The organism is Saccharopolyspora sp. NPDC047091 (assembly GCF_040643635.1).
Classification (GTDB): Bacteria; Actinomycetota; Actinomycetes; order Mycobacteriales; family Pseudonocardiaceae; genus Saccharopolyspora_C.
On the sequence record NZ_JBEYUS010000056.1, the window covers coordinates 1 to 43,649 of the forward strand.

Here is a 43,649-nt window from a genome sequence, read left to right on the forward strand (position 1 = left end):
TCTCGCTGCGGGATCGTTTTCACCGGTGGCTCCGCCACAGGAGAAAACGCTGTCCTCGCGAGAATCCCGCTGAGAACCCGCGGCGGTGCCGGTTGATGAGGTGGTCGCCGCTCAGCGGCTTCGCCGCTGACAGACGCTGACCGGAGGGCCCGCTCGGGTTCGCGGGTCAGGCGCCGCGCTGTTCGCGGAGGTAGGTGAGCGCGGTGTCGGCGTGGGAGGCCATGTTGAACTCGCTGCGCACCACTTCCAGCACGGTGCGGTCCGGCCCGATGACGAACGTGTGCCGCTTCACCGGCAGCGGCCCGAAGCGCCGCTTCACCCCGAACTGCCGCGCCACCACGCCCTCCCGGTCGGACAGCAGCGGGTAGTCGAAGGAGTTCGTCCGCGCGAAGGTGGCCTGCTTGGCGACCGGGTCGGTGCTGATGCCGACCGGGTGCGCGCCGAGCTCGGCGAACTCCGCCGACAGGTCCCGGAAGTGGCAGCTCTCCGCCGTGCACCCGGAGGTCATCGCCGCCGGGTAGAAGAACAGCACCACCGTGCCGCCGTCGAGGAGCTCCGAGAGCTTGCGCTCGGTGCCGTGCTGGTCGGGCAGTGCGAAGTCGTCGACGGTGTCGCCTGGGCGCATCGGAGCTCCTTGATCGTGGCCGGCGATGGTCACCCTAAGCCCCGGACGGGCCTGCGCGGCACAGCCTGTCCGTTTGCCGCCTCGGCGCGCCGGGTAGGGCACGGCTGAGCGGCGAGGCGCGAACCGGCCCGCCGCGACGATCTGCAGGAGGTGTGCACGATGACCGCGAACCTGAACGGTGCCAAGGTCGCCTTCCTGGTGGCCCCGGACGGCATCGAGCAGGTGGAGCTGACCGAACCGTGGAAGGCCGTCGAGCAGGCGGGCGGCCGCCCGGAGCTGGTGTCGATCCAGCCGGGTTCGGTGCAGGGGCGGAACCACTTGGAGAAGGCCGACACGTTCACCGTGGACAAGGTCGTCACCGAGGTGTCCCCGGACGACTACGACGGCCTGGTGCTGCCGGGCGGCGTGGCCAACCCGGACGCGCTGCGGCAGGTGCCGAACGCGGTGCGCTTCACCGGCGAGTTCTTCGCGAAGCAGAAGCCGGTCGCCGCGATCTGCCACGCCCCGTGGCTGCTCGCGGAGGCCGACGTGGTGCGCGGCCGCAGGCTGACGTCCTACCCGAGCCTGCGCACGGACCTGCGCAACGCGGGCGCCGACTGGGTCGACGAGGAAGTCGTCGTGGACTCGGGGCTGGTGACCAGCCGGAACCCGAACGACCTGCCCGCGTTCTGCGCGAAGGTCGTCGAAGAGGTCGCCGAGGGAAGGCACCGCGCGCAGGCGCGCAGCGCGTGATCGAGGTGGCAGAGCGGAGGAGTCGATGAAACTCGCGTTCCTGCAAGACGTCTACGGGTACCAGGGCCCGTTCGCGACGGTGTACCTGGACACGTCGGCGGACGCCGAGGACGCCGCGAAGGCCGTGCAGCTGCGGTGGCGCTCGGCCCGGGAGCGGCTGGCGGACGCGGGTGCGGACGAGGCGACGCTGCGCGCCTTGGACGAGACCGTGGACCGCCACGAGTACCGGATCGGCCACCGCGGCCAGGTGCTGGTCGCGACCGCGGGCGAGGTGGTGTTCGGCGAGGAGCTGCCGCAGCCGCCGGACGACGCCTCCGACGACGAGAAGGTGCACTTCGGCACGCTGCCGCACCTGCTGCCGTACCTGCGGCTGCGAGCATCCCGCATCCCGCACGTGGTGGCCCTGGTCGACCACGTGGACGCGGAGCTGACGGTGGTGGCGGCGGGCGCCGAACCCCGCACCCGCCGGGTGCAGGGCGGCGACCACCCGGTGCACAAGGCCCCGGCGGGCGCCGACGAGCTCAACGAGCAGCGCTTCCAGAACAAGGTCGAGGAGCAGTGGCTGCGCAACGCCAAGGACGCGGCCGAGGAGATCGGCAAGCAGGCCATGCGGATCGGCGCCGAGCTCGTCGTGCTCGCCGGTGACCCGCAGCAGCGGAAGCTGGTGCACGACAACCTGCCCGGCGGCGTGCGGGAGCGCACCGCGCAGACCGATGCGGGCCACCTGGACCAGGGCGACTCGGCGGAGGGCCTGCGCGGCGAGGTCGCCGAGACGGTGGACGCCGCCGTGTCGGCGCACGTGGACGAGGCGGTCCGCGAGTTCGAGCAGCAGCGCGGCCGCGACGAGCGCGCCGCGGAGGGCTGGACCGCGGTGCTCGCCGCCCTGCAGCGCGGCCAGGTGCGCACGGTGCTGTGGGGATCGCCGGAATCGGTGTCTTGGCTGCACGTCGGTCCCGTCCCCAACCAGGTGGCGCTGCACGAGCGGGAGCTCACCGACATGGGCGTGTCCAGCCCCGGCAGCGCGCCCGCCAGCGCGGCGGTCGTCTGGTCGGCGGCCGGCACGGACGCGGACCTGGTGCTGGTCGACCCGGACGAGGTGAAGCTGACCGACGGCATCGGCGCGGTGCTGCGCTACACGGACGCGTGAGAGGAGAAGCATGACGACGACGCGGGAAACGGTGCAGAAGTCGCTGTCCACGGTCGACTTCCCCGCGAGCAAGGAAGACCTGGTCGCCTTCGCGCGGAACAACGGCGTGGACCAGGGCACGGTGGACGCGCTGCGGGCGCTGCCGCTGGCCGACTACGACAACGTCGGCGAGGTGCTGCGCTCGGTGCCGCTGGACAAGGCCGATGAGGAGGGCCAGTCCGACGCGGACAAGGCGAAGGAGGACCGGCAGCACGTCCGGCCCGGCCTCGCCGAGCACCAGCGCGAGACACCGGCCAACCCGATCGCGGAGGAGCTCGGCGAGAACCGCAAGGGCGGCTGACACCCGAGGACACCACGACGATCGTCGAACGCCCCCGCCCAGGCGGGGGCGTTCGCGCGTGCCGGGCCGAGTTCTGCGATCGAGCTCGCGGCGGCGTTAGCGTGCTGGAGGCACGTCCGACGGCCCGGCCCTCCCGCCGGGCCTCGGAGTCATGGGGTCCCGCATGGATCATTCCGATCGTCGGTTCCGGCGCGCGCTCGCGCTGCTCGGTTGCTCGGTGCTGCTGGCGGTGACCACCGCCGGGTGCGGTGGCCAGGGCGACCGGACCGCGCACGAGGAGTCCGGCCAGTGGTGGGTGTCGCGCGCCGGCTATCCGGACGCGCCCGCGCGGGCCCGGCCGAGCCCGAACCCGGCGGTGCGGTCGGCGGTGCGGCAGGTCGACGAGTACGCCGACCGGCTCTCCGGGAGCACGGTCGCGGTGGCCGTGCTGGACCGCGAGTCCGGTGCGGCCGTCGGCGGGGAGCACGCGGACGAGGAGTTCACCACCGCCTCGGTGTCGAAGCTGCTGGTGGCGATGGACGTGGCGGAACGCCGCCGCGAGGGCCTGCGGGTGTCGTCATCGGACGCGGAGCTGATCCGCCGGGCGCTGGCGGTCAGCGACGACGGGGCGATGAACGCGCTCTGGGACCGGTTCGACGGCGCGGGCGCCATCTCGCGGGTGGCGGTGCGCTACGGGCTCACCCGCACGCTGCCACCGGAGGTGCCCGGCCGGTGGGGCGACACCCGGACCTCGGCGCGGGACGTGGCGGCGGTGCTGGCCAAGGTCCCGGAGCTGCCCGCGGCGGAGCGGGACCTGGTGCTGAGCCCGTTGGAGGAGGCGCCGCGCACCGCTGCGGAGGGCTTCGACCAGCAGTACGGGCTGAAGGCGGGGACGCGCCGGGCCGCGGTGAAGCCGGGCTGGATGTGCTGCTCGGACGGCCGCCGTTCGGTGCACAGCGCGGGGCTGATCGGGCCGGACCGGCGCTACGCGGTGGCGGTGCTGTCCACCCAGCCGTCGTCGAAGAGCTACTCGCAGGCGTCCGAGGTGGTCACCGAGGCCGCGGCGCCGCTGCTCCGCCGCCTCGGCTGAACCTCGCCGCCGGGCGCCGTCGGTCCTGGAGCGCTCGGGGTGCGGCCCGTTCGTCCGTCTCGCCGGTCCGGTGGGCGGTGTCCGCAGGGGTGGCCCGGTCGCCTCGCCCGCTCGGCCCGGTGAGCCGTGTCCGCAGGGGTGGCCCGGTCGCCTCGCCTGCTCGGTCCGGTGAGCGGTGTCCGCAGGGGTGGCCCGGTCGCCTCGCCCGCTCGGTGGGCTGATCACCTGGCGTCCGGGAGCGGGCCTGCTTCGCTACGCTGGCGTCCCGCTGGACGGCTACGAGGGGATCTGCGGTGAAACGGCCCACGATCATCGACATCGCGCGCCAGGTCGGCGTGTCGAAGGCCGCGGTGTCCTACGCCCTCAACGGCCGCGCCGGGGTGTCGGCGGCCACCCGGGAACGCATCCTCGACGTCGCCGCCCAGCTCGGCTGGGACGCGGCGGGACCGGCGCGGACGCCCGCCGCCGACCGCACCGGCACGATCGGCCTGGTGCTGGCCCGGCCGCCGCAGCACATCCGCGCCGAACCGTCGGTGGTGCACTGGATGGCGGGCCTGGAGGCGGCGCTGGCCGAGTACGGGCTGAGCCTGCACCTGGCGCTGCCCCCGGACGAGGAGGCCGAGCTCGGCACCTACCGCGCCTGGGCCGCGGAACGCCGGGTGGACGGCGTGATCGTCACCGACCTGCGCGCCGAGGACCCGCGGGTTCCGCTGCTGCGGGAGCTGAAGCTGCCCGCGGTGGTGATCGGCGAGCACGAGCGGGTCGCGAACGTGGCGGTGCTGCGCTTCGCCGCCGCCGACGAGGTGCGCGCCGTGGTGGCGCACCTGGCCGAGCTCGGGCACCGGCGGATCGGCCACGTGCAGGGCGGGGTCGACCTGGAGCACACCGCGCGCCGCAGCGGCCTGCTGCGCGCCGAGGTGCGGGAACGCCTCGGCACCGACCTGGTGAAGGTGGAGGCCGACGCGACCGAGGACGGCGGGGTGCGGGCCACCGCGCGGCTGCTCGCCGCCGATCCGCCGCCGACGGCGATCGTCTACGACGACGACGTGATGGCGGTGGCCGCGGTCGCGCGCGCCGCCGAGCTCGACGTCCGGGTGCCGACGGACCTGGCGGTGCTGTCCTGGCAGGACTCCATGCTGTGCCGGGTGGTGACCCCGCCGGTGACGGCGCTGTCGCGGGACGTCGAGGACGATGCCGCGGCCGCGGTGCACCTGCTGCTGGAGCTGATCGAGACGGGCGCCGCCGACGACCTGGACGTGCCGCCGCGCGTGCTGCTGCCGCGCGCCAGCACGGCGGGCGGCGCCTGATCCGCTGAGCGGCGTCCTCCCGGCGCGGGTTCCCGCCGCGGCACCGCGGCGGCACCGCGGGTTCCCGCCGCGGCACCGCCGCGCCCACCTGCCGGGCGGGAACTTCCGCGCCGCGGCGCGGGGTCGATACGCTCGGCGCATGGCTGACTACGTGCAGGTCGTGACCACGACGGATTCCGAGCGGGCCGCGGCGGAACTGGCCCGCGGCGTCGTCGAGGCGCGGCTGGGCGCCTGCGTGCAGGTGGTGCCGATCCGCAGCTTCTACCGCTGGGACGGAGCCGTGCAGGACGACCCGGAGTGGCAGCTGCAGGTCAAGACGCCCGCGGCGCGGCTGGACGCGCTGGTCGCGCACCTGCGGGAGCACCACGGCTACGAGGTGCCCGAGGTGATCGCGACGCCGATCGTCGGCGGAAACCCCGCCTACCTGTCCTGGTTGGACGAGGAGACCGCCGGCTGAGCTCGGCCCGCGCGGGTCAGTCCGCGCGGATCGCGATCGCGGCGGCGGGGCACAGGGTGGCCGCCTCGCGCGCGGCGTCCTGGTGCTCGGCGCCGGGGGAGGCGTCGAGCAGCACCACGACGCCGTCCTCGTCGCGCTGGTCGAACACGGACTCGGCGGTGAGCACGCACTGGCCTGCGCCGATGCACTTGTCCTCGTCGATCTCGATCTCCACGGCGTCCTCCCGGGCTTCTCTGGTCAGTCAGTCGACTGAAGGCTACGCTAGCATTTAAGTCAGACGCCTTTCTTAATGAGGATGCGATGCGAGCCGACGACACCACCTGCCCCGTGACCGGAAGCGGCACCACCGACCCGCTGCCGTTCCCCTTCCCGCTGCCCACCGCGCTGGAACCCCCGGCGGAATGGCGGCGGCTGCAACAGGAATGCCCGGTGGCGCGGGTGCACACCGTGGTCGGGGAGGACGCGCTGCTGCTGACCCGCTACGAGGACGTGCGCGCGATCCTGGCCGACCCGCGGTTCACCCGCAGGCCCCTCGACGACGCCGAGGACGGCTCCTTCCCGAGCACCATCGCCCAGGGCGAGGGGCACCTGCGGTGGCGACGGCTGCTGAGCCGCTCGTTCACCGTCAAGCGGATGCGCGCGCTGCAACCGCGGATCGAGGGCATCGCCCACGAGCTGATCGACGAGATGCTCCGGCAGGGCGCGCCCGCCGACCTGCGCACCGCGCTCGGCTTCCCGCTGCCCGTGTTCGTGATCTGCGACCTGCTCGGCGTGCCCGCCGCCGACCGCGCGAAGTTCGCGCACTGGTCCGACCACATGCTCAACCTGACCCGCTACACGGAGGACGAGGTCCGCGAGTCCGGGCAGGAGCTGTGGAACTACCTGGCCGAGCACGTCCGGGCCAAGCGCGCCGAACCCGGCGACGACCTGCTCTCCGAGCTCACCGCCGTCAGCGACGCCGACGACGGCAGGCTCTCCGAGACCGAGCTCATCGCCACCGGGCAGGCCCTGCTCATCGCCGGGCACGAGACCACCGCCAACATGATCGGCAAGATGGCCGCGATGCTGCTGTCCCGCCGGGAACGCTGGGAGAGCCTGCTGGCCGACCGCGCGCTCGTCGACCCGGCCGTCGAAGAGGTGCTGCGCTTCGACGCGAACCTCGGCAGCACCGGGATGCACCGGCACATCACCGAACCCGTCGAGGTCGGCGGCACCACCATCGAAGCGGGCAGCACCGTGCTCGCCCTGATGCAGGCCGCGAACCGGGACGAGGACGCGTTCGCCGACGCCGCCGAGATGGACCTCGCCCGCACCCCCAACCCGCACCTGACCTTCGGGGCCGGACCGCACTCCTGCCTCGGCCAGTCGCTGGCCCGCGTCGAACTGCGCACCGTGCTCGCCGCGCTGCTCGACCGCGTGCCCGGGCTGGAGCTGGCGATCCCCGCCGACGACCTGCGCCGACGCGAAGGGCTCCTGGTCGGCGGGCTCGAAGAAGTCCCGGTGCGGTGGTGAGAAGATGACCGCCGTGGACGTTCGACCCGCGCGGAACCGCAGCGGCGCGCGCACCGGGGCCCGCTCCGGCGCCCGCCGGGAACGCGCCGACGCCACCCGGGCGCTGCTGCTGCGCACCGCGGAACGGCTGTTCGCCGAACGCGGGCTCTCCGAGGTGTCCAACCGGCAGATCGTCGAGGCCGCCGGGCAGGCCAACAACTCCGCGCTGGCCTACCACGTCGGCACCCGCGACGACCTGCTGCGCGCCATCAGCGCTTCGCACAGCGAACCGATCGTCCGGCACACCAGGGAGATGCTCGACGCGGCGCGCGGTGCGCGGGAACCGCGCGAGCACGTCGCCTGCATGGTGCTGCCCTACGTCCGGCACCTGGCGAGCCTCGGCAACCCCGGCTGGTGCGCGCGGTTCACCGCCCAGGTCGCCACCGACCCGGTGGTGCGCAGCGGGCCGATGCACGCGCCCGAGATGGAACCGCTGCTGGCCGAGGCGAACGCGGCGCTCGCCGAGCACGCTCCCGCGCTCCCGCCGGAGGTCGCCGCGGTCCGCCGCGACACCGCCCGGCTCGCGGTCCTGCACACCTGCGCCGAGCAGGAACGCGCTGCCGCGGCCACCGGCACCCCCGCCGACTGGGAACTCGTCGGTACCGCCCTCACGGACGGCCTCACCGGACTGCTGCTCGCGCCCAGCGGCGCCCGCTGACCGGCTCCCGATCGGCGGCCGCTGATCGGTTCCCGCTGATCGGCTTCCGCCGACCGGTTCCCATCGACCCGCTCCTGCCGACCGGTTCCCGCCGACCCGGCTTCCGCCGACCGGTTCCCACCGACCTGGCTTTCGCTGATCGGCGGAAGCCGACCGGCTTCCACCGAGAACCTCCCGCCACCACGGGCACTTCGCGCTGCCCGGGAACAGGACTCACCATGAACGACCAGGCCACCGACGCCCCGGCCCGCCCCGGGCTGCGCCGCCCGCTGCCCCCGGAACTCGTGCAGCGCGGCGACGTCCCGTTCGACCCGCCCGCCGGGCTCGACCGGCTGCGCGCCAACGGACCCGTCGCGCCGATCACGCTGCTCAACGGGGCCCGCGCGTGGCTCGTCACCGGCTACCGCGAGGCCCGCGAAGCGCTCGGCGACACGCGGTTCAGCTCCGACCGGTTCCGGCACCGCGACGCGCTGCAGCTCACCCCGGAAGAGGTCGCCGCGGGCGGCTGCCCGCACGCCGCCGCGCAGGCCCCCGCCCGGCACGGGCTGTTCATCTTCATGGACCCGCCCGAGCACACCCGGCTGCGCCGGATGCTCATCGGCCAGTTCACCGTCCGCCGGATGCGCGCGCTGGAAGCGCGGGTCACCGAACTCGCCGTGGAGCTCGTCGAGGCGATGAAGGCGCGCGGGAACAGCGCCGACCTCGTCGCCGACTTCGCGCTGCCGCTGCCCTCGCTGGTCATCTGCGAACTGCTCGGCGTGGACTACGCCGACCGCGACCGGTTCCAGCGCGACGCGGCGATCTCGCTGAACATCCAGATGCCCGAGCAGGAGCGGACGGCCGCCTCGGAACGGCTGCGGAACTTCATGCGCGAGCTCGTGGCGGGCAAGCGCACCGCGCCCGGCGACGACCTGCTGTCCGGGCTGGTGCACGGCGACGCCGATCCGGCGCTGACCGACGACGAACTCGTCGACATCGCCACCACGTTGCTGACCGCGGGCCACGAGACGACCGCGAACATGCTCGGCCTCGGCACCTTCGCCCTGCTGGAGCACCCGGCGCAGCTCGCCGCGCTGCGCGCCGACCCGGCGCTGATGGACGGCGCCGTGGAGGAACTGCTGCGCTACCTGTCGGTGCTGCACCTGGGCATCAGCCGGGTCGCCACCGAGGACCTGGAGCTCGGCGGCGTCCGCATCGGCGCGGGCGAGACGATCCTGGTGTCGGTGCCGGAGGCGAACCGGGACGCCGAGCAGTGGGATGACCCCGGCGAGCTCGACGTCACCCGCGGGCGCAGCGCGCACCTGTCGTTCGGGCACGGCGTGCACCAGTGCCTCGGCCAGCAGCTGGCGCGGGTGGAGATGCGCATCGGCTACGCCGAACTGCTGGATCGGTTGCCCGGGCTGCGGCTCGACGTGCCCGCCGCGGAGGTCCCGCTGCGCACCGACATGGTCATCTACGGGGTGCACCGGCTGCCGATCAGCTGGGACTGATCAGGTGCGTGGCCCGTCCGGACGGGCCACGCACCCGCGTGGTTCAGGACAGGTGGCGGGCCGCGTCGGCGGCGTGCGCGTCGGCCTCGTCGGCGGGAGCGAGGTCGGCCTCGGCCGCGGTGAGGTCGATGCGCACCAGGACCGCGGCACTGCGCGCCGCCCCGGCCGCCAGCGCGGCGGCGGTGAGCGCGTCGCCGCGCAACGCCGGTCCCGCCTCCGCCGCCACCTCGTCCGCCAGCGCCGCGACCTGGGCGGCGAGTTCGGCGAGCCGCGCGGGCGGACCGGCCGCGCCGGCCAGCGCCGCCGCGAGCGCCGCCGCCCGGCCCGGATCGTCCGCCGGGCGCCGCCGCGCCGCCAGCACGTCCTGGTAGGCGTCCGAATCGGCCTGCGCCAGCTCCGTCGCCCGCTGCCGCAGCGCCTCCGCCCGCGACGCCCGCGCCGCGTCCCGCCGCAGCCGCGCGCACATCGCCAGCAGCCCGGCGGCCGCCGCCGTGGTGACCGCGCCGACGACACCGCCGGTCGCGGACGGCGTCGGCGCGGCCACCTCGTCCAAGAACTCCCGCACGCTCGCGTCGAGATCGGTCAACTCAACCCCACGACCTCGCCGTGCTCGTCGATGTCGATGTGCTCCGCCGCCGGATGCGAACCCAGACCGGGCATCGTGCGCATGTCCCCGCAGATCGGGTACACGAAACCGGCGCCCACCGAGGCCCGCACCTCGCGGACCGGCAGCGTCCAGCCCGTCGGGGCGCCCAGCAGCTTCGGGTCCGAGCTCAGCGACAGGTGCGTCTTCGCGATGCACACCGGCAGCGAACCGAACCCGTTCGCCTCGTAGTCCCGCAGCGACCGCTCGGCCGCGGGCGCGTAGGACACGCCGTCGGCGCCGTACACCCTGCGCGCCACCGTCTCGATCTTCGTGCGGAGGTCGGCGGAATCCGGGTACAGCAGCTGGAACCGGTTCGGTTCCTCGGCCGCCTCGACCACGGCCTCCGCCAGGTCCTTCGCGCCCTTCCCGCCGTCGAGGAAGTGGCTGCTCACCGCGACCCGCGCGCCCGCCGCCTCCGCGACCTCGCGGATCGCCGCGTGCTCCGACGGGTGGTCGGTGGGGAACGCGTTCACCGCCACCACCGGGGAGACCCCGTGCAGCCGGATGTTCTCGATCTGCTTGCGCAGGTTGTCCGCGCCCGCCCGCACGTCGTCCGGGTTCTCCGCCAGCAGCTCCGGCGGCAGCGGCCTGCCCGCCACGATCTTGTGGTTGCCGGAGTGCGCCTTCAACGCCCGCACCGTCGCCACCAGCACCGCCGCGTCCGGGCGCATCCCCGAGCTGCGGCACTTGATGTTGAAGAACCGCTCGGCGCCCATGTCCGCGCCGAACCCGGCCTCGGTCACCACGTAGTCCGCGCAGTGCCCGGCGATCCGGTCGGCCACCACCGAGGAGTTGCCGTGCGCGATGTTGCCGAACGGGCCCGCGTGCACGAACACCGGCGTGTTCTCGGTGGTCTGCATCAGGTTCGGCTTGATCGCCTCCCGCATCAGCACGGTCATCGCGCCCGCCGCGCGCAGCTGCTCCGCGCTGACCGGGGTGCCGTCGCCGGTGTAGCCGACGACGATGCGGCCGAGCCTGCTCCGCATGTCGTGCAGCGAGTTCGACAGCGCCAGCACCGCCATCACCTCGCTGGCCGCGGTGATGTCGAACCCGGTCTGCCGCGGCGTGCCGTCCGCCGCCCCGCCGAGCCCGGTGACGATGGAGCGCAGGTCCCGGTCGTTGACGTCGAGCACCCGCCGCCAGGTGATCCGGTTCGGGTCCAGGCCCAGCGCGTTGCCCTGGTGCAGGTGGTTGTCCACCATCGCCGAGAGCAGGTTGTGCGCCGCGGTCACCGCGTGCATGTCGCCGGTGAGGTGCAGGTTCAGCGCCTCCATCGGCACCACCTGGCTGTAGCCGCCGCCCGCGGCGCCGCCCTTGATGCCGAAGGTGGGGCCCATCGACGGCTGCCGGATCGCGATCGCCGAGCGGTGCCCCAGCTGCTTCAGGCCCTGGCCCAGGCCGACGGTCGTGGTGGTCTTGCCCTCGCCCAGCGGGGTGGGGGTCACGGCGGAGACCAGCACGTACTTGGCCTGCGGCCGGTCGGCGAACTCCTCGACGGCGTCGAGGGACACCTTCGCCACCTGCTTTCCGTACGGCTCCAGCAGGTGCGGGCCGATGTCGAGCTGCGCGGCGATCTCCTCGATCGGCCGCAGCGCGGTGGCCCGGGAGATGTCCAGGTCGGACGGGATTGTCATGCGGGAACCTCCTGGAGCCGGGCCGCGGCGTCGTCGCGCCACCGGGCGGTCCGGCCGATCTCGTCGAACGTGAACAGGTGCCACCCGGCGATGCCAGGGGCGGGCTCCGCCAAGTGTGCCGACAGACCGTCCACCAACCCGTCCGGGGTGTACGGCGCGAGCAGCCTGGTCACCACGCCGTGCTGCTTGCGCAGGAACCGCAGCGACTCGCCGAGGCCGATCTTCATCGACACCCGCAGCAGCTTCGTCACGTCCACCGCCCCGGGCAGCCCCACGTGCACCGGCAGCAGGACGCCACGGGAGCGCAGCTCGCCGAGCCAGCGGGCGATCCGCTGCGGGTCGTAGCAGATCTGCGAGACGACGTAGTCGGCGTGCGGCGCTTTCGCCGCCATGGCACCGATCGTGACCTCGTCGGGCAGGAACGCGTGCGGTTCCGGGTAGCCGGTGATGCCGACCAGGCCCGGGCGCCGGCCCAGGTCCTCGATCGCCCGCAGCAGTGCGAGCGCGTCCGGGAATTCCCCTGCGGGATCGGGGGAATCGCCGCCGACCACGAAGATCTCATCGCTGCCCAGCTCGGCCGCCCGGTCGAGCAGCGCGGCGAGCCGGGCCCGGTCCGGGATGGAGCGGGCCGCCAGGTGCGGCACCGCGCGCAGTCCCGCCGCCGCCAACTCCGCCGCGGTGTCCAAAGTGGACTCCGGGCCCTTCCGCGGGGAGGAGGTGACGGTGACGGTGCCGTCCGCGGGCAGCACCCGCGCCCGCTCGGCGGCACCGCGCACCGGCAGCACCTCGAACCTGCTGCGGAGCAGCATCTCCCGCAGCCGCTGCGTGCTGGTGTCCATCAGCTCGACTCCCGCTCGCTCACGCCGTCGCCGTGCGCTCGAAGCGCTTCGGGATCTCCTTGTTCGGGTCGTGGAACGGCTTCTCCACCACCAGCGCCTCCTGCGGTCCGTGCTGGGTGTGCACCACGAGTTCCGTGCCCGGTTCCTGGTAGGCCACCGGCACCATCGCGAACCCGATGTTGGCGTCCAGCCGCGGCGAGCGGCAGGCCGAGGTGACCTCGCCGATGCGCAGCCCGTGCGGGTCGTGCACGTCGAACGGTTCGATCATGCTGCCGTCGTTGAACGAACCGACGCCCGGCCCGCCGATGCGCACCCCGACGAGCTTGCGCGCCACCCCTTCGGCCTTGATGCGGGCCAGCGCGTCCTTGCCGATGAAGTCGGCCTCCTGCTCCAGGTCCACCATCCACGTCTTCTCGAACCCGTAGCCCGCCTCGAACGGGTTCGTCTCGTAGGTGATGTCGCACCCCCAGGACAGGATTCCCGCTTCGATGCGGCGGATGTGGCACGGCCCGATGACCTGCATGCCGTGCGGGCGACCGGCCTCCCAGATCGTCTCCCACAACTTCACGCCGTCCCGGCTCGCGTGGTGCAGGTAGATCTCGTAGCCGAGCTCCGCGGTGTAGCCGGTGCGGGAGACCACGACCTGCATCCCGTTCAGCTCGCGGTCCACCGCGTAGTAGTAGGGGACGTCCAAGATGGACTCGCCGAACAGGTCCACCATCACGTCGCGCGACTTCGGGCCCTGCACCTGCACCGGGCCCACGTCGGGTTCGCGGATCCGCACGTCCATGCCCAGGTTCTGCGCCAGGCCCTTCGCCCACAGCAGCACGTCGCTGTCGGCCAGGGACAGCCAGAAGTGGTTCTCGCCCAGCCGCAGCAGCACCGGGTCGTTGATGATGCCGCCGTCCGCGGCGGTGACGAACACGTACTTGCACTGCCCGACCTTGCACTTGGTGAGGTCGCGCGGCACCAGCATGTTGGTGAACTCGAAGGCGTCCGGTCCGGTGATCTCCACCTGCCGCTCCACGCCCACGTCCCACAGCGTCACGCCTTCCAGCAGCGCCCAGTACTCGCCGATCGGGTCGCCGTAGTGGCGCGGGTGGTAGGTGTGGTTGTAGACGCTGTAGAGGCTCACCCCGTGCTGCCGGGAGGCGTGGAAGAACGGCGACTTGCGCAGCCTGGAGTACTGCAGGATTCCCGGGTTCGGATTCACGGTCATGAGCGGCGCTCCTTCTCGGTGTGAGCGGTGTCGGACCACCCGGGCGATCGCCCGAGGGGAGTCGTGGACGGATCGGGTCAGGCGCGCATCCGCGCCATCTCGGGGTCGAAGACCGGGTCGGCGACGACCTCCGCCGGATGTCGGCGGTCGAAGTACGACACCCGCAGCCGGGTGCCCGCGTCGGCCAGCTCGGCGGGCAGCCACGCGTAGGCGAGGCTCATGCCGGTGCTGTGCCCGTACCCCGCGCTGGTGGTGAAGCCGACCGCGTCGCGGCCGGTCTCGGTGAACACCGGTTCGGCGCCCATCAGCACCTCGCCGTCGGTGATCTGCAGGCAGCGCAGCCGCCGCCGCACCGGGCGTTCGCGGCGCCGCAGCAGGGCGTCGCGGCCGATGAACTCGCCCTTGCCGGGTTTCACGGCGAACCCGAGGCCCGCCTCGTCGGGGTCGTGCTCGCTCCACAGGTCCGCGCCCCACGCGCGGTAGCCCTTCTCCAGCCGCATCCCGTTGAACGCGGCCCGGCCCGCCGGGAAGATGCCGTGCTCGGCGCCCTGCGCGAGCAGCAGGTCCCACAGCCGCCTGCCGAACTCGGCGGAGGTGTAGAGCTCCCAGCCGAGCTCGCCGACGTAGGACAGCCGCAGCGCGGTCACCGGGACCTCGCCGACGAACAGCCGCTTCGCCCGGAAGAACCGGAAGGACTCGGCGGAGACGTCCACGTCGGCCAGCGGTGCCAGCACGTCCCGCGCCCGCGGTCCCCACAGGCCCAGGCAGCAGGTGCCGCCGGTGATGTCGCGGACCGAGGTGGTGTCGTCGGCGTGCGCCTGCAGCCACGCCACGTCGCGCGGCCCGTTGCAGCCGACCTGGAACTCGGTCTCGGACAGCCGGGCCACCGTGATGTCGCCGCGCACTCCGCCGTCGTGCTGCAGCATCAGCGTGTAGGTGACGTAGCCGGGGGAGCGGTCCAGCTGCGCGGTGGTGAGCCGCTGCAGCAGGGCGAGCGCGCCGCGCCCGCGCACCTCGGCGCGGGCCAGCGAGGTCATGTCGAACAGCGCCACCCGCTCGCGGGCGGCCTGGTGCTCGGCGGCGGCGATCGGCGACCGGTAGCGCCCGGCCCACTCGCCCGGGAGCACGATTTCCCGCCCCGCCACGAGGGATTCGTTGGACTCGTACCAGTGCGGGCGTTCCCAGCCGCCTGCCTCCAGGAACACCGCGCCGAGCCGTTCCTGGCGTTCGTGGAACGGGCCGGTGCGCAGCGGGCGGGGCCGCGCGGGCGGCTGCTGCGGGTGCACCACGTCGTAGACCTCGCGGAAGCTCTGCGCGCTGCGCTCGGCGACGTAGGCGGGGCTGTGCGCGAAGTCCTCGAAGCGGCGCAGGTCGGCGGCGCGCAGGTCGATGCCGGGCGCGCCATCGCTCATCCACTCCGCCATCGCCCGGCCCACCCCGGCGGAGTGCGTGATCCACACGGCCTCGGCGACCCAGAACCCGGCGACCTCCCGGGACGGCCCGAGCACCGGCATCCCGTCGGCGGTGAACAGGAACAGCCCGTTCATGCCCTCGGCGAGTTCGGTGCGGCGCAGCACCGGCAGCAGCTCGCAGGCGTCGTCCCAGGACTGCTTGAAGTCCTGCGGCGTGAACGGGTGCACCGAGGACATGCCCGCCCAGCCGCCGCCCCCGGACGGCGCCTCGGTGCCGTCACCGGTGGTGGGCGCGATGTCCTCGGCGCGCACCGGGATCACCCGGTGCCGGTACGAACCGATGCCGTAGCGGTCGTGGATCTGCCGGAAGTACATCGAGGCGTCCTGGTGCCGCAGCATCGGCTGCGCCACCTCGGGCCCGGTCGCGGCGCCGAGGCCGGTGACCGGCCCGGTCACGGCGTACTGGTGCGCCAGCGGCCGCACCGGGATGGACACCCCGGCGAGCGCGCCGATCTTCGGCCCCCAGATCCCCGCGCAGCACAGCACGGTCTCCACCTCGATCTCGCCGCGGTCGGTGCGCACCGACCGGACCCGGCCGCCGGTCACGTCGAAGCCGGTGACCTCGGTACGGCCCTGGAACCGCACGCCGAGCCCTTCGGCGGCGCGGGCCATCGCGGCGGCGGCCCGGACGGGTTTGGCGACGCCGTCCCCGGGCACGTGCAGCCCGCCGCGGATGCGGGACGCGTCGACCTGCGGGATGCGGTCGGCGACCTCGCGGGGGCCGACGAGCTCGGCGGGCACGCCCCACGCGGCGGCCAGGCCGCGCTTGCGCTGCAGGTCGGCCCAGCGTTCCGCGGTGGTCGCGACCTCGATACCGCCGACCTGGTGGAAGCAGGGTTCACCGTCGAGCTCCGCGGCGCCGAACCGCTCGACGGTGTAGGCGGCCAGCCGGGTCAGCAGCTCGGAGGCGTTGGTCTGGAACACCAGGCCGGGGGCGTGCGAGGAGGAGCCGCCGGTGGCGAACAGCGGTCCCTGGTCGACGACGAGCACGTCGGTGATCCCGGCGCGTGCGAGGTGGTACGCCGCGGAGCAGCCGACGATGCCCGCTCCGACGATGAGCACTCGTGCCCTGCCGTCCATGTGCCGCCCCCTGGCTCATGACGCTGGTGTCGGGTCCGAAGCGGACCCGGTGGTCGGCTCGGTCCGAGCGTTCCCGCTCGCGGCCGGTCGCGGTGGCCCCGGAAGGACGCCGGGACGGTTGTTGCGCTCCTCACAACTGGCTGCGTTGTACGCAACACTGCGCCTGACGGAAGGGATGCGTCAAGCACACGGGAGGGCGAATTCCCTTGGAGTGATCGGGTTTTCCGCGTTCCGGTGCGACCCGTCGCGAACGGCCCGCAGTGGGTGCACGCCGCGTTCCGATGCGTCCCCCGGTGGGTGACCGGGTGGGGGTCGGCGGCACCGGTCCGGTCCCGTAGCGTGGCCGCCGCTGCGCCGGGAGTCAGGCCCCCGATGACCCCCGGCCGGGTTGTTGCGTAATCAGCAACACCGTGTATCGTTCATCAAGGCAATTCTCCGCAACGGATACGGGTTGAACCGTGGTCAACGCAGGACGATCCAGCGAACGTTCCGGCGCCCTCGTGCAGTCGGTTGACCGGGCGGTGACCGTGCTGGAACTGCTGGCCCGCCACGGCGAAGCGGGCATCACCGAGATCGCGGGCGAACTGGGCGTGCACAAGTCCACCGCCTCCCGCCTGGTCAGCGTCCTCGTCTCCCGCGGCCTCGTCGAGCAGCTCGGAGAGCGTGGCAAGTACGTCATCGGCTTCGGCATCGTCCGGCTCGCCGGCGCCGCCACCGACCGGATGGACCTGTCCCGGCTCGGCAGGCCCTTCTGCGAATCGCTGGCCGAAGAGCTCGGCGAGACCGTGAACATCGCCGTCCGCGACGACGAAGTGGCCATCAACATCAGCCAGGCCCGCGGCACCGCCTCCGTCACCGCGCACAACTGGGTCGGCCAGCGCACCCCGCTGCACGCCACCTCCAGCGGCAAGGTGCTGCTCGCGCACGCGCCCGCCGACGACCAGGACGCGCTGCTCGAGGACGAACTCGCCCAGTACACGCCGCGCACCGTCACCGACCCGGTCGAACTGCGCGGCGGCTTCGAGCTCATCGTGCGCGACGGCTATGCCACCAGCTACGAGGAACTGGAGCTCGGGCTGAACGCCGCCGCGGTCGCCGTGCACCGGCACGACGGCGAAGTCGTCGCCGCGCTCAGCGCCTCCGGCCCGTCCTACCGGTTCTCCCGCAAGCGGATGCGCGAGGTGATCGGCGCGATGACGGTGGCCGCCAAGGAGCTCTCCGGCCAGCTCGGCTTCCTGGAGGAATGACCGGGGGCGGTCACTCCCGGTTCAGCATCACGTCCTCCAGGTCCAGTTCGTGCAGCACGCGGCGCAGCACCACGTCGTCGATGCGGCCCTCGTCCCGGAACCGGACGAACACCTCGCGCTCGGCGGCGAGCATCTCGGCGCGCAACCGGCGGTAGGCGGCGCCGGGGCTCTCCCCGACCTCCTCGGCGGAGCGGCCGAGCCGTTCCCACGCCCGGTGGCTGCGCCGTTCCGCGGAGCGCCGCAGGTTCTCGGTGACCTCGTCCGGCGGCGGATCGTCCGCGGAGAGCTCCTCCAGCCGCCGCCGCGCGGCCAGCGCCGCGTTGTGCGCCGCCTCCGCCTCGGCCAGCGCATCGGTGTAGCTCTCCCCGCCGCGCACCCCGAGCGAGCGGATCACCCACGGCAGGGTCAGCCCGTGCAGCAGCAGCGTCCCCAACGTCACGAAGAACGCCAGGAACAGCACCTGCGGGCGCTGCGGGAACGGCGCACCGGTCGAGGTGAACTGCGGGATCGCCGCCGCCGCGGCCAGCGACACCACACCGCGCATCCCCGCCCAGGACACCACCGCGCCGTAGCGCCACGGCGGCGCCCCGCCCCGGCGCAGCAGCAGCTCCGGCAGCTGCAAGGTCGCGAACACCCACACCGCGCGCACCAGCACCACCGTCGCCGTCAGCGCCAGCCCGACCAGCACCAGCGGCACCAGCTGCCCGGCCACGCCCGCGGTGACCGTGCTCAGCTGCAAGCCGATCAGCGCGAACACCAGCGCCTCCAGCAGCGTGTCCGCGGACAGCCACACCGCTCGGTCCTGCAACCGCACCGAAGCGCTGCCCGTCGCCGCCCGCTGCCCCAAGTACAGCCCGGCGACGACCACCGCCAGCACCCCGGAGGCGTTGATGGCCTCCGCCAGCAGGTACGCGGCGAACGGCACCAGCAGGCCCAGCGCGCTCTCCAGCACCCCGTCGGCCAGCGCCCGCCACGCCCGGTGCACCGCCCAGCCCACCGCCCAGCCGACGACCAGCCCGCCGATCGTCGCGAGCAGGAACACGCCCACCCCGGCGGCCAGCGTGTACCCGGTGCCCAGCACGGTGGCCACCGCCACCCGGTAGGCGGTGAGCGCCGTCGCGTCGTTGACCAGGCTCTCGCCGCTGAGCACCGTCATCACCCGCCGCGGCAGCCCCAGCCTGCGACCGATGGAGGTGGCCGCCACCGCGTCCGGCGGCGCCACCACCGCACCCAGCACCAGCGCCGCGCCCAGCGGCATCGCGGGCACCAGCCACCACGCGACCAACCCGGTCACCAGCGTGGTGACCAGCACCGCGCCCAGCGCCAGCGACCCGATCGGGCGGGCGTTCGCGCGCAGGCCGATCGCCGACGAGGTCAGCGCCGCCGAGTACAGCAGCGGCGGCAGCACCAGGTTCAGGATCAGCTCGGGGTCGATCGCGTAGTCCGGCACGCCCGGGACGAACGAGAGCGCCAGCCCGGCCAGCACCAGCACCAGCGGTTCGGACAACCCCCACCGCCGGGCGAGCGCGGTGAGCACGAGCGCGACCGCGAGCAGCCACATCACGTCGGGGAACTGGTCCATGCGGTGCTCTCTCCGTCCTCGCGGGCCGCGCGGTCGACGGAAGTCTAGGAATGATCGACGGATGCTGCGCCTCGTCGCGCCGGTCGCTGGCGGGCCCGGGGTGCGAGCGGGCATGGTGAGCACGATGGCGGAACCCGGGAGGCGACGATGGCCGGATGCGAGCACCTGGAAGCGGCGGCGGACCGGCGGCCCGAGCCCGGTTCCCGCGCCGGCTGCGAGGACTGCGCCCGGCTGGGGCTGAGCGAGTGGGCGCACCTGCGGATGTGCACCGAGTGCGGGCACGTCGGCTGCTGCGACTCCAGCCCGCGGCGGCACGCCACCGAGCACCACCGCGGTACCGGCCACCCGGTGATCCGCTCGTTCGAACCGGGTGAGTCCTGGGCGTGGTGCTACGTGGACGAACGCCTCGGCTGAGCGGGCACCGCCCCGTCCGCCCCGTCCGCCCCGTTCGCCCCGTCCGCGGGGTCCGCGAACCGGCGCCGGATCGCGGCCGCGAAGTCGGCCTGCCCGGCCGCGTCGAACAGGGCGGCCAACCGGCCCGCGAGCCGATCCCGGTCGGCCGCCTCCTCGTCGGCCGAGCTCAGCTCGTCGATCAGCCCGTGCACGTGGTCGATGGCGGTGTGCTCGGCGTCCGCGGGCAGCTCGCCCGCGGACAGCTGCCCGTAGGTGAAGAACCCCGAGTCGAGGGTGCCGCTGAACGACAGCGCATCCCCCTGCAGCGGCAGGCCGTTGCGGAACGGCGCCTGCCGCGCGGACGGCACCAGGTGCCGGAACCGCTCGTCGATCTCGGTGCCGTTGGCGGCCGCGGACAGCTGCGCGAGGGTGCCGATGAGCTCGGCGGCGCGCTCCACGTCGTTCTCGTTGCGGGCCAGCCACCACACCACGGCGCTGCCGGTGTCCTGCAGCACCTCGTCGCCGAGGTAGGCGCGCTTGCTGCGCTCGTGGTCGCGTTCGCGGTGCCAGAGCTGCTCGTCCTTGCGGACCTCCGCGAGCCGGTGCAGCCGGTCGGCGTCCTGCTCCGGCAGCGTCAGCGTGACCTCCGCGGCCCAGGTCTCCACGTGGCCGTGCGGATCGCGCTGCACCGCGCCGAGCGCGCCCGCCAGCTTGTGCGCCACCACCTCGGCACCGCCGGGGTGTTCGGCGGCGGCGATCTCCTTGGCCCGGGTGAGCAGGGTGTCGACCGCCAGTCCCGCCGGGTTCTCGTGCGCCACCCCGACCGCGTCGGCCGGGCGCCGCCACCACACGGTCGCGCCGAACACGAACCGGTAGTCCGGTTCGGAGCTGGGCAGCGGCACGTCCCGCAGCAGCCGCTGCTGCGGCGGTTCCGGTTCGGGCTCGGCGGGGACCGCGGGCCGCTGCTGCTGCACGACCAGCGCCTCGCGCAGCTCCTCCTGCTGGTGCAGCCGCACCAGCCGCCGGGCGTACGCCGCGACGCCCGCCACCAGCGCCGCGCTGCCGAGCAGCCACGCCCACCACGGCCACCGCAGCGCGAGCGCCACCACCGCGGGCACGAGGACGGCGCCGCAGGCGAGCGCAGCCAGCAGGATCTTGTTGTCGCGGCTCATCGCTCCGGCCATTCCGCATCGATCGCTATCGGGCGCCGACAACTGTATGGCGCTCGATCTTCGCGGCGGTACCCGGCGACCGGGGGAAGTGCGCCGACCGGTGTAACCGGATCGGTCCGCGGGTAGCCGCAGAGCGTGACGACGGCCTCCGGGGGTGACCGATGAAGCACGCGACGAAACCCGCGCCGCACCCGGTGCACACGGTGCACCGGATCGGGGCCGTGCTGCTGGGGCTGGTGCTGTGGGCGTTCGGGTTGCTGGGGCTGCTGCAGGGCCTGGACTTCTTCACCACCAGGGGACAACCGGTGCTGGGGCTGTCCAGCAACGGGCTGCTGGCGGTGATCTCGCTGGTGGCGGGGGCGGTGCTGATCGGCTGCGCGGTGTGGGGCGGCAGGCAGGCTTCCACGGTGACCACGTTCATCGGCGCGCTGTTCCTGCTGTCCGGGCTCGTGCACCTGGCGATCCTGAACTCGCCGTTGAACCTGCTGGCGTTCCGGCTGCCGAACGTGTTCTTCAGCCTGGTCGCCGGGCTGGTCCTGCTGTGCACCGGGCTCTACGGCCGGCTCTCCGGCGGGCTGCCGCCGGACAACCCGTACCGGCGGGAACATCCCATGCGCACCCGGCGGCCCGACCCGGAGGAGCAGCTGGCCGACGACACCGCGGACGTGGACGAGGACGAGCAGCGCTACCGGGAAGCGGAGATCGCGATGGGCGAAGGCCACCCCACGCCGGAGCAGACCCAGATCGTGCTGCGCGACCAGGCGCGGCGCCGCGCCGTCGAACGCGCCCGGGCCCGGCGGCGCACCGAGGGCGGCCGCGCGTGAGGGTGCCGTGGCTGTGGAGCTGGCCGCCCGGCCTGCTGCTGGCGGTGCTGCGCGAGCTGACCAGCGACGTGCCGGTGCACCTGGTGGACCGCGCCGAAGCGGTGCGCCCGCCGCCGCCACCCGCCGATCCCGCCGGTCTCCAGCTGCCCGAGCACGGCGTCGGACCGCTGTTCCACCGCCGCTACTCCGCGGAGATCCAGCTGCACCTGTGCAGCGCCGCCGACGTGATGGCGCTGTTCGTCGCCGCACCCGACCGGATGGTGCCCGGCGAGGTGGCCCGCTTCGAACCCGAGGGCGACCACGCGGACCTGCGCCCCGGCGACGACCTGGTGGTGCGGATGCCCGGCCCGTGGGACGGGCCGGTGCGGGTACTGGCGGTGACGCCCACGTCGTTCCGGCTCGCCACCCGGCCCGGCCACCTGGAGGCGGGGCAGATCGAGTTCCGCGCCGACGACCGCGGGATGCGGCTGCTGTTCGAGATCGAGTCGTGGGCGCGCAGCAGCAGCCCGGCGGCCGACCTGCTCTACGACCGGTTGCGGTTGTCCCGGCGGCTGCAGGCGTACCTGTGGGTGCGGTGCTGCGCGCGGGTCTGCGCGGTCGCGGGCGGCCACTTGGTGGACGGCGTGGAGATCTACACCGGGCGCGACGAATCGGCGGTGGGGGAGCGGGTGTGACGGGGTTGCGCTGCGACGACGACCCGCGGCTGCACCGGGAGCTGGCGCGGCTGCGGGACCTGCCGGTGAACTTCGACGTCGACGCGGTGGACCCGCAGGATCCCGGTCCGGAGTGGACGGTGGACGACCGGCGGCGCGAGCTCCCCGGGGAACCACCGGGGCCGCCGCTGGTGGGCGGGCCGTGGGAGCGGGCCTGCGCGCTGGTGGCGGACTACAAGTTCGCCGATCCGACGCTGGTGCGGCGCGCGTGCCGCACCGGCGCGGAACCGGTCGCGGGTGCCGATCTGCTGCTGGAGACCTCGTTCCACGGCCTGGTGTTCCTGCTGCCGTGCCGGGTCGGCGGCATCACCGACAGCACCCGCGACGGGGTGCGGGTGTGGGGCTGGAACTACCGGACGCTGCGCGGGCACCTGGAACAGGGGCAGATGGACTTCCTGGTGCGCAAGGACACCGCGACCGGCGCGGTCGAGTTCCAGGTGCGCGCGTTCTCGCGGACCGCGCCGATCCCGAACCCGGTGGTGCGCCTCGGGTTCGCCGTGTTCGGCCGCAGCACCCAGCTGCGGTTCATCCGCGGCGCCGGTGATCGGATGGCCGAGCTGACCGAGCCAGTAGCGCGGCCAGCCGATCGCAGTCGGCGACGGTGACCGTGACTTCGGGATGCCGGAGCAGCCCCAGCGGTTCGATCCCCGGCACCGGCTCGACGAACCGCACGCACAACCCGCGCTCCCCGTTCGTCGCGCAGGTCAACCCGCCGTCGGCCAGCGACAACCGCGCGGGGCCCGCCGTCCGCACCAGCCAGTACGGGCCGGTCACCGCGGTCGCCGCCACGTTGTCGCGCCCGGTGCGCAGGCACCACGGCCCGAACCGCACGGTGAGCTCGGTGCCGCCGACCCGGACCCACGTGGTGAGCGGGGTGATGCCGAACGCCAGCGCGGGAAGCCGGTGCGCCCGGTCGAACCGGAACGGGAAGCACTCCACGGTCTGCGAGTCCACGCCCACCGGATACCCGGCCGCACCCGCCGCCACGCCGAGACGAACGCCCCGTCCACCCGGACCGCCTGGGCAGGGGGCCGTTCACGCGTTCAGGCCGGCCCCGGCTCGGGGCGGTCCACCTCGCCGTCGGGACGAGCCGAGCAGCCCGATCCGGTCACTGCCCGTCGCTGAACTCGCCCGGCGGGTCTTGTCGGTCTCCTGCCAGCGGCGAAGCCGCTGAGCCGACGACCCGGCACGCAACCGGCACCGACGCCGAGGTTTCCGCTACCCGAGCGCTACGCGGCAGAAGCAGCGAGACAGGCGGTCAGGGTGTGCGGGCGACCGCGGCGGAGATGCAGCGGGAGATCGGGGGCAGCGGTGTGCGGCGCGGCCCGTCCGGCCACCAGTCGTCGGCGATGACCAGGCCCGGTTCGAGCAGCTCCAGTCCGGCCAGCATCGCCTCGATCTCGTCGCGGGTGCGGAAGAACCCGGTGCCGAGCCCGGCGCGCAGCATCGCCTCCACCAGCCGGGCGGGCTCCCCGTCCGCGTCCTCGGGGTCGAGGAAGTGGCTGAACGCGACGAACGACCCGGAGGGCAGCGCCGCCGCGTACTCGCCCACCAGGTCCGCGGCGGACTTGCCGCCCCGCTCCTCGTCGTAGTGGTGCAGCGTGCCGACGTGCAGCAGCGCCAGCGGCCGGGTGAAGTCCAGCTTCTCCCGGACGAGGCGGGCACCGAGCACCTCGGCCGGCCGGTGGATGTCGGCGTCGAGGAAGTGGCTGCGGTCGTTGTCGGCGAGCAGCGCCCTGCTGTGCGCGGCGACCGCCGGATCGTTGTCCACGTACACCACCTGCGCTTCCGGGGCGATGCGCTGCGCGACCTGGTGGGTGTTCTCCGCGGCGGGCAGCCCGGAACCGCAGTCGAGGTACTGGTCGATGCCCGCTTCCCTGGCGAGGAAGCGGACCGCGCGGATCAGGAAGCGCCGGTTCGCGACGGCGAGGCTGCTCGCCGCGGGCACCCGGTCGTTGATCCGGCGGGTCAGTTCGCGGTCCACCTCGAAGTGGTCCTTGCCGCCGATCGCGCAGTCGTAGACGCGCGCCGCGCTGGGCCTGCTGGTGTCGATGATGTCCGAGGGTTCGACCGGAACAGGCATGGTCTCCTCGCAGCGACGTCGACTCGATGATCAACGCCACTGTAGTGGTCGCCACCCCTGCCGGAAGTCTTCAGGCGAACGGGCCCGGACATTGCTCCGTTCAGCGCATCGCGCTGCTCCGGCGGAGCGAGCGCACGAACCGGGACCACTGCGCGGAGCTGGTGGCGAGGTGGCCGGCGGCGCGGTCCTTGGTGTCGCGCACCGCGGCCCCGCCGCCGGGCAGCCGCCCGACCTCCACGCAGTTGGTCTCCTGGCTGCTGTGCGAGGACTTCCGCCAGCCGTGCGGCGCCGAGCTCACGCCGGGACCTGCTCGCGGGCGGCGATCTCGGCGATGAGCTTGCGGGAGTCCTCCCTGCTCAGCGCGATCCGCTCCAGTTCGTCGCGGGCGGCCCGGAACGCGCCCACCGAGTCCTCGTCCTGCAGGAACGCCGAGGAGCGGTGGTGTTCGAGGTGCACCACCGGGTCCGCCTTGGCGAATTCGAGCAGCACGAACGGCCCGGCGTGCGCGGGGGTCCACCCGGCGGCGGACGGGATGATGCGGAGTTCGACGTTGTCCCGCTCGGAGATCTCGTCCAGGAAGCGCAGCTGGTCGTGCAGCCCGCCGGTGCGCCCGATGGGCTGGTGCAGCACGGATTCGAGGATGAGCGCGGTGTACTTCGCGGGCGAGCGCTTGCGGGTGATGGTGTCCCGGCGGCCCTGGCGCATCGCGACCCGCTTGTTCGCCTCCTGCTCGGGCACGCCGGTCGCCATGATCGACCGGGTGTACTCGGCGGACTGGAGCAGGCCGGGCATGAGCAGCGGCGCCACGTCGGTGATCTTGGTGGCGGTGCGCTCGAACTCCAGCAGGGTGGCGAGCTGGTCGACGCCGCCCGCGGCGCCCGGGGTCTGCGAGGGCGCCGGTTCGGCGGCGGCTTCGCGGGCGAGCTTGAGCATCCGGGTCCGCGCGGTGCTGCTGACGCCGAGCACCACGCACACGGCCGAGATGGATTCGGCGGACGGCACCCGGTCGCCGTGTTCCCAGCGGACCAGTACGGAGTGCGAGACGTCCAGGATCGAGGCGAGGCCGCGCAAGGTGTACCCGCTCTTGCGGCGGGCGTCGCGCAGTTCCGCGCCGAGCACGTAGGCCCGCGGTCGTGGTGGAGTTGCGGTCATGTCGCTGAATGCTAATCCATTGTCCGTGACAATGGCGATCATCCGAATGAGTCATTGCTGCCAGGTCTCGGTACCTGGCATTCTGTTTTTTCCTTGATCGGGACCGGTCGAATTCGTCCGCGGTCCGGACCCTCCGGCTTTGGTGCTCCTGTTTTCGCAGGTGGTGGCGGCGCATCGGTACGTGCGGAATTCCGTATTCCGTCCTATGAGGACTTCTTCGGCGGCGGGTTCCCGGCCGGTCGGGGTGCGTTCGGGAGCGGTCCGCGGAATCGGAGTCCGCCGCGGCGATGCAATGACCGGCCAGCCTAGTGCAAGTATTCCCATCGAATTCCGCACTGTTGCGGAATTCGATGGGAACGTTGCAATGTCCGGCGGCTCATTTCCGCTGCCGGGAAGTCACCGGCGGGGGTGCGGAATGCGCGGTGGCAGCCGCTCGCCGAGATCGGCGAACACCTCGGTGTTGAGGTGGTAGGCCAGCCGGACCTCCGCGATGATCCGCCGCTGCTCCCGCTCGTCCCAGCCCGCGGTGTCCAGCAGCAGCCGGTAGGCGTTGCGCACCCCGGCGCTGCTGGGCACCTCGTCGAAGGTGAGGAACGCGAAGCCCTTGCCGTCCGGCGGGTCCAGGCTGCGCCGCATCGCCGAGCGGATCAGCTTGCCGCCGGAGAGGTCGGCGAGGCATCGCGTGTAGTGGTGCGCCACGAACCCGCCGGGCCAGTCGAAGCACACCTCCCGCAGCCGTGCGCAGTACCGCTCGGTGGCGGGGCTGGGGGCGATGACCTCCCGCCAGTCCGGGCCGAGGTAGTAGTGCAGGTCGGTCTCCAGGTGCGGCAGCCTGCGCAGCCGCTCGCTGACGAACGGGCCCGCGACCACGTCGCTGCGCATGGTGTCGGCGGCCTTCTCCAGCACGGCGTAGGCGAAGTAGTGCTGCCCGAGCATCACGGCGTAGGCGTCGGCTTCGAGTTCCCCGGCGAGCAGGGTCCGCAGGAACGGCAGGGACTGGACGTGGTCGTGGTCGGCGCGGGTGCCGGACCGGAGTCTGGCGGCGAAGTCACTGCGTACCGGTTGCTGTGCGGGCGAGGACACTCGAACCTCCGGGCAGTTAGGTAAGCCTTACTTAATCTCCAGGATCGTGGCACGCCGCGGTGCCCGGTGCCAAGAGGTGGCCGCCACTCCCCGCCCGGAGGTGTCAGCTGCGGCCCTCGCGCCAGTAGCCCATGAACGCCACGCAGCTGCGCGGCACCCGGTGGTCCTGCACCAGCACCCGGCGCAGCCGCTTGATCACCGCGGCCTCCCCGGCCAGCCAGCCGTAGACCTCGCCGTCGGACGCGTCCGGCTCGGGCACCTCCCACAGCGTCGCGGTGTCCACGTCCACGTCGTCCAGCCCGGTGTCCGGGGTGCTCCGGGAGTTGAGCTCGCCGAGCGCGCCGGTCACGGATTCCTCCAGCAGTGCCCCGATCGGCGCGGTGCCCTCCGGTCGCTGCCGGATCAGCCAGCGGACCTCGACCCCGCTCGGCGCGCGCCAGGTCTGCACGTCCGCGGCCGTCGGCACCTCCGCGCACACCACGCCGCGCGAGTCGGCGGGCAGCGCCTCGACGATCGCGGCCATCGCGGGCACCGCCGTCTCGTCCCCGGCCAGCACCAGTTGGCGCGCGGTCTCCGGCGGTGACCACTCGCAGCCCCACATCCGGCCGCCGCCCGGCCGGTCCGGCCCGAGCAGCAGCGCCTCGTCACCGGGGGCGGCCGCAGCGGCCCACGCGGAGGCGGGCCCGCTGTGGCCCGAGTCGACGCCGTGCAGCACGAAGTCGATGTCCAGCTCGGACGGGTCCTCCCGGTAGGCGCGCACGGTGTAGGTGCGCAGCGTCGGCCGGATGTCGTCCGGCATCGCCTGCCAGCGCGGGTACCAGCCGTCACCGCCGGGCATGTCGCTCAGCGGCCTGCCGGGCTGCGGCAGGATCAGCTTCACCCGCTGGTCGTCGCCGCCGATGCCGAAGCGGTGCAGTTCGTCACCGGTGAAGGTGATCCGCACGAAGCTCGGGCCGAGCCGTTCGGTGCGCGCCACCCGGGTCCGGAACATCACGTACTGGGGGCGGCGCACTTCGGTCCGCTCGGCCATCTCGCACCTCTTCTGCCCGTCGACTCGACCGATTCGTAGGCTAGCCTAACCTCACGCCGAAAAGGGGGATGGGTGATGGTGAGCAGGACGCGCGTGGCCGGGTTGGTCGCGGCGGTGGCCGCGCTGGCGGGGTGCTCGGCGCCGGCGCCGCAGGACGCGGCGGGTGGCTGGAGCTTCACCGACGACCGCGGGGTGCAGGTGCGCAGCGGCGAGGTGCCGGAGCGGATCATCGCGCAGGTCTCGGCCGCGGGCGCGCTGCACGACTTCGGGGTGCCGGTGGTGGGAACCTTCGGGCCGCTGGTCCGCGACGACGGCAGCACCGAACCGGAAGCGGGCGGCATCGACCCGGCGGCCGTCACCGACGTCACCGGCCCCGGGTACGGGGAGCTGAACCTGGAGGCCGCGGCCGGACTGCGGCCCGACCTGCTGGTCAGCGGCAAGTACGCCGAGTTCGACGGGCTCTGGCACCTGACCGCCGAGCAGGAGGACAAGGTGCGGGCGTTCGTGCCCACCGTCGGCGTCGAGCAGTCCGGCCGCTCGCTGCCGGAGACCATCGGTGCGTACAAGGAACTCGCCCGTGCGCTCGGGTCCGATGTGGACTCGGAGCGGGTGCGGGCGGACCAGGCGCGGTTCGACGCGGCCGCGGACCGGCTGCGCGGCATCGGCGCCCGGATGCGCGCCGAGGGCCGCAGCATCCTGGCGGTCGGCGGCACGAAGCAGGAGTTCTTCGTCGTCGTGCCGGGCCGCAACCCGGACCTGGACTACTACGTGCGGGAGCTGGGCCTGCCGATCCAGACCCCGGCGCACCCGGACACCGCGGGCGGCGGCTACTTCGAGCGGCTCGCGTGGGAGAACGCCGGCGCCTACACGGGCGACGTGCTGATGTGGGACACCCGCGAGGCCTCGCTGCCGCCGGAGCAGCTGAAGCGCAATCCGGTGTTCGCGGCGCAGGAATCCGCGCGGGAGAACCGGTTCGTGGAGTGGGACGCGGTCGCGCCGTTCAGCTACGCGAGCTACGCGGACATCATGACCCGGCTCGCCGACCACCTGGAGGCGCGGCTGTCCGCCGCGAGCTGACGTCCGTCCGCACGCCCCGGGAGCCGCGCGCTCCCGGGGCGTTGTGCTGCGCGTTCCCGCTCGGTGGACGATGAGTTCCGGTCCTTGACCACCCGTAGCGGCGCCACGTAGCTTTTCGGTGGAATATTCCGCAGGGCTATGACGAGGAGGGGCCGGATGCATGACTCCGCCCGCGATCCTCGCCTCGTGGCGCGCCGCCACGTCGACCTGCTGCTGGTGAACAGCTCGCGCTGTCGCGGCTGACGCCCTTCCCCGCACGACCGTCCCGCGCCTGCGCGCCCGCCCGGTATCACCTGCCGGGAAACCGCTTCGGCTGCCGGGAAAATCCGCCGCCCACCTGGGAAATCCGCCAGGTCGTCCCCGGAAACCCGCCAGGCCACTGCGAAAACCCGCCGCCTGCCGCGAAGACCTGCGGCTCGCCGAACGCCACCCGGATCCGCGCGGGGAGGTGGCGGCCCCGCGGCTCGCCGAACTCCCCGCACGACGGGTCCGAAGCCACGCTCCGAGGAGACGCATGAGCACCACCGCCCCCGACACGCTCCCGCCCGCCGCCGTCGACGACGTGCTCGGCCGCATCGCCACCGGCGCCGCGCAGCGCGAACGCGACGGCACCCGCCCGTTCGAGCAGATCGGCTTCGTCCGGGACTCGGGGCTCGGTGCGCTGCGGGTGCCCACCGAGTTCGGCGGTGCGGGCGCGGACCTGCGCCGGTTCTTCGACGTGCTGATCTCGCTGGGCGCCGCCGACCCGGACGTCGCGCAGATCCTGCGCGCGCACTACGGGTTCGGCGAGGTCGTGCGGTTCCTGCCCGACGAGCGGGCGCGGCGGCGCTGGTTCGAGCTGTTCACCGGCGGCTCGATCATCGGGAACGCGGTCACCGAGCGCGGACCGGTGCAGGCCGGGGACTTCGTCGGCCTCGCCACCACGTTCACCCCGGACGGCGACGGGCACCTCATCGACGGCGTGAAGTACTACAGCACCGGCACCCTCTACGCCGACCACGTCTGGGTGTGGGGCGCCACGCCCGATCCGCTGCCGATCAGCGCCGTGGTGCCGGTGGACCGGCCGGGCATCACGATCACCGACGACTGGGACGGGTTCGGGCAGCGCTCCACCGCCTCCGGCACCACCCGGTTCGCGGGGGTGCGGGCCGCCGCCGACGAGGTGTTCGCGTCCTCCCCGGACGATCCGCCCGCACCGCGGCTGACCACCGGCGCGTTCCTGCAGCTGTACCTGACCGCCGTCGTCGCCGGGATCGCGCAGACCGTCGCCGCGGACGCGGTGGAGCTGCTGCGCGGGCGGGGCCGCGGATTCACCCACGGCACCGCGGAGCTCCCGCGCGAGGACCCGGTGCTGTTGCAGGTGGTGGGGGAGCTGTCCGCGAGCGCGCACGCCGCCCGCGCCACGGTGCTCGCCGCCGCCGACGCCCTGGACCACGCCGAGCACGAGCTGCTGGCCGGCCGGTTCGACACCGGCGCCGCGCAGCAGGCCTCGGTGGCCGCCGCGCACGCCAAGACGGTCGTGGACCGGCTCACCCTCGACGCCGCCACCAGGTTGTTCGACGTCGGCGGCGCGTCGGCGACCTCCCGGGAGCGCGACCTGGACCGGCACTGGCGCAGCGCCCGCACCCTCGCCTCGCACAACTCCGATCCGCTGAAGCGCCGCGTCATCGGCGACCACCTGCTGCACGGCACCGAACTGCCGGACAACACCTACTTCTGATCCCGGAGGACCACCATGACCACCAGCCCCCACCGCGACTTCGGCCCGTCCGCGACCGGCCACGACACCCCGGTGCTGGATTCCACGATCCACCACGTGGAAGCGGGTTCCGGCGATCCGATCGTGTTCCTGCACGGCAACCCGACGAGTTCGTTCCTGTGGCGCCACGTGTTCCGCCGCCTGGACGGGCAGGGCAGGCTGCTCGCCGCCGACCTGATCGGGTTCGGCGACTCCGGCAAGCCGGACGTCGACTACGACCTCGCCGACCACCAGCGCTTCCTGGACGCCTGGTTCGACGCGCTCGGCCTGACGAACGTGACCCTGGTCTTGCAGGACTTCGGCGCCGCGTTCGGCCTGAACTGGGCGGCGCGGCACCCCGACCGGGTGCGGGCGGTGCTGCTGGCCGAGCCGGTGCTGCGGCCGATCGAATCGGAGCACCTGCCGGAGCAGTTCGTCGCCACCCGCGCGCTGGTCCGCACCCCGGGCGACGGCGAGCAGTTCGTGCTCGACGACGATCGGTTCCTCACCGAGCTGTTCCCGGCGACCTTCCTGGAACCGCTCGCCCCCGAGGTCCTCGCCGAATACCGCAGGCCGTTCCCCACTCCGCAGTCCCGCAAGCCCGTCCTGTACTTCCCGCGGAACCTGCCGGTGGACGGCGACCCGGCGAGCACCGTCGAATTCCTGGACCGCAGCACCGAATGGCTGCGCACCAGCGACACCCCGAAGTCGCTGCTCACCTTCGAACCCGGCTTCCTGCTCACCCCCGCGATCAGGCAGTGGGCGGCGGAGACCGTGCGGAACCTGGAGATCACCCCGGCGGGCGCGGGCGTGCACTTCGTGCAGGAGGAACAGCCCGAAGCCATCGCCGACGCCGTGACCGCGCTGCTCGCCCGCAGCTGACCCCGGAACGGAGCACACCATGACCGCTCAGCAGACGGGCACCGTCCGGTACGGCAGTCCCGAACTCGACGAACTGCTGGACCGCATCGCGGCGGGAGCCTTCGACCGCGAACGCGACGGGATCGCCCCGCACGAGCAGATCCGCTGGATCAAGCAGGCCGGGCTGGGCGCGCTGCGCGTCCCGGCGGAGGAAGGCGGTGGCGGCGCGACCCTGCGCGAACTGTCCGACGTGGTCGTCCGGCTCGCGCACGCCGACTCGAACATCGGGCACCTGCTGCGCGCCCACTTCGGCACCGTCGAGGACATCGTCGCCGCGCCCGGCTCGCCCGGCCGCAGCCGTTGGATCGAGCGGATCGTCGGCGGCGGGCTGTTCGGCAACGGCAACAACGAGCTCGGCGCGCTGCACGCCGGGGACTTCGCCAAGGGCACCATGTTCACCCCGGACGGCGAGGGTTTCCGCCTCAACGGCACCAAGTTCTACTCGACCGGCACCCTGTACGCGGACTTCTCGTTCGTCACCGGCGTCACCGCCGACGGGCTCCCGGCGACCGCGCTGATCCCGGTGGACCGGGACGGCGTGGAGCTGCTGGACGACTGGGACGGGTTCGGGCAGCGGCTCACCGCCACCGGCACCACCCGGCTCACCGACGTGCGGGTGGAGCCCGACGAGATCACGCTGCCGCCCGCGGACCTGTCGACGGTGCCGCGCTGGCGGCTCGGGCCGTACTACCAGCACCACTTGAACCTGGTGGTCGCCGGGAACCTGCACTCGGTGCGGGACGACGCGCTGGCCCTGATCCGCGGGCGCGGGCGCAGCTTCACGCACGGTTCGGCGGACCTGCCGCGCGAAGATCCGGTGCTGCAGGAGGTGATCGGGGAGATCGCCGCGCTCGCGTTCGCCGCGGAGGCGACCGTGCTGGAGACCGCCGACGTGCTGGACCGCATCGGCACCGGGCCGGACGTGGACGCAGACGTGCACGAGGCCTCGCTGCGCGCCTCGCAGGCCCAAGTCGCGGTGGACGCGTTCGGGCTGCGCGCCGCGGACCTGCTGTTCGAGGTCGGTGGGGCGTCGGCGACCCGGCAGCCGAAGAACCTGGACCGGCACTGGCGCAACATCCGCACCGTCGCCTCGCACAACCCGGTGCGCTTCAAGAACCGGGCGATCGGCGAGCTGCTGGTCAACGGCACGACCCTGCCGGACAACACCTACTTCTGAGAGCGAGCCCATGCCTTCGGACCAGCGCCGACTGCACCTCAACGCGTTCATCCTGTCCTCCGGGCACCACGAGGCGTCGTGGCGCTACCCGCACTCGACGCCGGAGCGGATGTTCGACGCGTCGTTCTACCGGTCGATCGCCCGCACCGCGGAGGACGCGGCGTTCGACGCGATCTTCCTGGCCGACATCCCGAAGCTCGACGACAACATCGAGTTCAACGCGGCGGGCCGGCTCGACCCGCTGCTGGTGCTGGCGACGATCGCCGCCGCCACCGAGCGGATCGGGCTGATCGCCACCGCCTCCACCGGGTACACCTACCCGTGGAGCCTGGCGCGGTCGCTGGCCACCCTCGACCACCTCTCCGGGGGCCGGGCGGGCTGGAACATCGTCACCACCGCGCCACCGGCGGCGGCCCGCAACCACGGGCTGGCGGACAGCCCGGAACCGGCGCTGCGCTACGAGCGGGCCGACGAGCACGTGGCGGCGGTGCTGAAGCTGTGGGACAGCTGGGAGGACGACGCGATCCGGCTCGACCGCGAGTCCGGCCGCTACGTCGACCCGGCGAAGATCCACCCGCCGCGGGTGCGCGGCGAGCACATCTCGGTGGAAGGGCCGCTGACGAGTCCGCGCCCGCCGCAGGGCTACCCGGTGCTGGTGCAGGCCGGGGCGTCCAACCCGGGCCGCGCGTTCGCCGCCCGCTACGCGGAGGCGATCTTCGCCGCGCAGCAGCGGCTGGAGGACGCCCAGGTGTACTACCGGGACGTCAAGAAGCGCACCGCCGACGCCGGGCGCGACCCCGAGCACGTGAAGATCCTGCCCGGCATCAGCCCGTTCATCGGCGGCACCGAGGAGGAGGCGAAGCGGCTGGAGCAGGAGTTCAACGAGCTCACCGTCGTCGAGTACGGCCTCATCCAGCTGGAGGACTTCGCCGGGGCGAAGGCGGACCTGGCGGACCTGGACGAACCGGTGTCCGCGGACCTGTTCCAGGACGCCGGGGACGTCAACGACAACAACTGGAGCCGCCGCCAGCTCGTCGCCGGGATCGTCGAACGCGAACGGCCCACGTTGCGGCAGTTGCTGCACCGGCTCGCCGGGGCGCGCGGCCACCGCGTCGTCACCGGCACCCCCGAGCAGGTAGCCGACGCCATGCAGGAGTGGTTCACCTCCGGCGCCGCCGACGGCTTCAACGTGATGCCGCCCTACCTGCCCGGCGGCCTGGAGACCTTCACCGAGACGGTCGTGCCGATCCTCCGCGAACGCGGCCTGTTCCGGGAGGGCTACGAAGGTTCCACCCTCCGCGACCACCTCGGCCTGCCCCGCCCGCAGAACCAGCACGTTCGCTGATCCGCACCGGATGCACGGCCCGCTCGACCGGCCGCACCGGTCAGCGGGCCGTGCACCCGAGATCCACCGGGCTTTCGTTGCGGGAGACCCTTCAGCCTCCGGAGGGGGCCGGGTCCGGCTCTTCGTCGAGTTCCGGCGTGGCGTTCGCCGGGTCGTACCAGACGATCCGAGGCCGGATGTGCGTGCCGAAGCGGTACCCCCGGAGGACTTGCCCAGGCGTGGGGCCGCTCGTGAAGCCGCGACCGTTGACGGGGACGACCACCGTCCGGTCTTCGAGCGCGAGGCCCCACGCCGCGACGCGTCCGTCGACGCGTTCCCCGTACTCCTGCACGACGGCGAACATCTTCGGCGCCGTATCCGCCACGATCCCCGCCATGATCTCGGCGAACATCCGCTCGTCCCCGAGCGGCGGCCTACCGGTCGGATCGTGCACGAACGCGTCCAGCGGATGCGGCGATTCGCAGTGCCTCGCGGTCACATCGGTCGACATCTCTCTCCCTCTCTTCCTACTTCGGGGATGACAGGGGTCCACTGTCGGCGCGTAGCGGACATCCACCGATACGGATCGCGGGTCATCGCGGGTCAGATCGCCATCTGGCCCGCAGAGGCTTTGGTTACACTCGGTGTCCGATCGGAAGAGGAGGCCGCCGTGGCCGCACCGAATTCGCTGCTGCGAGACGCGCGTGAAGCGACCGAGTCACGGCGGGTTCCCGGGGAGTGCATGGCGCGGTCCGAGCTTGCCGACGAGGTCAACCGGTACCTTTTCTCGGTCCTGCACAAGCGTTACGTTCTCGACCGGCACCAGATCGCCCGGTACGAGCGTGGTGAAGTTCGTTGGCCGGGTGCTGCCTATCGCGCTGGGCTGCGCGCAGTGCTCGGCGCCGAAACCGATGCCGATCTCGGTTTCACTCCGCGTAAGCGGGCAGTCGTGCGGACGGTTCTCACCGACGTTGGTGAAGCGCCATCGGGATGGCATCCTGCGGATGTCCTGGCCACTGCCGACGAGATGACGGGTGAGGATGTGGCACTTTCTCGGCGTCAAGCGCTCGGTGCCGCATCGGCCACCGCCGGAGCGGCCGTCACGGAACCACTCCAACGCTGGCTCGCACCTGTGCGCAGCAGCTTTCCCGGTGCGTCGGCGATCAGTGACGTTGAGCTCGTCGGCTGGCAGCAGGTCGCCCGCCGATTTCACGACTGGAACAAGACCCCGACGGGCAGCCTCGCACGCAAGGCGGTGATCGCCCAGCTCAACGAGCTCAGCGACCGGCTCAAGGAAGTGTCGGAGGCTCCGACCACTCGCCCCGCTTTCCTAGTGGGGGCGGACCTCGCCGAGATCGCCGCGTCGATGTCCTGGGACGTCGGACTCCACCGCGCTGCCCAGCGGTACTACTCGCTATCGGTCAAGTTCGCCAAGGTGGCCGGTGACGACACTTTCGCGGCACTCACGCTCGCGTCGTTCGCCCGCCAGTGCTTCGACATCCGGCAACCCGGCGATGGTCTTGAACTTGTGCAGCTCGCGCAGTACGGCACCCGCAGATCTGCTGTGCCGAGACTTCGTTCGCTCTTGGCGACGCGAGAGGCGTGGTCGTATGCGCAAACCGGTGCGGTTCAACCGTTCCACCGGGCGGCCGGGCTCGCCGAGGACCACTTCGCCGAGGATCCGAGCGGCACAGGCGGGCCGGTGGGCGGACTCGACCAAGCTGAACTCTTCGGCGTGCTCGGCGCACGTTGGAGAGACCTCGCCGTCGCCAGTGAGCAAGCGAAGCAGGCACGCCACGCGCAGGAGTACATCGGTCGCGCGCTCGAGCTCCGAGAGCCCGGCAGTGTGCGAAATCGCGCATTCGACTTGATCGGTCTCGCCCGCTCGCACCTCATCACCACAGAACCGGACTACGCGTGCGACCTGATCGAGACCGCGCTTCCCATCGCGGCCGACTGGGTCTCCGGCCGTGTCGGAGAGAAGCTGCGGGACTTTCACAAGGAATCGCAACGGTTCGGCGACGTACCTCGGGTGCGCGCCACGCGCGACGCCGTTCGCGATGTGATCACCATCTGAGCACGACGGAACGGAAAGGGAAACAGGTGCGCATCGGAATCACCGGGCACACGAACCTGACCACGGCGACGGGTCGCCTGGTGCGCAAGGCGCTCGAAACCGAGCTCGCCGGGCACACCGACCTGATCGGCCTGAGCTGCCTCGCGCGTGGCGCTGATCAGATCTTCGCCCGCGTCGTGCTCAACGGCGGCGGGACGCTGGAGGTCGTGCTGCCTGCCGCCGACTACCGCGAACGCAAGGTGAAGCCGGACAACGCCGTCACCTTCGACGAGCTCATCGCCGAGGCGGCGGCCGTGCGCACCATGCCGTTCGCCGAGTCCGGCAGCGACGCCTACCTGGCGGCAGGCGAGCACATCCTCGATTCCGCCGACGCGCTCTACGCCGTGTGGGACGGGCGACCGGCCGGCGGACGCGGCGGCACCGGCGACGTCGTGCAAGCAGCACGGCAACGCGGATTGCCGGTCACCGTCGTATGGCCGGAAGGCGCCGAACGCGACTGATCACGCCACACCCCCTGCCGAGCCGCCGACCAATGGCCCATTCGACCAAGGAGAATGGGTGGATGGGCCATTCACCTGGGGCGGGGGTCAGTCGCGGCGGGCGACGAGGACGACGCCGGGGCCGGTGTGCTCGTCGGCGGGGAGGCGGAGTTCGGCGGTGGGCCGCAGCCCGGCCCGCTCGACGAGCTCGGTCAGCTGCTCGGGCCGCCACTGGTACGTCGTCCAGCGGACCGGGACGCCGTAGTACGCCTCGGTGCGCTGCAGGTCGTCGTCGCCGACGTGCGTCGCGATGATCAGCTGACCGCCCGGGACCAGCGCCTTCGCGAACGACGCCAGCACGTCGGGCAGCACCTCGCGCGGCAGGTTGAACAGCGACCACCAGCCCAGCAGCCCGCCGAACGACGAGTCCGCCAGGTCGAGCTCGGTGGCGGAGCCGACGCGGAACGAGCACTCCGGGTGCAGCCGCCGCGCGTGCTCGATCATGCGCGGGGACAGGTCCACGCCTGCCACGTCCAGGCCCCGCTCGGCCAGGTAACCGGTGACCGTGCCCGGTCCGCAACCGACGTCGAGCACCGGGCCGAGCCCGGCGACCTGGTCGGCGAACACGTCCATCGCGGCGCGCAGCCACGGGTGGGCGCGGACATCGCCGATGCCCGTCGTGGTCACCATGTCCACGTAGTCGTCGGCCACGCGGTCGTAGGACTCCCGAACGACGTCGAGATCAGGAACCGGAACGCTCATGCCGGGCACCCTATGCCGCGTCGGCGGCCCGGCGCGGTGGAACGACCGGAACGCCGGCGGGCCGCCCGCCGAGTTCCCGGCGGGCGGCCCGATCCGCTCAGTCCCAGGTGAGGGAGGAGCCGGACTGGTACTCGGTGACGCGGGTCTCGAAGAAGTTCTTCTCCTTCTTCAGGTCCATCGCCTCCGACATCCACGGGAAGGGGTTCTCGACCTCGGCGAACACCGGGGTGAGGCCCAGCTGGGCGCAGCGGCGGTTGGTGATGAAGTGCATGTACTGCTCGCACAGCTCGGCGTTGATGCCGAGGATGCCGCGGGGCATGGTGTCCCGGCCGTAGGCGACCTCCAGGCGGCACGCGTCGGCGAGCATGCCGCGCACCTCCTCCTGGAACTCCTCGCTCCACAGGTGCGGGTTCTCCAGCTTGATCTGGTTGATGCAGTCGATGCCGAAGTTCAGGTGGATCGACTCGTCGCGCAGGATGTACTGGTACTGCTCGGCGATGCCGACCATCTTGTTCCGCCTGCCCAGCGACAGGATCTGCGCGAAACCGGTGTAGAACCACATGCCCTCGAAGATCACGTAGAAGGCGATGAGGTCGCGCAGGAACGCCTGGTCGCGCTCCGGGCCGCCGGTGGCGAACTCGGGGTTCTCCAGGTTCTGGGTGTGCCGCAGCGCCCACTCGTCCTTCTCCGAGATGGACGGGATCTCGCGGTAGGCGTTGAACAGCTCGCCCTCGTCGAGGCCCAGGCTCTCGCAGATGTACTGGAAGGTGTGCGTGTGCACGGCCTCCTCGAACGCCTGGCGCAGCAGGTACTGGCGGCACTCGGGGTTGGTGATGTGCCGGTACACGGCGAGCACGATGTTGTTGGCCACCAGGGATTCCGCCGTGGCGAAGAACCCGAGGTTGCGCTTGAGCATCAGCCGCTCGTCCTCGGTGAGCCCGTCGCGGGAGCGCCAGAGGGCGATGTCGGCGTGCATGGACACCTCGGTGGGCATCCAGTGGTTGTTGCAGCCGGCGAGGTACTTCTCCCAGGCCCAGCCGTACTTCAGCGGCAGCAGCTGGTTCACGTCCGCCTGGGCGTTGATCATCGCCTTGTCGTCGACGTTGATCCGGCCCGCGCCGCGGTCGATCTCGCCGAGCCCGGTGGCGTCGGTGGTGTGCACGGAAGTCATGAGTCCTCCAGGGGGAACGGGGCGGTCACTGGCAGGCTTCGCAGTCGGGGTCGTCGATCGCGCACGCCTGCGGCTGCGGCGACGGAGCCGGGGCCGGGGCGGCGGCGGGGGAGACCGCGTTGAGCTTGCCGTCGGTGCCGCGCAGCGTGGACTTCTCCACGTGCGTCGCACTGCTGGACCGCAGGTAGTAGGTGGTCTTGAGGCCCTTGCGCCACGCCAGCCGGTACAGCTCGTCGAGCTTGCGGCCGCTCGGCGCCGCCATGTACAGGTTCAGCGACTGCGCCTGGTCGATCCACTTCTGGCGGCGGGACGCGGCCTCCACCAGCCAGTGCGGTTCGATCTCGAACGCGGTGGCGTACAACGACTTCAGCTCGGCGGGCACCCGGTCGATCGGAGCCAGGTCGCCGTCGAAGTACTTCAGGTCCTGCACCATCGCCTCGTCCCACACGCCCGCGGCCTTGAGGTCCCGCACCAGGTCGGCGTTGAGCACGGTGAAGTCGCCCGACATGTTCGACTTCACGTACAGGTTCCGGTACAGCGGCTCGATGGACTGGCCGACGCCGCAGATGTTCGAGATCGTCGCCGTCGGGGCGATGGCCAGCACGTTCGAGTTGCGCATGCCGTTCGCGCGGACCTGCTCCCGCAGCCCGTCCCAGTCCAGAGTGGACGAACGGTCCAGGTCGACGCCGGTCTCGCGGGCCTGCGCCAGCAGCTCCAGCGAATCGATCGGCAGCACGCCGCGGCTCCACAGCGAACCCTCGAACGACTCGTAGCGCCCGCGCTCGGCCGCCAGCTCGGAGGACGCGGTGATCGCGTGGAAGCTGATGTGCTCCATGCTCAGGTCCGCGAACTCCACCGCGGCCTGCGAGGACATCGGGATGCGCTGCGCGAACAGCGCGTCCGAGAAGCCCATCAGGCCCAGGCCCACCGGGCGGTGCCGCAGGTTCGAGGCCCGCGCCTCCGGGATCGTGTAGAAGTTCACGTCGATGACGTTGTCCAGCATCCGCACCGCCGTGCGGGTGGTGCGCCGCAGCCGCTCCACGTCCAGGCCCTCGGCCGTGACGTGCCGCGCCAGGTTGATCGAACCGAGGTTGCACACCGCGACCTCGTCGGCGCTGGTGTTCAGCGTGATCTCGGTGCACAGGTTCGAGGAGTGCACCACGCCCGCGTGCTGCTGCGGCGAGCGCAGGTTGCACGGGTCCTTGAACGTGATCCACGGGTGCCCGGTCTCGAACAGCATCGTCAGCATCCGGCGCCACAGGTCCACCGCGCGGACCTGGCGGAACACCTTCAGCTCACCGCGCTCCGCGGCCGCCTCGTACTCCCGGTAGCGCTGCGCGAACGCGGTGCCGTACAGGTCGTGCAGGTCCGGCACCTCGTCCGGGGAGAACAGCGTCCACGGCTCGTCGGCCTCGACCCGGCGCAGGAACTCGTCCGGCACCCAGTTCGCCGTGTTCATGTCGTGCGTGCGCCGCCGGTCGTCGCCGGTGTTCTTGCGCAGGTCGAGGAACTCCTCGATGTCCACGTGCCAGGTCTCCAGGTACGCGCACACCGCGCCCTTGCGCTTGCCGCCCTGGTTCACCGCGACCGCCGTGTCGTTGGCGATCTTCAGGAACGGCACCACGCCCTGCGAGGAACCGTTCGTCCCCTTGATGTGCGCGCCGGTGCCGCGGACCGGGGTCCAGTCGTTGCCGAGCCCGCCCGCGTACTTCGACAGCAGCGCGTTGTTGCTGATCCCGTGGAAGATCCCGTGCAGGTCGTCGTCCACGGTGGTCAGGAAGCAGGACGACAGCTGCGGGCGGGTGGTGCCCGCGTTGAACAGCGTCGGCGTCGAGCACATGAAGTCGAACGAGGAGATCAGGTCGTAGAACTCGATCGCCCGCGCCTCCCGGTCGTCCTCGCGCAGCGCCACGCCCATCGCGACCCGCATGAAGAACGCCTGCGGCAGCTCGAACCGCACCCCGTTCTCGTGCAGCAGGTACCGGTCGTAGAGCGTCTGCAACCCGAGGAAGCCGAACGCGATGTCCCGGTCGGCGTCCAGCGCCGCGCCCAGCCGCTCCAGGTCGAAGCGGGCGAGCTCCGGGTCCAGCTGCTCCAGCTCGATGCCGCGCCGCACGTAGTCGGCGAAGTAACCGGCGTAGCGGTCCCGCATCTGCACCTGGTCGGCCTCGGTCGGCTCGCCCGCGACGAAGCTCAGCGCCTCGCGGCGCAGCTTGTCCAGCAGCAGCCGAGACGTCACCAGCGAGTAGTTCGGCTCCGCCTCCACGAAGGTGCGCGCCGCCATCGTCAGCGACTCGGCCAGCTCCGCCGAGCTGATGCCGTCGTAGACGTTGCGCCGCACCTCCCGCAGCACCTGGTCGGCCCGCACGTCGTCCAAGCCCTCGCAGGCCTGCTCGACGACGGTCGACACCCGCTCCCAGTCCAGCGGCACCCGGGTGCCGTCCGGCGCGGTCATCTCCAGGCGGGGAGCGGCGTCCTCGGCGGGAGCCACCTCGGCCTCGCGGGCCTGCGCGTGCTCCTCCCGGTAGAGCACGTAGGCGCGGGCGACGCCGTGGTGCCCGCCGCGCATCAGCGCCAGCTCCACCATGTCCTGGATCTGCTCGATGTGCACCAGGCCCTCGGTGCCCGCGTGGCGCAGCACGCCCTGCGCCGCCTGCTCCGTCAACTCCGCGACGATCTGGTGCAACCGCGACGACGATGCGGCCGAATCCCCCTCGGCCGCCAGGAACGCCTTGGTCAACGCCACGGAGATCTTCGTTTCGTCCCAACCGGAAACGGTCCCGTCGCGCCGCAGCACCCGCACTCCTGCCGGTACCACCGCGGTCGCTGCTGACGGCCGGGTCGTGGACTCGGTCACTGGCTCTCTCCTCGCAAGCTCGGACACCTGCCCGGAACTCCTCGGAACGCGCCAGGACCGCGGCGCGCACGGCACCGCTCGTCCCGCAACCCTCCCGCGAGGTCCCGGACGGCGCGCACCCCTCGTGCGCGCACCGATGGCAGGTCTTCGGACTCACGGGCGACCGGTGCTCGGCACCGGACCTACTGGCCGTCGCTTCCCGGACGCCGAGCGTCCAGTGCTGCACCACCGGGAGGTGGTGACGGCGGTCGTTCCCGTTCACCGCTGCGGGGCAGTCCCGGACTCGCACCGGGTTCCCTGTTGTCACGCCGGCCGGACCGGCGAACCATCAGCGGGCGCCACACTACATCTTGGGTTCGACGGTGATCCGGACCCCATCATCATCGGCGTGGCGGTGTCGATGGCGGACGCGTTCGGTAGCGGCTCGCGCACGCCCGGGACGCATCCTGCCCGCACCCGGCGGAGTTCGCACGAGGGGTGTGACGCGGATTCGGTGGTGGTCGTCGGTGGCGCCGGGCAGACTGCCTCCCGAGATCACCACCTGGGAGGAAGACCGAACCATGCGTGCCCACCGCGTGCGACGCGGACTCGCCGTCGCCGCCACCGCACTCGCCACCGCCGCCACTGCCACCGGGGCGACCGCAGGCGCCGCACCGCAGGACCCGCCCGCGACCACCGACGTCCGGCTGATCACCTTCAACGACCTGCACGGCAACCTCGAACCGCCCACCGGGTCCTCCGGGACGGTCGAGCTCGACGACGGCCGGACCGTCGAAGCCGGCGGCGCCGCCTACCTCGCCACCCACCTGCAGCGGCTGCGCGCCGAGGTGCCGAACTCGCTGGTCTTCTCGGCCGGCGACAGCGTGGGCGCCTCGCCGGTGAATTCCGCGCTGTTCCACGACGAACCCACCGTCGACTTCCTCAACTCGCAGGACGTCCGCGGCCACGTCGTCGGCAACCACGAGTTCGACGAGGGCTACCAGGAACTCCAGCGGCTGCAGACCGGCGGCTGCCACCCGCAGGACGGTTGCGAGTTCCGCGATTCCTTCGACGGCGCGAGCTTCCCGTACCTCGGCGCCAACGTCACCTTCGAGGACGGCGGCGCTCCCGCGCTGATGCCGTTCACCGTGCAGGTCTCCGGCGGCGTCCCGATCGGCGTGATCGGTGCGACGCTGCACGACCTCCCGAACGTGGTCAGCCCCGAAGCGGTGCGCGGCCTGCGGTTCGGCGACGAGGTCGAGGCCATCGACCGCACCTCCGACGCGCTGGAGCGCTTCGGCATCAAGGCGCAGGTCGTGCTGCTGCACCAGGGCGACGAAGCCGACGGCGGCGGACCGAACTCCTGCGACGTCGCCGCGGGCGGCCCCGCCACCGAGATCGCCGAGAACGTCTCCCCGCAGGTCGACGCCGTGTTCAGCGCGCACAGCCACCAGCAGTACAACTGCACCGTCACCGACCCGGCGGGCGCCCCGCGGCCCGTGGTGCAGGGCGCCTCCTACGGCAGGCTGCTGTCGGTGCTGGACCTGCGCGTCGACCGCCACACCCGCGAGGTCGTGCGGGAGCAGAGCACCGCGCACAACGAGGTCGTCACCCGCGACGTCGAACCCGACCCGGAGGCCGCCGCGCTCGTCGAAGAGGCCCGCGCCAAGGCCGCGCCCATCGCGAACCGCGCCGTCGGCACCGCCACCGGCGACCTGCTGAAAACCCCGGCGCCGTCCGGGGAATCCAGCCTCGGCAGCGTCGTCGCCGACGCCCAGCTGGCCGCCACCCGCGACACCGGGGCGCAGCTCGCGCTGACCAACCCGGGCGGGGTGCGCGCCGACCTGCCGCACGCCTCCTCCCCGGCGGGCGAAGGAGACGGCGTCATCACCTACGGCGAGGCGTTCGCCGTGCAGCCGTTCGGCAACACCATGCAGACCATGACGCTCACCGGCGCGCAGCTGCAGGCCGTGCTCGAACAGCAGTGGAGCGACGAGGGCGAGAACGTGCTGCAGGTGTCGGCCGGGCTGCACTACCAGTACTCGCGGTCCGCGCCGATCGGCTCGAAGGTCTCCGGCCTCACCCTCGACGGCGCGCCCGTCGACCCGGCCGCGCAGTACCGGGTGGCGGTGAACAACTTCCTCGCCGGTGGCGGGGACGGGTTCACCGGCTTCACCGAGGGCACCGACGTCGCGGGCGGACCCGTGGACCTGGACGCCCTGCTCGGCTACCTGGCGGCGAACCCCGGCGTGGTGCCACCCGCCCCGGACCGCATCACCGCGACCGACTGACCCGGCCCCCGGCGGCGCACCCCGCGCCGCCGGGGAACCCGGTCGTACCAAGGGAAACCCGCCGACGAGCCCGAGCCGTCCGCCTTTTCTTGTCAGCGGCGCAGCCGCTGAGCAGCGACCACCCAAGACACCGGCACCGCCGCGGGTTCTCAGCGGTTCCCTCGCGAGGACAGCGTTTTCGCATGTGGCGGAGCCACCTGTGAAAACGATCCCGCAGCGAGGGAACCGCTGAGGTTCCGCCACCCGACCAC

Annotated in this window: 41 protein-coding genes and 1 riboswitch; of the genes, 22 read left to right on the plus strand and 19 right to left on the minus strand. The window is 72.5% G+C overall.

What is annotated here, in order from left to right:
• Positions 1 to 166: 166 nt before the first annotated feature.
• Positions 167 to 625 (minus strand): peroxiredoxin, encoded by a 459-nt coding sequence (locus ABZ805_RS21550; protein WP_358443075.1) that lies wholly within the window; start codon positions 623 to 625, stop codon positions 167 to 169.
• 159 nt (positions 626 to 784) lie between these two features.
• On the opposite strand from ABZ805_RS21550, the gene ABZ805_RS21555 reads away from it, so the two are divergent.
• The 6 genes from ABZ805_RS21555 to cutA all read left to right on the plus strand — a co-directional run bounded on the left by ABZ805_RS21555 (position 785) and on the right by cutA (position 5,677).
• On the plus strand, positions 785 to 1,357 hold the full coding sequence (locus tag ABZ805_RS21555) for a type 1 glutamine amidotransferase domain-containing protein (RefSeq protein WP_358443078.1): 573 nt from the start codon (positions 785 to 787) through the stop codon (positions 1,355 to 1,357).
• Between the two features lie 25 nt (positions 1,358 to 1,382).
• The gene (locus ABZ805_RS21560; RefSeq protein WP_358443080.1) at positions 1,383 to 2,504 is read left to right on the plus strand and encodes a hypothetical protein; all 1,122 of its coding nucleotides are present in this window, start codon (positions 1,383 to 1,385) and stop codon (positions 2,502 to 2,504) included.
• 10 nt (positions 2,505 to 2,514) lie between these two features.
• Positions 2,515 to 2,844, plus strand: a complete 330-nt coding sequence (locus ABZ805_RS21565) for a DUF2795 domain-containing protein (RefSeq protein WP_358443082.1) — start codon at positions 2,515 to 2,517, stop codon at positions 2,842 to 2,844.
• A gap of 163 nt (positions 2,845 to 3,007) precedes the next feature.
• Positions 3,008 to 3,913: a serine hydrolase gene (locus ABZ805_RS21570; RefSeq protein ID WP_358443085.1), complete on the plus strand. Its 906-nt coding sequence runs from the start codon at positions 3,008 to 3,010 to the stop codon at positions 3,911 to 3,913.
• A gap of 293 nt (positions 3,914 to 4,206) precedes the next feature.
• Positions 4,207 to 5,220, plus strand: a complete 1,014-nt coding sequence (locus tag ABZ805_RS21575; protein ID WP_358443087.1) for a LacI family DNA-binding transcriptional regulator — start codon at positions 4,207 to 4,209, stop codon at positions 5,218 to 5,220.
• A gap of 139 nt (positions 5,221 to 5,359) precedes the next feature.
• Positions 5,360 to 5,677, plus strand: a complete 318-nt coding sequence (gene cutA, locus ABZ805_RS21580; RefSeq protein WP_358443090.1) for a divalent-cation tolerance protein CutA — start codon at positions 5,360 to 5,362, stop codon at positions 5,675 to 5,677.
• 16 nt (positions 5,678 to 5,693) lie between these two features.
• Here the strand turns inward: cutA and ABZ805_RS21585 are convergent, their stop codons facing one another.
• Positions 5,694 to 5,891 (minus strand): ferredoxin, encoded by a 198-nt coding sequence (locus ABZ805_RS21585; protein ID WP_358443093.1) that lies wholly within the window; start codon positions 5,889 to 5,891, stop codon positions 5,694 to 5,696.
• An 86-nt stretch (positions 5,892 to 5,977) separates the two neighbouring features.
• Here ABZ805_RS21585 and ABZ805_RS21590 point away from each other — a divergent pair, with 86 nt between their 5' ends.
• From ABZ805_RS21590 to ABZ805_RS21600, 3 genes are all read left to right on the plus strand, one after another.
• Positions 5,978 to 7,189 carry a cytochrome P450 gene (locus ABZ805_RS21590; protein ID WP_358443095.1) on the plus strand — a complete coding sequence of 404 codons (1,212 nt, stop codon included), beginning with the start codon at positions 5,978 to 5,980 and terminating at the stop codon, positions 7,187 to 7,189.
• Between the two features lie 4 nt (positions 7,190 to 7,193).
• Complete coding sequence (locus tag ABZ805_RS21595; RefSeq protein ID WP_358443098.1) at positions 7,194 to 7,886, plus strand: helix-turn-helix domain-containing protein; 693 nt, start codon at positions 7,194 to 7,196, stop codon at positions 7,884 to 7,886.
• A gap of 218 nt (positions 7,887 to 8,104) precedes the next feature.
• The gene (locus ABZ805_RS21600) at positions 8,105 to 9,376 is read left to right on the plus strand and encodes a cytochrome P450 (protein ID WP_358443101.1); all 1,272 of its coding nucleotides are present in this window, start codon (positions 8,105 to 8,107) and stop codon (positions 9,374 to 9,376) included.
• Positions 9,377 to 9,419: 43 nt separating this feature from the next.
• On the opposite strand, the gene ABZ805_RS21605 is transcribed toward ABZ805_RS21600, so the two are convergent.
• The 5 genes from ABZ805_RS21605 to ABZ805_RS21625 all read right to left on the minus strand — a co-directional run bounded on the left by ABZ805_RS21605 (position 9,420) and on the right by ABZ805_RS21625 (position 16,266).
• Positions 9,420 to 9,962, minus strand: a complete 543-nt coding sequence (locus ABZ805_RS21605; RefSeq protein WP_358443104.1) for a cyclodeaminase/cyclohydrolase family protein — start codon at positions 9,960 to 9,962, stop codon at positions 9,420 to 9,422.
• Complete coding sequence (locus ABZ805_RS21610; RefSeq protein ID WP_358443107.1) at positions 9,959 to 11,656, minus strand: formate--tetrahydrofolate ligase; 1,698 nt, start codon at positions 11,654 to 11,656, stop codon at positions 9,959 to 9,961. The genes ABZ805_RS21605 and ABZ805_RS21610 overlap by 4 nt, the downstream gene beginning before the upstream one ends.
• Positions 11,653 to 12,495, minus strand: coding sequence for a methylenetetrahydrofolate reductase (locus tag ABZ805_RS21615; protein WP_358443110.1), 843 nt, complete (start codon positions 12,493 to 12,495; stop codon positions 11,653 to 11,655). Before ABZ805_RS21615 ends, ABZ805_RS21610 begins: the two co-directional genes overlap by 4 nt.
• 19 nt (positions 12,496 to 12,514) lie before the next feature.
• Positions 12,515 to 13,714 (minus strand): glycine cleavage T C-terminal barrel domain-containing protein, encoded by a 1,200-nt coding sequence (locus ABZ805_RS21620; protein WP_358443113.1) that lies wholly within the window; start codon positions 13,712 to 13,714, stop codon positions 12,515 to 12,517.
• Between the two features lie 77 nt (positions 13,715 to 13,791).
• A complete protein-coding gene (locus tag ABZ805_RS21625) occupies positions 13,792 to 16,266 on the minus strand; it encodes an FAD-dependent oxidoreductase (RefSeq protein WP_358443116.1) in 2,475 nt (824 codons plus the stop codon).
• A 500-nt stretch (positions 16,267 to 16,766) separates the two neighbouring features.
• On the opposite strand from ABZ805_RS21625, the gene ABZ805_RS21630 reads away from it, so the two are divergent.
• Entirely contained in the window at positions 16,767 to 17,513 is a 747-nt protein-coding gene (locus ABZ805_RS21630) for an IclR family transcriptional regulator (RefSeq protein ID WP_358443119.1), read from the plus strand.
• A 10-nt stretch (positions 17,514 to 17,523) separates the two neighbouring features.
• On the opposite strand, the gene ABZ805_RS21635 is transcribed toward ABZ805_RS21630, so the two are convergent.
• Positions 17,524 to 19,095 (minus strand): Na+/H+ antiporter, encoded by a 1,572-nt coding sequence (locus ABZ805_RS21635; protein ID WP_358443122.1) that lies wholly within the window; start codon positions 19,093 to 19,095, stop codon positions 17,524 to 17,526.
• 147 nt (positions 19,096 to 19,242) lie between these two features.
• On the opposite strand from ABZ805_RS21635, the gene ABZ805_RS21640 reads away from it, so the two are divergent.
• Positions 19,243 to 19,509, plus strand: coding sequence for a UBP-type zinc finger domain-containing protein (locus tag ABZ805_RS21640; RefSeq protein ID WP_358443125.1), 267 nt, complete (start codon positions 19,243 to 19,245; stop codon positions 19,507 to 19,509).
• Here the strand turns inward: ABZ805_RS21640 and ABZ805_RS21645 are convergent.
• Positions 19,485 to 20,660, minus strand: a complete 1,176-nt coding sequence (locus ABZ805_RS21645) for a hypothetical protein (RefSeq protein WP_358443127.1) — start codon at positions 20,658 to 20,660, stop codon at positions 19,485 to 19,487. The two genes, ABZ805_RS21640 and ABZ805_RS21645, sit on opposite strands and share 25 nt — an antisense overlap.
• A gap of 161 nt (positions 20,661 to 20,821) precedes the next feature.
• On the opposite strand from ABZ805_RS21645, the gene ABZ805_RS21650 reads away from it, so the two are divergent.
• From ABZ805_RS21650 to ABZ805_RS21660, 3 genes are read left to right on the plus strand one after another with little or no spacing between them, the layout of a single operon-like run.
• Complete coding sequence (locus ABZ805_RS21650; RefSeq protein ID WP_358443130.1) at positions 20,822 to 21,484, plus strand: DUF4383 domain-containing protein; 663 nt, start codon at positions 20,822 to 20,824, stop codon at positions 21,482 to 21,484.
• Positions 21,481 to 22,158 (plus strand): DUF1990 family protein, encoded by a 678-nt coding sequence (locus tag ABZ805_RS21655; protein ID WP_358443133.1) that lies wholly within the window; start codon positions 21,481 to 21,483, stop codon positions 22,156 to 22,158. Before ABZ805_RS21650 ends, ABZ805_RS21655 begins: the two co-directional genes overlap by 4 nt.
• A complete protein-coding gene (locus ABZ805_RS21660; RefSeq protein ID WP_358443136.1) occupies positions 22,155 to 22,802 on the plus strand; it encodes a DUF1990 family protein in 648 nt (215 codons plus the stop codon). Before ABZ805_RS21655 ends, ABZ805_RS21660 begins: the two co-directional genes overlap by 4 nt.
• Here ABZ805_RS21660 and ABZ805_RS21665 read toward each other — a convergent pair.
• The 6 genes from ABZ805_RS21665 to ABZ805_RS21690 all read right to left on the minus strand — a co-directional run bounded on the left by ABZ805_RS21665 (position 22,723) and on the right by ABZ805_RS21690 (position 27,545).
• Positions 22,723 to 23,151, minus strand: coding sequence for a hypothetical protein (locus tag ABZ805_RS21665; protein WP_358443139.1), 429 nt, complete (start codon positions 23,149 to 23,151; stop codon positions 22,723 to 22,725). The two genes, ABZ805_RS21660 and ABZ805_RS21665, sit on opposite strands and share 80 nt — an antisense overlap.
• A gap of 304 nt (positions 23,152 to 23,455) precedes the next feature.
• Positions 23,456 to 24,280 carry an SAM-dependent methyltransferase gene (locus ABZ805_RS21670; RefSeq protein WP_358443142.1) on the minus strand — a complete coding sequence of 275 codons (825 nt, stop codon included), beginning with the start codon at positions 24,278 to 24,280 and terminating at the stop codon, positions 23,456 to 23,458.
• A 100-nt stretch (positions 24,281 to 24,380) separates the two neighbouring features.
• On the minus strand, positions 24,381 to 24,578 hold the full coding sequence (locus ABZ805_RS21675; RefSeq protein WP_358443145.1) for a DUF397 domain-containing protein: 198 nt from the start codon (positions 24,576 to 24,578) through the stop codon (positions 24,381 to 24,383).
• Positions 24,575 to 25,432 carry a helix-turn-helix transcriptional regulator gene (locus tag ABZ805_RS21680; protein ID WP_358443148.1) on the minus strand — a complete coding sequence of 286 codons (858 nt, stop codon included), beginning with the start codon at positions 25,430 to 25,432 and terminating at the stop codon, positions 24,575 to 24,577. Before ABZ805_RS21680 ends, ABZ805_RS21675 begins: the two co-directional genes overlap by 4 nt.
• Before the next feature lie 396 nt (positions 25,433 to 25,828).
• Positions 25,829 to 26,515 carry a biliverdin-producing heme oxygenase gene (locus ABZ805_RS21685; protein WP_358443151.1) on the minus strand — a complete coding sequence of 229 codons (687 nt, stop codon included), beginning with the start codon at positions 26,513 to 26,515 and terminating at the stop codon, positions 25,829 to 25,831.
• Between the two features lie 103 nt (positions 26,516 to 26,618).
• Positions 26,619 to 27,545 carry a siderophore-interacting protein gene (locus ABZ805_RS21690; RefSeq protein ID WP_358443154.1) on the minus strand — a complete coding sequence of 309 codons (927 nt, stop codon included), beginning with the start codon at positions 27,543 to 27,545 and terminating at the stop codon, positions 26,619 to 26,621.
• A gap of 75 nt (positions 27,546 to 27,620) precedes the next feature.
• Here ABZ805_RS21690 and ABZ805_RS21695 point away from each other — a divergent pair, with 75 nt between their 5' ends.
• The 5 genes from ABZ805_RS21695 (at position 27,621) to ABZ805_RS21715 (ending at position 33,803) form a co-directional block, all read left to right on the plus strand.
• Positions 27,621 to 28,622: an ABC transporter substrate-binding protein gene (locus ABZ805_RS21695; protein ID WP_358443157.1), complete on the plus strand. Its 1,002-nt coding sequence runs from the start codon at positions 27,621 to 27,623 to the stop codon at positions 28,620 to 28,622.
• A 514-nt stretch (positions 28,623 to 29,136) separates the two neighbouring features.
• Positions 29,137 to 30,342: an acyl-CoA dehydrogenase family protein gene (locus ABZ805_RS21700; protein WP_358443160.1), complete on the plus strand. Its 1,206-nt coding sequence runs from the start codon at positions 29,137 to 29,139 to the stop codon at positions 30,340 to 30,342.
• Between the two features lie 15 nt (positions 30,343 to 30,357).
• Positions 30,358 to 31,242, plus strand: coding sequence for a haloalkane dehalogenase (locus tag ABZ805_RS21705; RefSeq protein ID WP_358443163.1), 885 nt, complete (start codon positions 30,358 to 30,360; stop codon positions 31,240 to 31,242).
• Positions 31,243 to 31,261: 19 nt separating this feature from the next.
• Positions 31,262 to 32,458 (plus strand): acyl-CoA dehydrogenase family protein, encoded by a 1,197-nt coding sequence (locus tag ABZ805_RS21710; protein WP_358443166.1) that lies wholly within the window; start codon positions 31,262 to 31,264, stop codon positions 32,456 to 32,458.
• 10 nt (positions 32,459 to 32,468) lie between these two features.
• Positions 32,469 to 33,803 carry an LLM class flavin-dependent oxidoreductase gene (locus ABZ805_RS21715; protein WP_358443169.1) on the plus strand — a complete coding sequence of 445 codons (1,335 nt, stop codon included), beginning with the start codon at positions 32,469 to 32,471 and terminating at the stop codon, positions 33,801 to 33,803.
• 91 nt (positions 33,804 to 33,894) lie between these two features.
• On the opposite strand, the gene ABZ805_RS21720 is transcribed toward ABZ805_RS21715, so the two are convergent.
• Entirely contained in the window at positions 33,895 to 34,293 is a 399-nt protein-coding gene (locus ABZ805_RS21720; protein ID WP_358443172.1) for a hypothetical protein, read from the minus strand.
• A gap of 159 nt (positions 34,294 to 34,452) precedes the next feature.
• Here ABZ805_RS21720 and ABZ805_RS21725 point away from each other — a divergent pair, with 159 nt between their 5' ends.
• Entirely contained in the window at positions 34,453 to 35,859 is a 1,407-nt protein-coding gene (locus ABZ805_RS21725; protein WP_358443174.1) for a hypothetical protein, read from the plus strand.
• 26 nt (positions 35,860 to 35,885) lie between these two features.
• A complete protein-coding gene (locus ABZ805_RS21730; protein WP_358443177.1) occupies positions 35,886 to 36,359 on the plus strand; it encodes a hypothetical protein in 474 nt (157 codons plus the stop codon).
• An 87-nt stretch (positions 36,360 to 36,446) separates the two neighbouring features.
• Here the strand turns inward: ABZ805_RS21730 and ABZ805_RS21735 are convergent, their stop codons facing one another.
• The 3 genes from ABZ805_RS21735 to ABZ805_RS21745 all read right to left on the minus strand — a co-directional run bounded on the left by ABZ805_RS21735 (position 36,447) and on the right by ABZ805_RS21745 (position 41,128).
• Positions 36,447 to 37,100, minus strand: coding sequence for a class I SAM-dependent methyltransferase (locus tag ABZ805_RS21735; protein WP_358443180.1), 654 nt, complete (start codon positions 37,098 to 37,100; stop codon positions 36,447 to 36,449).
• Positions 37,101 to 37,197: 97 nt separating this feature from the next.
• The gene (locus tag ABZ805_RS21740; protein ID WP_358443183.1) at positions 37,198 to 38,271 is read right to left on the minus strand and encodes a ribonucleotide-diphosphate reductase subunit beta; all 1,074 of its coding nucleotides are present in this window, start codon (positions 38,269 to 38,271) and stop codon (positions 37,198 to 37,200) included.
• Positions 38,272 to 38,296: 25 nt separating this feature from the next.
• Entirely contained in the window at positions 38,297 to 41,128 is a 2,832-nt protein-coding gene (locus tag ABZ805_RS21745; protein ID WP_358443185.1) for a ribonucleoside-diphosphate reductase subunit alpha, read from the minus strand.
• 120 nt (positions 41,129 to 41,248) lie between these two features.
• Positions 41,249 to 41,473, minus strand: a riboswitch (cobalamin riboswitch).
• Positions 41,474 to 41,688: 215 nt separating this feature from the next.
• Between ABZ805_RS21745 and ABZ805_RS21750 the strand changes: the two genes are divergently transcribed.
• Positions 41,689 to 43,398 carry a bifunctional metallophosphatase/5'-nucleotidase gene (locus tag ABZ805_RS21750; RefSeq protein WP_358443188.1) on the plus strand — a complete coding sequence of 570 codons (1,710 nt, stop codon included), beginning with the start codon at positions 41,689 to 41,691 and terminating at the stop codon, positions 43,396 to 43,398.
• Positions 43,399 to 43,649 lie beyond the last annotated feature (251 nt).

Bases quoted from the DNA above. Each gene is read 5' to 3' on its own strand.
- ABZ805_RS21550 (WP_358443075.1), bottom strand. From the start codon at position 625: ATGCGCCCAGGCGACACCGTCGACGACTTCGCACTGCCCGACCAGCAC.
- ABZ805_RS21555 (WP_358443078.1), top strand. From the start codon at position 785: ATGACCGCGAACCTGAACGGTGCCAAGGTCGCCTTCCTGGTGGCCCCG.
- ABZ805_RS21560 (WP_358443080.1), top strand. From the start codon at position 1,383: ATGAAACTCGCGTTCCTGCAAGACGTCTACGGGTACCAGGGCCCGTTC.
- ABZ805_RS21565 (WP_358443082.1), top strand. From the start codon at position 2,515: ATGACGACGACGCGGGAAACGGTGCAGAAGTCGCTGTCCACGGTCGAC.
- ABZ805_RS21570 (WP_358443085.1), top strand. From the start codon at position 3,008: ATGGATCATTCCGATCGTCGGTTCCGGCGCGCGCTCGCGCTGCTCGGT.
- cutA (WP_358443090.1), top strand. From the start codon at position 5,360: ATGGCTGACTACGTGCAGGTCGTGACCACGACGGATTCCGAGCGGGCC.
- ABZ805_RS21590 (WP_358443095.1), top strand. From the start codon at position 5,978: ATGCGAGCCGACGACACCACCTGCCCCGTGACCGGAAGCGGCACCACC.
- ABZ805_RS21595 (WP_358443098.1), top strand. From the start codon at position 7,194: ATGACCGCCGTGGACGTTCGACCCGCGCGGAACCGCAGCGGCGCGCGC.
- ABZ805_RS21600 (WP_358443101.1), top strand. From the start codon at position 8,105: ATGAACGACCAGGCCACCGACGCCCCGGCCCGCCCCGGGCTGCGCCGC.
- ABZ805_RS21610 (WP_358443107.1), bottom strand. From the start codon at position 11,656: ATGACAATCCCGTCCGACCTGGACATCTCCCGGGCCACCGCGCTGCGG.
- ABZ805_RS21615 (WP_358443110.1), bottom strand. From the start codon at position 12,495: ATGGACACCAGCACGCAGCGGCTGCGGGAGATGCTGCTCCGCAGCAGG.
- ABZ805_RS21620 (WP_358443113.1), bottom strand. From the start codon at position 13,714: ATGACCGTGAATCCGAACCCGGGAATCCTGCAGTACTCCAGGCTGCGC.
- ABZ805_RS21625 (WP_358443116.1), bottom strand. From the start codon at position 16,266: ATGGACGGCAGGGCACGAGTGCTCATCGTCGGAGCGGGCATCGTCGGC.
- ABZ805_RS21635 (WP_358443122.1), bottom strand. From the start codon at position 19,095: ATGGACCAGTTCCCCGACGTGATGTGGCTGCTCGCGGTCGCGCTCGTG.
- ABZ805_RS21640 (WP_358443125.1), top strand. From the start codon at position 19,243: ATGGCCGGATGCGAGCACCTGGAAGCGGCGGCGGACCGGCGGCCCGAG.
- ABZ805_RS21645 (WP_358443127.1), bottom strand. From the start codon at position 20,660: ATGAGCCGCGACAACAAGATCCTGCTGGCTGCGCTCGCCTGCGGCGCC.
- ABZ805_RS21650 (WP_358443130.1), top strand. From the start codon at position 20,822: ATGAAGCACGCGACGAAACCCGCGCCGCACCCGGTGCACACGGTGCAC.
- ABZ805_RS21670 (WP_358443142.1), bottom strand. From the start codon at position 24,280: ATGCCTGTTCCGGTCGAACCCTCGGACATCATCGACACCAGCAGGCCC.
- ABZ805_RS21680 (WP_358443148.1), bottom strand. From the start codon at position 25,432: ATGACCGCAACTCCACCACGACCGCGGGCCTACGTGCTCGGCGCGGAA.
- ABZ805_RS21690 (WP_358443154.1), bottom strand. From the start codon at position 27,545: ATGGCCGAGCGGACCGAAGTGCGCCGCCCCCAGTACGTGATGTTCCGG.
- ABZ805_RS21695 (WP_358443157.1), top strand. From the start codon at position 27,621: ATGGTGAGCAGGACGCGCGTGGCCGGGTTGGTCGCGGCGGTGGCCGCG.
- ABZ805_RS21700 (WP_358443160.1), top strand. From the start codon at position 29,137: ATGAGCACCACCGCCCCCGACACGCTCCCGCCCGCCGCCGTCGACGAC.
- ABZ805_RS21705 (WP_358443163.1), top strand. From the start codon at position 30,358: ATGACCACCAGCCCCCACCGCGACTTCGGCCCGTCCGCGACCGGCCAC.
- ABZ805_RS21710 (WP_358443166.1), top strand. From the start codon at position 31,262: ATGACCGCTCAGCAGACGGGCACCGTCCGGTACGGCAGTCCCGAACTC.
- ABZ805_RS21715 (WP_358443169.1), top strand. From the start codon at position 32,469: ATGCCTTCGGACCAGCGCCGACTGCACCTCAACGCGTTCATCCTGTCC.
- ABZ805_RS21720 (WP_358443172.1), bottom strand. From the start codon at position 34,293: ATGTCGACCGATGTGACCGCGAGGCACTGCGAATCGCCGCATCCGCTG.
- ABZ805_RS21735 (WP_358443180.1), bottom strand. From the start codon at position 37,100: ATGAGCGTTCCGGTTCCTGATCTCGACGTCGTTCGGGAGTCCTACGAC.
- ABZ805_RS21740 (WP_358443183.1), bottom strand. From the start codon at position 38,271: ATGACTTCCGTGCACACCACCGACGCCACCGGGCTCGGCGAGATCGAC.
- ABZ805_RS21750 (WP_358443188.1), top strand. From the start codon at position 41,689: ATGCGTGCCCACCGCGTGCGACGCGGACTCGCCGTCGCCGCCACCGCA.